This window comes from Streptomyces sp. NPDC000151, assembly GCF_040301705.1.
Lineage (GTDB): Bacteria > Actinomycetota > Actinomycetes > Streptomycetales > Streptomycetaceae > Streptomyces.
This window is the reverse complement of the sequence record NZ_JBEPFC010000003.1, coordinates 55,481-112,514: the sequence shown is the minus strand read 5'-3', so window position 1 is coordinate 112,514 and position 57,034 is coordinate 55,481. Positions and strand designations below refer to the sequence as shown.

The window sequence follows — 57,034 nt, the reverse complement described above, 5'->3', positions numbered from 1 at the left end:
CCTTCACCGGGTCCACGGCCGTCGGCAAGCTCTTCCTCTCCTACGCCGCCGAGTCCAACCTCAAGCAGGTCTGGCCCGAGTGCGGCGGCAAGAGCCCGAACCTGGTCTTCGCCGACGCCGACCTGGAGGCCGCCGCCGAGAAGGCCGCCTGGGGCTTCCTGTACAACTCGGGCCAGGTCTGCTCCGCCAACACCCGCCTGCTGGTGGAGAGTTCCATCGCGGAGGAGTTCACCGCCCGGGTCGTCGACCACGTACGGCAGTGGCGGCCCGGCGATCCGCTCGACCCCGCGACCGTGCTCGGTCCGCTGGTCGACGAGGCGCAGGCGAACCGCGTACTGGGCGCGGTGGAGAGCGCGCGAGCCGCGGGCGCGACGGTGGCCTGCGGCGGCACCCGCCCTGACCGCCCCGGCGCGTACCTCGACCCGACCGTGGTGACCGGACTGACGCCGGACGCGCCGCTGGCCCGCGAGGAGCTGTTCGGCCCGGTGCTGGCCGTGCTGCCGTTCGGGGACGAGGCCGAGGCGGTGCGGCTCGCCAATGACTCGCCGTACGGGCTGGCCGCCTCGGTGTGGACCCGGGACATCGGGCGCGCCCACCGCGTGAGCGACGCACTGCACGCCGGGACGGTGTCGGTGAACACGGTGGACGCGCTCGACCCGGTGACGCCGTTCGGCGGCTTCAAGCAGTCCGGCTTCGGCCGCGACCTGTCGCTGCATTCGTTCGCGAAGTACACGGGGCTGAAGACGACATGGATCCAGTACGCATGACGCATCGTCAGCAGATGGTGTGCGAGGAGATCGCGCGGCGCGCCGACGACCTGGTCGCGCTCACCACCACCCTCGTCGGCTTCGACACGACCGTACGGGGGTCGGCGGGCGAGCCGGCGCGGGACGAGGCGGACCTGCAGGAGTTCCTGGCCGGGCGGCTGCGTGCCGCGGGCGCGACGGTGGACGTGTGGACGCCGGGCCCCGGGGACCTGCCGGAGTCGCCGCAGACCCCGCCGCGGCTGGGCTTCGACGGACGGCCGCAGCTCGTGGCGCGGTTCGCCGGTACCGGCGGGGGCCGCAGCCTGCTGTTCAACGGGCACATCGACGTGGTGTCGGCCGAGCCGCGCGGCGACTGGGCCTCCGATCCGTTCCGGGCCGAGGTGCGGGACGGGCGGCTGTACGGGCGCGGCACGTGCGACATGAAGGGCGGTATCGCGGCCGCGGTGGTCGCCGCCGAGGCGCTGGCCGCGCTCGGCATCCGGCTGCCCGGCGATCTGCTGATCAACACGGCGACCGACGAGGAGTGGAACGGCGCGGGCACGCTCGCCTCGGTCGGATACGGGGTGCGCGCCGACGCCGCCGTCGTGCCCGAGCCCACCGACCTGAACGTGGTCACCGCCCAGCGCGGCATCCTCGGCGGGACGGTCACGGTCGCGGGGCGGCCGGGGCACGCCGAGTTCCCGCCCGGCGACTGGCGGGCGGGCGGCGCGGTGAACGCCATCGAGAAGACGCTCCCGGTGCTCGACGCGGTGCGGGAGCTGCGCGAGCAGTGGGCGGCGGACCCCGCGCACCGCCACCCGCTCCTCCCGCCGCCGTCCATCGTGCCCACGATGATCAAGGGCGGCGAGTGGTGGGTCACCTACCCCGCCTCCTGCGAGGTCTGCCTGGACGTCACGTATCTGCCCGTGCAGGCGGACGGCGGCGGCTGGGCGAGCCGGGTCCGTACGGAGATCGAGGAGACCGTACGGAAGGCCACCGGGGCCGACGGGTGGCTGGCCGCGCATCCGCCGGTCTTCGCCTGGGACACGGAGCTGGCGCCCGCGGAAGTACCGGGTGATCACGCTCTGGTGGCCGCGCTGACCGGGGCGGCGGGCGGTCTCGGCCGCGCCCCCCGCGTCGTCGGCGAGCCGTCCTGGACCGACGCCGCCACCCTGACCCGCTTCGGTGGCACCCCGGCCGTGTGCCTGGGCCCGACGGCCACCCGTCCGGACGGCTCCCCCACTCTCCACACCGTTGACGAATACATCGAGGTCAGCGACCTGGTCGCGACCGCGCAGACGCTCGCGCTGACCGCACTGACCATGACCACGACGACGACCACGACCACCGAACCTCCGAAGGGGACAGCATGAACCACGCCGAACTCGCCGCCGCCGACCGGGCCCGGATCATCCACCCGTACCTCCCCTCCTCCGTCGAGGAGCGCGTCGTGATGACCGAGGGCTCCGGCTGCCGGCTCACCGACGCCGAGGGCCGCTCGTATCTCGACGCCACCGGCGGGCTCTGGCTCGCGCAGATCGGGCACGGCCGCGAGGAGGTGGCACGGGCCGCCGCCGAGCAGATGCGGAAGCTGGAGTACTTCACCAGCTTCTGGGAGTTCTCCAACGACCGGGCGATCGAGCTGGCCACCCGGCTGACCTCGCTCGCGCCCGAGGGCCTGGGCCATGTGTACTTCACCTCCGGCGGTTCGGAGGGCAACGAGGCCGCGATCAAGATGGCGCGCTACTACCACCACCGGCGCGGCGAGTCCTCGCGCACATGGATCCTCGCGCGGGACAAGGCCTACCACGGCATCGGCTACGGCGGCGGCTCGGCGACCGGCTTTCCGCTGTACCACGAGGGGTTCGCGCCGATGATGCCGCACGTCAGCCACCTGACGCCGCCGTGGCCGTACCGCAGCGAGCTGTACGGCGGCGAGGACCCGTGCGACTTCCTGATCCGGGAGCTGGAGGAGCGGATCGCGGAGATCGGGCCCGGCAACATCGCGGCGATGATCGGCGAGCCGATCATGGGCGTGGGCGGGATGCTGGTGCCGCCGGCGGACTACTGGCCGCGGGTGCGCGAGGTGCTGGACCGGCACGGCATCCTGCTGATCTTCGACGAGGTGGTGACGGCGTACGGGCGGGTCGGCGAGTGGTTCGCGGCCCAGCACTTCGGGGTCACGCCGGACATCATCGTCACCGCCAAGGGCATCACGTCCGGCTACACGCCGCTGGGTGCGCTGCTGGTCGGGGACCACGTGGCGGAGCAGCTGCTGCGCGAGCACGGCTTCCCGATGGGCTACACGTACAACGGCCATCCGGTGGCCGCGGCCGTGGCGCTCGCGAACCTCGACATCATCGAGCGGGAGGGGCTGCTGGCCCGCGCGGTGGAGATCGGGGGTGCGCTGCACGGCGAACTCCAGGCGCAGCTGGGCGACTTGCCGGTGGTCGGCGAGGTGCGGTCGGTGGGCATGATGCTGGCCGTCGAGCTGGTCGCGGACAAGAAGACGCGCGCGCCGCTGCCGGTGCGGCCCGAGCGGATGCCGCACGATGTGATCCGGCGCGAGACGGGCGTGATCGTACGGGACTCCGCGCACAGCATCGTGCTGTCCCCGCCGCTGATCATGACGGAGGCGGAGGTGAAGGAAACGGTGACCGCGATGCGGTCGGTGCTCGCCCGCACCCTGCCGACCGGCGAGATCCGGGACTGATCCACTCCTCCGCAACCGGCCACGACTGGAAGGGCGCACTGCCGTGTCCGTACCACCCACCAGATCCGCACCCGCACCACCACCTCCTCCGCCTGCCCCTGAGACCGTCCCCCATCTGCACCGCAGCCTGCGCCGGTTCGACATCATGGCGATGGGTGTGGCGGCCGTCATCTCCTTCGACGTGCTGGGGCAGATCGCCGCGGGCGGGGGCGAGGCCGTCACCTGGATCGCCGCGATCGCGGTGGGCTTCCTGCTGCCGTACGCGCTGGTCTTCGCCGAGACGGGGGCGGCTTTTCCGCAGGAGGGCGGCCCGTACGTCTGGGTGAAGCTGGCGTTCGGGCGTACCGCCGCGGCGCTCACCACCCTGTTCTACTGGGTCACCAATCCGGTGTGGCTCGGCGGTTCGCTGGTCTTCGTGGCCGCCGAGTCCTGGGACGGCTTCGTCTCCCCGCTCGGCTCCGGGACGGTGGCCGACTACGCCTTCAAGCTGCTGTTCATCTGGGCGGCGATCCTCACCGCGATCGTGTCGCTGCGGCGTGGCAAGTGGATCACGACGGCGGGCGCGGCGGCGAAGGTGCTGGCGCTCGCCGTCTTCTCCGGCACGGCCGTGGCGTACGGCGTCGAGCACGGTTTCCACGGCCTGGACCACGCCTCCTTCGCCCCCTCCGCGGTCGGCTTCCTGGGTCTGGTGCCGGTGCTGCTCTTCGCGTATGTCGGCTTCGAGGCGCCGAACGCGGCGGGCGACGAGATGCACGATCCGCAGCGGGACGTCCCGGTCTCCATCGGGATCTCCGGGCTGATCGCGACGTGCTGCTATCTGATTCCCGTACTGGCGATCCTCTCGGCGGCGCCGGCCGGGCAGGTGACGGGCATCGGCGGGTTCATGGACGCGGCGCGGCTGGTCTTCGGCGTGTACGGGGGCTGGAGCGGGCCGCTGCTGACGACGGCCGCCGTGCTGTTCGTCTTCGCGCTGCTCACGCAGGGCAGTGCGTGGATGATCGTCAGCGACCGGATGCAGGCGATGACGGCGGCCGACGGCGGGTTCTTCAGCCGGGGCCTGGGCGCGTTCCACGAGCGGCTGGGCACGCCCGTCCGTATGAACCTGCTCTCCGGGATCACCGCGACGCTCTTCATGGTCGCCGCGATGCACCTGGCGTCCGGGGACGCCGCCGCGGTCTTCGGCGTCGTCCTGACGGTCGCGATCACCACACTGCTGCTGTCGTACCTTGTGATCGTCCCGTCCCTGATCCGGCTGCGCCTCCGCCGCGCGGAAGTACCCCGCCCGTACGAAGTGCCGTTCGGCACCCGCGGCTTCCTGGTGTACGCGTCGCTCGTCTACGCCTGGATCGTGCTCGGCTCCTGGGTGGCACTGTTCCCCGGCACCCTGGAGCACCTCGTCGGCCTGCACTACGACTTCGCCGACACCTGGGGCGTCTCCCGCGCCACCTTCGAGACCTTCACCCTGGGCACGGTGGTCCTGCTGCTGGCCGTGGGCGTTCTCGGCCTGCGAGGCGGGCGCGAGCGCGGCTGAACCGGTCCGACGCGGCGGCCGTCCCCGGTCCACCGGGGGCGGCCGCCGCGTCGGGTTATGAGCGGTATAGGAATTCCGGTGGTTCTGCCGCGGGGCGTCGCGGTGTTCTCTGGTGGGGCAGGGCGGCGCGACCGGCCGCCGACTTCGACCTCAGGGGTGGAACCGCACATGAAGGAAGCTGGTGCCGAGCGGCGGACCGAGCGGCTGACCGTCAACGGGCGCGGCTACGCCTGGCCCGCCCGGCCCGTCGTCGTGGTGTGCATCGACGGCAGCGAGGACGCCTATCACGAGCGGGCCATCGCCGACGGCCGGATGCCGTTCCTGGAGCGGATGCTGCGGGACGGCAGCGATCTGCGCGCGGACTGCACGATGCCGTCCTTCACCAATCCCAACAATCTGTCGATCGCGACCGGGGTGCCGCCGTCGGTGCACGGGATCTGCGGCAATTACTTCTACGACCCGGCCGCCGACGCCGAGGTCATGATGAACGACCCCGAGCTGCTGCGGGCGCCGACGTTGTTCGCGGAGTTCTCGCAGGCCGGCGCCAAGGTCGCGGTGATCACCGCCAAGGACAAGCTGCGCCGGCTGCTGGGCAAGGGCCTCAAGGACGGCATCTGCTTCTCGGCCGAGAAGGCCGACCGCGTCACGCAACAGGACAACGGCATCGAGAAGGTGCTGGAGCGGGTCGGCATGCCACTGCCGTCGGTCTACAGCGCCGAGCTGAGCGAGCTGGTGATGGCGGCGGGCGTGGACGTGCTGGAGCGGGACCGCCCGGAGCTGACGTATCTGTCGCTGACGGACTACATCCAGCACAAGCACGCGCCCGGCTCTCCCGTCGCCAACGACTTCTACGCCATGCTGGACGGCTATTTCGCGCGGATCGACGCACTCGGCGCCGTGCTGGTCGTCACCGCAGATCATGGGATGAACGCCAAGAGCGATGGCGACGGGGACGCTCAAGTGGTGTTCCTGCAGGACGAGTTGGACGCACGGCTCGGCGCGGGCGCGGCACGGGTCGTGCTGCCCATCACCGACCCGTACACCGTGCACCACGGCGCGCTCGGCTCGTACGCGACGGTGCACCTGCCGCAGGGCGCGGATGCCGACGCGCTCCGCGCCGAACTCGCCCGCCTCGACGGCGTGTCCGAGGTGATGGGCCGGGAGCGGGCCCGCGTCCGCTTCGAGCTGCCGGGCGACCGCATCGGCGAACTGGTCGTCATCGCCGAGCGCAACACGGTACTGGGCACGACGCCCGCTCGGCACGACATCTCCGGCTTCAAGGAGCCGCTGCGCTCGCACGGCGGACTGACCGAACAATGCGTGCCGTTCCTGGTGAACGCGCGGGTCGGGCCGGTCCCCCAGGGCCACCGGCTGCGTAACTTCGACAGTTACTGGGTGGGCACGTCGGTGGCGGCGGGAGTGCCGCTCACCGCCTGACCCACTGTCAGCCCACCCCTCTTACGGACGACCCACCCCCCATACGGACGCACCACCCGGCCCCGGCGTGCCGCCGAGGCGCGCGCCGGGGCCCCGTCATGCCCGAATCCAGGCCGAGGGACAGGACACGCCATGGCCGACCTCGCACCGCAGTCCGTACCGCCACAGCCACCCGAGCAGCCGCCGGGAGGCGTGCTCAGCACGCGGGAGGCGCTGAAGGGGATGACCCGCTGGCGCCGGCGGATCTTCGCGGTCACCTGGCTCGCGTACGCGGGCTTCTACTTCGTCCGCCAGGCGTTCTCGGTCGCCAAGCTCGGCATCCTGGACGATCCTCTGGTGAGCGGGGTGCTGACCGAGCAGGTGCTCGGCGTGCTGGACGCGGTGTACCTCGCGGCGTACGCGGCCGGGCAGTTCCTGTGGGGCATGTGGGCCGACCGCTTCGGGCCGCGGGTGGTGGTCGCCGGCGGCATGGTCGGCGCGGTGCTCGCCGCGTGCGCGATGGGAGTCAGCAGCGCCGTGCTGGTGTTCGGCGGGGCGATGGTGCTCCAGGGGCTGGCGCAGTCGACGGGCTGGGCGCCGCTGTGCAAGAACATGGGCAGCTTCTTCACGGTGCGCGAGCGGGGCCGGGTGCTCGGCATCTGGAGCAGCAACTACGCGTTCGGCGGGCTCGCGGCGCCGCCGTTCCTGGGCTGGTGGGCGTACGAGGTCTTCGACAGCTGGCACGCGGCGTTCCTCGCGGGCGCGGCGACGCTCGCCGTCGTACTGGTGCTGTTCCTGGTGTTCCAGCGGAACACCCCGCAGGACGTGGGGCTGCCGGACCCGAACCGTACGGAGGAGGAGTCCGCGGCGGGCGACCAGGCGTCGGCAGCGCCCCGCCAACCCGCCCTGGTCCTCTACAAAGAAGCGTTGCGCGACCGCATGGTGCTGACGCTGGGCGCCGCGTACTTCCTGCTCAAGCCGGCCCGGTACGCGATCCTGCTGTGGGGCCCGGTGATCGTCAGCCGGCGGCTGCCGGAGGTCGGCAACGTGGGCGCCACGCTCATCCCGGTGGCGTTCGGGGTCGCGGGCGTCCTCGCGCCGATCCTGATCGGCTGGGTCTCCGACACCGTCTTCCGGTCCCGCCGGGTGCCGCCGTGCGTCCTGGCGCTGGGCCTGCTGACGGTGGTACTGGCGCTGTTCATGCCGCTGACGGCGACCGGCAACGCGGCGGTGATGATCGCGGTGCTGGCGGTGATCGGGCTGGCCGTGTACGCGGCGGACGCGATGATCAGCTGTGTCGCGGCGGTGGACTTCGGCAGCGCCGGCGGCGCGGGCACGGCCGCGGGGCTGGTCAACGGCTGCGGCTCGGTGGGCGCCATCCTCGGCGGCCTGCTGCCCGGCTTCCTCTCCGGCACCGCACTCTTCTACGGCTTCGCGGGCGCCGCGCTGCTGGCCGGTCTCCTGCTGCTGCCGCAGTGGAACCGCGTACCGGCCGCGGCTTCCTGAGCCACGCTTCTCGCAGGTCCATCCACAGTGCACCACCACTGAGAGGGGATCACTCATGGCGAACCGTGCCACCCACCGGGCCGACACCGCCGTCGTCGGCGGCGGCATCGTCGGACTGGCGCACGCCCTCGCGGCCGCCAAGCGCGGCGACCGCGTCGTCGTCTTCGAGCGCGACGACCACTCCGTCGGCGCGTCCATCCGCAACTTCGGCATGATCTGGGCGGTGGGCCAGCAGCGCGGCGCGGTGTACGAGCGCGCCCTGCGCAGCCGCGAGATCTGGCTGGAGGTGGCGACCAAGACCGGGCTGTGGGCGGCGCCGACCGGCTCGCTGCACCTGGCGCACCGCCCCGACGAGGCCGCGGTGCTGGAGGAGTTCGTCGCGACCACGCCGGCGGCCCGGGAGCGCGGTACGGAGATGCTGTCCGCCAAGGAGGCGGTGGCGCGCAGCCACGCCGCGCGTCCGGACGGACTGCTGGCCGCGATGTGGAGCCCGACGGAGCTGAACGTCGACCCGCGGCACGCGATCCCGGCGGTCGCGGCGCACCTGGCCGAGGAGTACGGCGTGGACGTGCGCTTCGGCGCGACGGTGCGCGGTATCGGTATGCCGACGGTGTCGACCACGGCCGGCGACTGGCGGGTGGACCGGGTCTTCGTCTGCAGCGGCAACGACTTCGAGACGCTGTACCCGGAGGTGTTCGCGGCGAGCGGGCTGGTCCGCTGCAAGCTGCAGATGCTGCGGACGGGCGTGCAGCCCGGCGGGTGGCAGCTGGGTCCGATGCTGTGCGGTGGGCTGACGCTGCTGCACTACGCGGCGTTCGAGGACCTGGCGGCGCGCGCCGCGCTGGACGCGCGGATGCGGGCCGAGCTGCCGTTCCACCGGGACAACGGCATCCACGTACTGCTGTCGCAGACGGCGGACGGGCGGCTGACGATCGGCGACAGCCATGCGTACGCCACGACCCACGACCCGTTCGAGAGCGAGGAGATCAACGCGGCGATCATGGCGTACCTGGCGGGCTTCGCCCGGCTCCCGGACACCACGATCACCGAACGCTGGTCCGGCTTCTACCCGTCCCTGCGCGACGGCCGCACGGAGCTGGTGGTCGACCCGGAGCCGGGCGTGACCGTGGTCAACGGCGTCGGCGGGGCCGGGATGACGCTGTCCTTCGGGCTGGCGGAGGAGAACGTCGCGGCGCGCTGAGCGGCCGTACCGCGCTGAGCGGGTACGCGGGCGGGCCCGGCGGAATCCTCCGCCGGGCCCGCTCCGTGCGTGCGCCGTGGACCGTACGGTCCCGTCGGGATCAGACAGCCGGGGCCGGGTAGGTCGGGTACTCCACCCCGGAGACGTGCTGGACGACGCGGATGACCTGGCTGGAGTAGCCGAACTCGTTGTCGTACCAGAGGTAGAGGATCGCGTTGTCGCCCTCGACCTTGGTGGCGCCGGCGTCGACGATCGAGGCGTGCCGCGAGCCGATGAAGTCGTTGGAGACCGCGTCGGGGGCGCTGGTGAAGTCGATCTGGCGGCGCAGCGGCGAGGTCAGCGACACCTCGCGGAGGTGATCGAGGACTTCCTCGCGGGTGGTCTCGCGGGCGAGCTGCAGGTTGAGGATCGCGATCGAGACGTCCGGGACCGGGACGCGGATCGAGCTGCCGGTGATCTTCGCCTTGAGGTCGGGCAGCGCCTTGGCGACGGCGGAGGCGGCGCCGGTCTCGGTGATGACCATGTTGAGCGGCGCGGAGCGGCCGCGGCGCTCGGACTTGTGGTAGTTGTCCAGCAGGTTCTGGTCGTTGGTGAACGAGTGGACGGTCTCCACGTGGCCGCGCACGACGCCGTACTCGTCCTCCATCGCCTTCAGCGGCGGGACGATGGCGTTGGTGGTGCAGGACGCGCAGGACAGGATCTGCTCGTCCGGCTTGATGGTGTCGTGGTTGACGCCGTGGACGATGTTCGGGACGTCGCCCTTGCCCGGGGCGGTCAGGACGACCTTCTCGACGCCGGGGCGCAGGTGCGAGGACAGGCCCTCGCGGTCGCGCCACTTGCCGGTGTTGTCGATGAGGATGGCGTCCTTGATGCCGTACGCCGTGTAGTCGACCTCGGAGGGGTCGTTGGCGTAGATCACCTTGATCTCGTTGCCATTGGCGATGATCGTGCTGTTCGCCTCGTCAACGGTGATCGTGCCCTGGAACTGGCCGTGGATGGAGTCGCGGCGCAGCAGCGAGGCGCGCTTGACGATGTCCTGGTCACCGCCGCCGCGGACGACGATGGCCCGCAGCCGCAGGCCGTTGCCGGAGCCGGCCTTCTCGATGAGCAGACGGGCGACGAGGCGGCCGATGCGGCCGAAGCCGTAGAGGACGACGTCGCGTCCCTCGCGGCACTCGATCTTGTTGGCGCCCGTGGCACCGGCGACGGCCTCGGCGGTGAACGCCTCCACCGACAGACCCCGGTCGTCCGCGGCGTAGGTCTCGGCGAGCCGGCCGATGTCGATCTGGGAGGGGCCGAGGTCGAGCGTGGTGAGGGCCTGCAGGAACGGCAGCGTCTCGGTGACCGAGAGCTCCACTCCGGCGATCTGCCGGGCGAACCGATGAGTCTTGAGGATGCTGACCACCGACTTGTTCACCAAGGAGCGGCTGTGGAGGAGGACGGTGACGTCCCGCTCCCGGTGCAGCTTCCCGATGATCGGGATCATCGACTCCGCGATCTCCTCGCGGTTCTTCCAGTTGGTGAACGAGTCGTCGTTGACAGTCACAGGCTTATCTCTCGATCGAGCTAGGCGGTGCTCACATGATAAACCCCTCTTCTTCTGATCTTTTCACCGGTCCCCCTGGGCACTCCTGCCCCGCAGCCGCCTAGTAGCTAATGCAGGCGGAGTGCCACTCCGTGTAGAAGTCCCACACCTGCGGCGAGCACTCCGGCGGGCCGTACTGGGACGCCTTCGCGCCGACGTGCGGGAGGTGCGCGTACGCGCCCACGCCCGGGCGGTTCACGTGCAGCATCCCGGCCTCGAAGCGCTCGATGGCCTCGAAGGCGCGGGACTGCGAGGCGGTGAAGATCGTGCCGGACATGCCGTACTTGACCGAGTTCGAGATCCGCATGGCGTCGTCGAAGCCGTCCGCGTCGACGACGGCGAGCACCGGCCCGAAGACCTCCTCCTGGGCCAGCTCGCTGTCCCAGGGCACGTCGCGGATCACGGTGGGCTGGACGTAGCAGCCGTCCGGCAGGCCCTCCCCGGTCGCCCGGCCGCCGCCGCACAGCACCTTGCCGCCGTCCCGCTGCGCCCCGGCGACGGCCGCCAGCGCCGCGTCCAGCCGCGCGGTGTTCACCACGGGGCAGATCTGCGAGGCGGGATCGTCGCCCGGGCCGACCTTCATGCCCGCCACCCGGGCCACCAGCCGGTCCAGGAAGGCGTCCCGCACCCGGACGTCGACGACGGCCCGGCTGGTGGCGCTGCACCGCTGCCCGGCCTGCCCGAACGCGCCGTGCACGACGGCGTTCACGGCGCCGTCCAGGTCCGCGTCGTCCAGTACGATCACCGCGTTCTTGCCGCCCAGCTCCAGCTGCGTACGGAGCAGCCGGTGGGCGCCGCCGGTGTGGATGGCGGTGCCGACGGGCAGCGAGCCGGTGAAGCTGATGCCGGCCACGGCCGGGTTCGCGACCAGCGCCTCGCCCGCCGCGACATCGCCCTGCACGAGGTTGAGTACTCCGTCGGGCAGTCCTGCCTCGTGGAACACCTCGGTGAGCAGGGCCGCGGTGAGCGGGGTGAGCGGCGAGGGCTTGAAGACGGCCGTGCAGCCGGAGAGCAGGGCCGGGGCGACCTTCCACATGGGGATGGCGAGCGGGAAGTTCCACGGCGAGACCAGCCCGACGACGCCGATGGGGCGCCGGAAGGTGTACGCGAACGTGCGGTCCTCCTCGGCGGGCGCGGTGACGCCGCCGAGCAGCCGCGCCTGGCCCACGGTGAAGTCCAGTACGGCGCGGGAGCGGGCCACCTCGCCGCGGGCCTCGCCGAGGAGCTTGCCCTGTTCGCGGGTGATGGCGCGGGCGAATTCCTCGGCGCGCTCGGTGAGGAGGCGGCCCGCCTCGGCGAGGATCGCCGCGCGGCGAATGGGGCCCATGGCGCGCCAGGCGGGCAGGGCCGCGGCCGCGGCGTCGGCCGCGCGGTCCACGTCGACGCCGCCGGACTCGGCGAACTCGCCGAGCTGATCGCTCAGGTCGGCCGGGTTGATGTTCGTACGGGTCTGCCCCGATTCGGCCGGGCTCCACCGACCGTCGATGAAGTTCAGCAGGTGATGTGCCGCGAGGGGCTGCCGCCCCGATACGTCTGCCATGCCTCGTCCCTTCGCCGGACATTCGCCGGACAACTGTCGCCACTGGGCTGCCGCCAGGCTGTCCCAGCGAAGGTCGCCGCACCATCCGGGAATTGGCAATGCCCCCGATAGCGCTCCCCTATCTGGCACCGTGGCGGCGGGCGCGGCTGGCACCCTGCCGCGCGCCGCGCGGTGCCGTGCGTACGGACAGATCACGGACAGATCCCTGACCTCAGGAGGCTCGATGACCCGGCCGTTCCGTTTCGGTGTCAATACGCTCGCGATCGCCTCGGGCGGTGAGTGGCGCGCCAAGTGCCGCAGGGCGGAGGCGGCCGGCTACGACGTGCTGCTCGTACCGGACCATCTGGGCATGCCGGCCCCCTTCCCCGCGCTGGTGGCGGCGGCCGAGGCCACCGAGCGGCCGCGGGTGGGCACGTTCGTACTGAACACCGGCTTCTGGAACCCGGCGCTGCTGGCCCGCGAGGTGGCCACCACCGACGCGCTCACGGGCGGCCGCCTCGAACTGGGTCTGGGCACCGGGTACGTGCGTGCCGAGCACGAGTCGGCGGGGCTGCCCTGGGGCGGTCCTGGCGAGCGGGTGGACCACCTGACCCGCACGATCGAGGAGCTGGACCGGCTGCTGGGCGACCCGGAGCACGTCCCGCACGCCGTGCAGACGCCCCGGCCGCCGCTGCTGATCGGCGGCAACGGCCCACGGATGATGCGGCTGACGGCGCGGCACGTGCAGATCGCGGCGTTCCAGGGCGGCCGGCAGGCGCCCGGGAAGCCGGAGGGCACGCTGGAGCTGGCCTCCGCCGAGCAGATGGACGCGACGGTCGCCCGGTACGCGGAGGCCGCGGCGGACCGCGCGGAGCCGGCCGAGCGGAACATCCTCGTACAGCGCGTGGTGATCACCGGTGACCGCAGGGCGGCGGCCCGTGAGTTCGCCGCGCAGGACATCGGCCTGGACGAGGAGCAGCTGCTGGACGCGCCGACGCTGCTGTTCGGCACGGTCCGGCAGATCGCCGACCAGCTCCGCGAGCGCCGGGAGCGGTACGGCTTCTCCTACGTCACGGTGCTGGACGCGGCCCTGGAGACGTTCGCCCCGGTCATCGAGGAGCTGCGGGGCAGCTGAGCCTCCGGGCCCGCGTGCACGGGGTCAGCGCACCACGAGCCGCAACGGCAGCGACTCCCACGCCCGCAGCGTGTTGTTCAGGTGCCGGCGCGGCGGGCCCGCCGGCTCGATCCGGGCGACGCGTTCGGCGAGCGCGGTGAGCAGGGCCTCGGCCTCCAGGCGGGCGACGTGCTGGCCGACGCACTGGTGGAGCCCCATGCCGAACCCGACGTGGCCCGAGGGGTCGCGCGCCACGTCGAAGCGGTCGGGGTCCGTCCAGCGCCGCGGGTCCCGGTTCGCTGCACCGAGGAACATCAGGATCTTCTTGCCGTCCGGGATGACGGCCCCGCCGATGCCCAGGTCCGCCGTGGCCGTACGGAAGAAGGTCTGTACGGGCGACTCCCAGCGGACCGCCTCGTCGAACGCGATCCGCGCGGCGCCCGGCTCCGCGCGCAGCCGCTCCCACGCGCCGGGGTGGGTCGCGACGGCGTGCAGTACGGCGGCGAGCGCGTGCACGGTCGTGTCGACGCCCGCCGAGAGGAGGGAACGGACGATGCGCGGCGCCTGGTCGTGCGTGATGTCGCCGCGGTCCGCCGCGGCCCAGATCGCCGCGCCGAAGCCGGTGTCGTCCAGCGCCTCGCGCCGGCACTGCCCGTCGACCCAGGCGGCGTGCCGGCCGATGGCGCCGGCGCCCGCGCGGACCAGGTCGTTGTCCGGGCCGAAGGAGTTGAAGAGGTGGTCGCCGTACGGCAGCAGGTGCGCGCGCCCGTCCTTGGGCAGGCCCACCGCGTCGGGGAACACCCGCAGCGGGAAGGCCTGGGCGAGCGCGGGCACCGCGTCCAGCTCGCGGGCGCCCGCGGCCCCCGCCAGCACCTCGTCGACCAGCCGCCGGGCGTCGGCGTGCCAGGCCTCGCGCAGCCGGCGCAGCGCCCGGGGGCCGAGCACCCGGCTCAGGACGGCGCGGGGTGCGTCGTGGTGGGGCGGGTCGGCTTCGAGGAGCAGGCTCGGCGGGCGCCAGGGCGGCTCGTACCGGAAGTTGCTCAGCCCCACGCCGGCCGCCGACTGGAATCCCTGCCAGTCGGTGAGGGCGGCGTGCACGTCGTCGTAGCGGCCCATCGCGTAGACGTCGTACTTCGTGAGGTGGACGAGCGGCCCGGCGTCCCGCAGCCAGGCGTGGAAGGCGGTGGGGTCCGCGAGGACGTCCCGGCCGAAGGGATCGGCGTCGGTGCGCGGCAGCGGCTGAGTGACGGTCATGGTTCCTTCTCCCCTCACAGGTCCAGGTCGAGGCGGTCGGAGCAGGCGCGCGAGACGCACGGGAACATGGCGTCCCCGCGCGCCCGTTCGGCGTCGTCGAGGAGAGCGTCGCGGTGGTCGGGCACGCCGGCCAGCACCGTGGTCTCGCACGTGCCGCAGGTGCCGCGGCCGCACGAGGAGAGCACGGCGACGCCGGCGGCCCGTACGGCTTCGAGGACGGTGCGGTCCGGTGTGACGGTGACGGTCAGGCCCGAGCGCCGCAGCCGTACCTCGAAGGGCGCGTCGCGTACGGGCGCCTGCTCCCGGGGGACGAAGCGTTCGGTGCGCAGCAGGCCGGTCGGCCAGCCGGTGCACAGCCGTTCCACCGCGTCGAGCAGCCCGGGCGGCCCGCAGCAGTAGACCTTGGTTCGCCCGTCCGGGCGGGGCAGCGCGGCGGCCAGGTCGAGCGGGCCGTGCGTGTCCTGCGGTACAAGGGTGACCGCGTCGCCGTACGCGGCCAGTTCACCGGTGAACGCCATGGTGGCGCGGGTCCGGCCGCCGTAAAGGAGCCGCCAGGGGGTGCCGGTGAGCTGTGCCTGGTGGATCATCGGCAGGAGCGGGGTGATGCCGATGCCGCCGGCGAGGAAGAGATACCGCTCGGACGGCGCGAGCGGGAAGTTGTTGCGCGGACCGCCGACCGCGACCGTGTCGCCTGCCGCGAGCTCGTCGTGGACGCAGGCGGAGCCGCCGCGCCCGGCGGGCTCGCGGAGCACGCCGATGCGGTACTGGTAGGGATCCCAGCGGTCGCCGCACAGCGAGTACTGGCGCGTGCGGCCGCCGGGCAGGACGAGGTCGATATGGGCGCCGGGCGTCCAGTCCGGCAGCCGGCGGCCTTCGGGGTGCCGGAGCGTCAGCGTCACGACACCATCGGCGGCGCGCGTCTTCTCCGCCACGCGCAGACTGATCAGGGAGTGAGCGGGGCTCATCGTGCTCCTCTCTTCGATGCGCAGAGGATGCGCCGTGGAGAGAGGAGCCGACGAGACCGGTTCCCATTGAATGGGCGTTTTACGGGCGTTGGCCGACCGCCCGGTCCGATTCGGGCCCTCAGCGCGTCGGCCCCGCCAGGGTTCGTTCCACGGCGCGGGCGGCCAGTTGGAGGGGGCGGATCGGGGAGTGGGCCGTGTCGTCGTTGGGGACGACGCAGCCGAGGGCGGCAGCCACCCGGCCGCCGGGGCCGCGTACGGGGACGGCGACGCCGGCCGCGTCCTCGTGGAGGTGTCCGGCGCACAACGCGTGGCCGCAGCGCCTGATCTCCGCGAGCGTGGCGCGCAGAACCCTGGCGTCGGTGAGGGTGTGGCCGGTGTAGGCGGGCAGCGGGCCGCCGAGTACCCGTTCCTGGAAGTCCGCCGGGGCGTGCGCGAGGAGGACGAGGCCGGTGGACGAAGCGTGCAGCGGGAGCCGGCCGGCGATCCTGGTGATGTTGACGACCGCGCCGGGCGCGGTGAGCCGTTCGACGAAGAGCACTTCAGCGCCATCGAGGACGCCGAGCTGGGTGGAGTGGCCGATGACGGCGTGCAGGTCGGCCATGAACGGCATGGCCGCCTCGCGCAGGGTCAGCGTCGGCGAGGCGCGCTGCGCCAGCTCCCAGAAGCGGACGCCGATGCGTACCCGGCGCCGCCCGTCGCGGCGCAGCAGCCCGTGCTGCACCAGCTCCTCGACGAGGCGGCCCGCCGTGGCGCGCGGCAGCCGGGCGCGGCGGCCGATCTCGGTCACGGTCAGCGCCGTGGCCTCCGGGCCGAAGGCCTCGAAGATGCGCACGGCCCTGGTGAGGAGCGATTCACCGCTGGACGACCTGGCCATCCGCTCATCATGCCCGGCCCGCCCCCCGTACCGGTACAGGCACCGCTTCCAGTACGAGCACGGCGAGGTCGTCGTCGATCGGGTCGGGGCTGAAGTCGTGGGCCGCCTGCCGCACCCGCTCCGCCACGGCCGTGGCGCCCAGGCCCACGCAGCCGCCGAGCACCTCGGCCAGGCCGTCGTTGTCGTCCAACTGCCGGTTGCCCCTGCGGCGTTCGGTCACGCCGTCGGTCACGCACAGCAGCGTCTCGCCCGGCGCGAGGTGGAAGGAGTTCGCGCGGAACTCCGCGTGCTCGTCGATCCCGAGCAGCATCTGCGGTTCCGCGGCCGTCGTCACCGTGCCGTCCGCCGACAGCCGCAGCGGCAAGGGGTGTCCGGCGCTGGCCATGGCGAAGCGCGCGCCGCCCGAGACGGCGTCGGGCTCCAACTCCCCGTACAGCAGACTCAGGAACCGGGAGCCCGCCTGCTCCCCGCCGACCGTCACCGCTTCCGTGCTCTCCTCCGCCATGGCGAGGTTGAGCCGGCCGAGCAGGGCCTCGACGCCGTGGCCCTCGCGTGCCAGCAGCCGTACGAGGTGGCGGGCCAGGCCGGTGACGGACATCGCCTCCAGGTCGTGCCCGCACACGTCGCCGAGCAGGAAGCACCATCGGCGGTCGCCCCTGGGGAACAGGTCGTAGAAGTCGCCGCCGACGCTCTGGCCCTCGCCGAAGGGCTCGTAGACGAGCGCCGTATCGATGCCCGGGATGGCCGCGAGGGAGGTGGGCAGCTGCCTGCGCTGGAGCGAGTGGCTGATGTCCGCCTGCCGCGTGTAGTGACGGGCCGTGACCACTCCCTGGGCCACCCGTCGTGCCACGTCCTGCGTGAGGCGTACGACGTCGCCGGTCATGCGCGGCAGTCCCGCTCGGCCGATGAGCAGCGCGCCGTGCCACCGGCCGCCCGCGACCAGCGGGAACATCAGCGCCGAGCCGCTCGGCTCGGTGGCGTCCGCCGCCTCCGGCCAGGGCCAGGCGATGCCGGTGGTGCTCAGCGTGGCGGGCGGCGGGCGGTCCTCCTCCAGGGCCTGGCGGAGCGTACGGATGCGTTCCTCGTCCCGGTGCCAGACGCGGGAGAGCCGCATCCGGCCCTGGGGGGTGGTCAGCCATACGCCGCACCAGTCGGCGAGCCTGGGCACCAGCAGCTGTCCGGTGAGCGCCGCGATCATGTCCTCGTCCAGCTGCCCAGTGAGCAGCTCGCTGACCTCGGCGAGGAAGGACTGCCCTGCGGAGTCGGCTGCCTCGGGGGCCTGGGCGCGGCGGTCGGGCGATACGGCGCCGTGGGCCGCCGCCGCGAGGTGGTCGTCGCGGCCGGGCCGGGCCTCCATGGGGGTGGCCAGCCGGAACCACACGGTTTTCTCGGTGTGCCGGCAGGTCACGCCCCAGGATTCGGCCAGCGCGCGCAGCAGCCGCAGGCCGTGGCCGTGCAGGTGGTCCCGCAGGTCCTGCCCGTCGTGATCGGCGCCGGAGGGCTGGCGGTCCACCACTTCGACCACGACACCCACGTGCCGCGTCCCGCCCGGCGTGGGCGAGGCGGGGAAGCCGTCCCCAGTGTCGAGGCGGCAGCCGACCTCGATCTCGAATCCGCCGTGCGCGGTGGCGGCGGTGGTCAGCTCGCTGACGAGGAGGACGGCGTCGTCGGCGAGTCCGCCGCTGATCACCGGTGTCCCGGGGAGGGCCGGTGCGGCCAGTCCGGCGAGGGCGACGCGCAGGAATCTGCGGGCCGCGGAGGGCGCGAGCGCGTTGGCGGGCAGCCGGATCCGCGGCGTGGAGTCCCGCAGGTCGGAGGTGGTCTCCACAGGCGGCTCCCGGCTCGGTTCCGGCGCTGAGGTCAATGAATGTAGCGTAAATCGCCCCAGAGGGGTACATATGGCTTTATTGCTCGATTGAGGACATTCCATTATGGAACGCGCTTCGGACACCGCGCCGGACACCGATACTGGGGCGCCGGACACCGCGCCCGGGACCGCCGGGCCCGCCGACCGGCCCGGCGCCGCCCAGGACGAGCGGATGCTGCGCGCGGCCGAACTGCGACCGCTGCTCGCGGCGATGAACGCGGTCCGTGACGGCGATTTCACCGTACGCGCGGACGGTGCCTACGAAGGTGTCACCGCGGAGATGGCGGAGGCGTTCAACCAGATCGTCACGCGGAACGCGCACCTGGCCTCGGAGCTGCAGCGGGTACGCCAGGAAGTGATCCGGGAGGGCCGGCTGGACGAGCGGCTCGCGGCCAGTCCGGGGCACGGAGCCTGGACCACGAGCGTGGACGCGGCCAATACGCTCCTCGAAGCGCTGGTCGTGCCGGTCGGGAACGCCACCCGCGTACTGGACGCGGTCGCGGACGGCGATCTGACCCAGCGGGTCGAGCTGCACGACGGAAAGCGACAGCTCCACGGCGATCTGCGCCGCCTCGGGCGCGGCGTGAACCGCATGGTGGACCAGCTCTCGCTGTTCACCGGCGAGGTGACCCGGGTCGCCCGCGAGGTGGGCACCGAGGGACGGCTGGGCGGCCGGGCGAAGGTACAGGGGCTGTCGGGCGACTGGCGTCATGTGACCGAGGCCGTCAACGCGATGGCCGCGCGGCTGACCGCGCAGGTCCGCGACATCGCGGTGGTCACCACGGCGGTCGCCCGCGGCGATCTGACCCAGCAGGTCACGGTCGAGGCGACCGGTGAGCTGCTGGAGCTGAAGCTCACCGTGAACACGATGGTCGACCAGCTGCGGGCGTTCGCGGACGAGGTCACCCGGGTCGCCCGCGAGGTCGGCACCGAGGGGCAGCTGGGCGGCCGGGCCCATGTGGCGGGCGTCTCCGGCGTGTGGAAGAACCTCACCGACAACGTCAACTTCATGGCGTCGAATCTGACCTCGCAGGTACGCAACATCGCCCAGGTGACCACGGCGGTCGCCAACGGCGATCTGAGCCAGAAGATCACGGTGGACGCCCGGGGCGAGATCCTGGAGCTGAAGTCGACGATCAACACGATGGTCGACCAGCTCTCCGCCTTCGCCGACGAGGTCACCCGTGTCGCCCGCGAGGTCGGCACCGAGGGCCGGCTCGGCGGCCGGGCCCAGGTCCGCGGCGTCTCCGGCGTGTGGAAGGACCTGACGCAGAACGTCAACTCCATGGCGGACAACCTCACTTCGCAGGTACGCAACATCGCGCAGGTCGCCACCGCCGTCGCCCAGGGCGACCTCGGCAAGACGATCACGGTGGAGGCGAAGGGCGAGATCCTGGAACTGAAGTCGACGATCAACACGATGGTCGACCAGCTCTCCGCGTTCGCCGACGAGGTCACGCGAGTGGCGCGCGAGGTGGGCACCGAAGGGAACCTGGGCGGACAGGCACAGGTCCGCGGCGTCTCCGGGGTGTGGAAGGAGCTGACGGACAACGTCAACTTCATGGCGCTGAACCTGACTTCACAGGTGCGCAACATCGCCCAGGTGACCACGGCGGTCGCCGACGGCGACCTCTCGAAGAAGATCACGGTGGACGCCCGGGGCGAGATCCTTCAGCTCAAGGACACCGTGAACACGATGGTCGAGCAGCTGCGCGCGTTCGCCGACGAGGTCACGCGGGTCGCCCGCGAGGTCGGCACCGAGGGCCGGCTCGGCGGCCGGGCCCAGGTCCGCGGCGTCTCCGGGGTGTGGGAGGACCTGACGGAGAACGTCAACTTCATGGCGGACAACCTCACTTCGCAGGTGCGCAACATCGCGCAGGTCGCCACCGCCGTCGCCCAGGGCGACCTGTCGAAGAAGATCGATGTCGACGCGCGCGGCGAGATCCTGGCGCTCAAGACGACCATCAACACGATGGTCGACACGCTCTCCTCGTTCTCCTCCGAGGTGACGCGGGTGGCCCGCGAGGTCGGCAGCGAGGGCCAGCTCGGCGGCCAGGCCCGGGTCGAGGGCGTCTACGGCACCTGGAAGCGGCTGACCACCGGCGTCAACGAGCTCGCGTCGAACCTCACCACCCAGGTACGCGCCATCGCCGAGGTGGCGAGCGCGGTCACCCAGGGCGACATGTCGCGCTCCATCACGGTCGAGGCGAAGGGCGAGGTCGCCGAACTGAAGAACAACATCAACCTCATGGTGTCCAACCTCCGCGAGACCACCCGCGCCAAGGACTGGCTGGAGTCCAACCTCACCCGCATGGCCGCCCTCATGCAGGGCCACCGCGATCTGGTGGAGGTCGCGGGACTGATCCTCAGCGAGCTGACCCCACTGGTCAACGCGCAGTTCGGCGCGTTCTTCCTGGCCGAAACCGGCGCGCGCCCCGGCGAGGGCCTCCAGTTCATCGCCGGGTACGGCACCGACCAGGCCGGCGGCGAGAGCCCGCTCCCCGGCTCCGGCACCCCGGGCCGCGGCCTGATCGCCCAGGCGGCGAAGGAGAAGAAGCGCATCCTCGTACTGGACGCCCCGCCGGACTACATCACCATCAACTCCGGGCTCGGCGCGGCGCTCCCGGCCAGCATCGTCATCGTCCCCATCCTCTTCGAGGGCGAGCTGCTCGGCGTGATCGAGCTGGCGTCGCTCAGCAGATTCAGCGCTGTGCACCTGGCCTTCATCGACCAGTTCGCCAACACGATCGGCGTCTCGTTCAACACGATCATCGCCAACTCCCGTACCGAATCGCTGCTTTCCCAGTCCCAGCGGCTCACCGCCGAGCTGCGCGAACGCTCCGACGAGCTCCAGCGCTCCAACGCCGCGCTGGAGGAGAAGGCGGCGCTGCTGGCGACCGCCTCGCAGTACAAGTCGGAATTCCTGGCGAACATGTCGCACGAGCTGCGCACGCCGCTCAACTCGCTGCTGATCCTCTCCCGGCTGCTCGCCGACAACCCCGACGGCCATCTCTCCGAGCAGGACGTGCAGTTCGCCGCCACGATTCACCGCTCGGGATCCGACCTGCTCCAGCTGATCAGCGACATCCTCGACCTGTCGAAGATCGAGGCGGGCCGGATGGACGTCCACCCGAAGGAGCTCTCCCTCGACAAGCTGCTCGACTATGTGCACGCGGCCTTCCGGCCGCTGACCGTCGACCGCGGGCTCGGCTTCGAGATCACCGTCGGCGACGACGTACCGCACGAGCTGTACTCCGACGAGCAGCGCCTCCAGCAGGTCCTGCGCAATCTGCTGTCCAACGCGGTGAAGTTCACCCACTCCGGCGGTGTGGAGCTGCGCGTCGAGCGGGTGCCGGGCGAGGAGTTCGCGGAGGAGACGCTGCGGAACGCGGAGGCCGTCGTCGCGTTCCGCGTCAAGGACACCGGCATCGGCATCTCCCCCGACAAACTCCCGGTGGTCTTCGAGGCGTTCAAGCAGGCCGACGGCACCACCCATCGCAAGTACGGCGGGACCGGCCTCGGCCTGTCCATCAGCCGGGAGATCGCCGGGATGCTCGGCGGCCGGATCGAAGCCGAGAGCGAGGTCGGCGTCGGCTCCCGATTCACCCTGTACATCCCCGCGCGCCACCCCGACGGCGTGGAACTCCCGGCCCCGGAGGACGGTCTGCGCCCGGTGGCGGAACCGAGCCGGGTGACGGAGCCGAGCCCGGTGACCGAGCCGAGCCCGGTGACGGAGCTGCGCCCAGTGGAGGTGCCGAGCGAGGACGCCTGGCCGCAGACGACGCGGCTCAAGGAGTGGCTCAGCGGGCGCCCGGGGCGGGTGCTGGCCGGGCGCCGGATCCTCATCGTCGACGACGACATCCGCAACGTCTTCGCCCTCACACACGTACTGGGCCGGGTCGGCATCACCGTGAAGTACGCGGAGAACGGCCGCGAGGGCCTGGAGGTCCTGCAGCGCACGCCCGACGTGTCCTTGATCCTGATGGACATCATGATGCCCGAGATGGACGGCTACGAGACCATTCGCGCCATCCGCGGCACCCCCCGGCTCGCCGATCTGCCGATCATCGCGCTCACCGCCAAGGCCATGCCCGGCGACCGCGAGAAGGCGATCGAGAGCGGCGCCTCCGACTACGTACCCAAGCCCGTGGACATCGACCGCCTGCTGTCGGTGATCTGCGCGCTGCTCGACCCGCAGACCGGCACGGCGTCACCGGACGACGGCGACGGTGCGTCGCAGGACGATGCCGGCGACGCGCCGAAGGGCAGGCCATGACCACCGTCGCGCCCGACCAGTGCAGCATCCTCCTCGTCGACGACATGGAGGAGAACCTCGTCGCGCTGGAGGCCGTACTCGGCCCGCTCCACCAGAAACTGGTCCGCGCCCGCTCGGGGGAGGAAGCCCTGAAGGCGATGCTGCGCCAGGATTTCGCGGTGGTGCTGCTGGATGTCGTGATGCCCGGCATGGACGGCTTCGAGACCGCCGGCACCATCAAGCGTCTCGATCAGACCAAGGACGTGCCCCTCATCCTGGTGACCGGCGCCAACCCCGAAGCGGACTACGCCTACCGGGGATACGCGGTCGGCGCCGCCGACTTCCTCACCAAGCCCGTCGACCCGTGGATACTGCGCACCAAGGTCAACGTCTTCCTCGATCTTTACCGCAAGAACCAACGACTGGCCGCTGCCGCGGAGGAGCCGGGCAGCGGAGAACGGCTGGCGGAGATCGCCCAGCAGCTCGCCCGGATCGAACTGCTCCTCCGCAACACCCCGCCCCCCGACCCCGCGGCCATCGCCGACCGCGTCGCGGAAGTGGCCCGCTCCGTGGACGGCCTGCGGGGGAACGGCGACTGACGGGCCGCACACCCGGGACCCGGGTTCCGGAAATCGTTCGCCCCACAGGCCGGTGATCTGCTTGGCTCGCCCCATGAGTGATCTTCACATCCGTCCCGCCACCCCCGCGGACATCGACACCGTGCTGCGGTTCTGGCGCGACGCCGCGGAAGGGACGAGCATCAGCGACGACCGGGACGGGATGGCCCGGCTGGTCGCCCGGGACCCGGAGGCGCTGCTGCTGGCCGAGCGGGACGGCGAGCTGGCCGGCACGGTGATCGCCGGGTTCGACGGCTGGCGCTGCCATCTGTACCGGCTGGCCGTGCACCCCGAGCGGCGGCGGCAGGGCATCGGGCGGGCGCTGCTGGCGGCCGCCGAGGAGCGGTTCGCCGCGCTGGGCGGGCGGCGCGCGGACGCGATGGTGCTCGACCGCAACGAGCTCGCGCACCACGCGTGGCACGCCTCCGGGTACGCCCCCGAGCCCCAGTGGAGCCGTTGGGTCCGCCATCTGAAGGACTGAAACGCTCGGGGGGACCGCCCCGCTACCGCGGCAGCCGGAAGTCGACCACGTGGATCGGCGAGGGCGTGGTGCCGGTCGACCGCCGCTGGTACATGAACGACAGCACGCCGTCCTGCGCGACGCGTGTGTCGTCCACGACGACCTCGCCGAAGGCGTTCAGGCCCGCGCCGTCGTAGACGGTCTTCCAGTCGGTCCAGCCGGACGACTCGGACGCGGCGACGATCCGGCCGTACGGCATGACGGCGTAGGCGTTGTCGTGCGCGTCGAAGACCAGGTGCGTGCGCTGCGAAGAGTTCAGCGGCACGGGAATCTCGGTCTTCTTCCACTGGCCGCGCGCGTCCTCGTACACGTGGAAGGCCCGTCCGTAGCGCACCCGGTCGTCGACGTAGTCGCTGGTGCACTGGGTGAAGCGGCCGGGGACGTACGAGATGATCGCGTGCGGCCGGCCGGCGGAGTCGGTGGCCTGGCTCTCCTGGTTCATCAGCGAGTGGTCGGGGCCCAGCGGGTCGACGACGGTGCGGTCCTCGACCGACACCTTGTCCGCGCCGCCGGTGACGCCGACGACCTTGCCCGCGGCGTCGCGCCAGGTGCGGCCGCGGTCGGTGCTGTGGACGTAACCGGTGTCGTGGTTGGTGATCCCGCCGCCGTCGCACATGACCGCGCCGTTCTGCTCCCGCCAGGTGAAGAAGGCGTGGAGGGTGCCGTCCGCGCCGTAGTCGATGCCGTGCAGGTACATGTTGCGGGCCGAGCTTGCGCCATGGTCCGTGGTGTAGGTACCGGCGGAACCGCTCCACTCCCCCAGCGGCTTCCAATGGGCCCCGTCGTACTCCGCCAGTGCGTTGCGGCCGTTGCCGGAGACGCCGACGCGATAGCTCAGCTGCAGCCTGCCGTCGGGGGTCGCGACGAACTGCGGGTAGGTGAACTCGTCGGTGAGCGCGACACCGTCCAGCGTGGTCTGCACGTCCCCGAAGGCGCGCGGGTCCCAGGCGCGCCCGGCGGGCGAACTCACCAGCCCCGCCGCCGACTTCACGTAGAAGTAGCCGCTGCTGTGCGAGTCCATGGCGAGGTGCAGTCGGCCGTCGACGCGGGAGATGCCCATGGAGATCACGTTGTGCGAGTCGTCGACGCTCAGCCGGTGCGGCAGTTCCACCGTCTGCCACTCCGTGCCGGTCACCGGGCGGCGGGCGACGACGGCGTGCCGGTCGGCGGTGTACCAGGCGGCGTACTGGTAGCCCTTGTAGGTGAGCAGGCCGTTCTTCTGGAAGGAGTTGTTGTTGACGAGCCCGTCGTAGGAGACGAAGTACAGGGCCTGCGCGTCCAGTTGGGTGTCACCGAGCTTGCTGACCGCCGGTCCCTGATCGGCCGCGTGCACGGGGCCGGCCCCCGACACGGAAGCGAACAGCGACACGGCGAGCACTCCGGCGGCGAGGGGTCTCATGGGTTTCCCGTCCTGCGGTCGGTCGAGCGGTTCAGTCGAGGTGGAACACTTCTGTCAGCGGGCGCATGGCCTCGTCCGGCTGCGCGCCGTCGAGCGCCTCGAAGAACGGCGCCATCTCCGCCTGCCAGCGGGCGTTGACGTCCGTGGCGGCCATCGCCTCCTGGGCCGCGGTGAAGTCCTCGGTCTCCAGGTAGCCGACGAGCAGGCCGTCCTCCCGCAGGAAGAGCGAGTAGTTGTGCCACCCGGAGGCGGACAGCGCCGCCTGCATCTCCGGCCAGACGGCGGCGTGCCGCTCGCGGTACTCGTCGAGGCGCTCCCGGCGCACTTTGAGCAGAAAGCAGACGCGTTTCATGGGTCCCACTCGTCTTGAAGGGTTTGCCACAGAGATTCTGAAACGATTCAGGCCGGAGGGCAAGGGGGCGGGACCGTTCCCGTCAGTACGCCGTCGGCCAGCCCCCGCTCCAGTTCAGCAGGTTGACGCCGAGCTTGGGCGTGCCGGCGTCGTTGCCGTCGTAGTAGTGGTAGACGAGCAGGTCACCGTCGCCGTCGGGCATGATGTCCTGCCCGCCGGGGCCGATCACGGAGCCCTGTGACGCCATGACCACGGTGCCGCCGTTGTCGGTCATGGGGACGCCGTTGCGGTCGTAGTACGGGCCCGTGGGGCTGGTGGCCCGGCCGACCTTGATCTTGTACGTGGAGCCGGTGCCGTTGCAGCACGTGTCGTACGAGGCGAAGAGGTAGTAGTAGCCGTTCCGCTTGACCACGGTCGGACCCTCGACCGCCTTCGTGCCGGTCGGGCGCGCGGCCAGCGAGTAGCGGGTGGTGTCCCCCGCGTAATGCTTGCCGCTCGCCGGATCGAGGCGGATCATCTTGATCCCGCTCCACCAGGACCCGAAGGCCAGCCACCACTTGCCGTCGCTGTCGACGAACAGGTCCGGGTCGATGGCGTTGTAGTCGCTGCTCGAGGTGGAGGAGTGGACGATGCCCTGGTCGCGCCAGCTGCCCGGCAGGCCGGTCGAGGAGGTGGCGAGCCCGATGGCGGAGGTGTTGGAGCCGAAGCCGGAGACGGCGTAATACATGAGGTACCGGCCGCCCTGGTACGAGATGTCGGGCGCCCACGGGTCGTTCGTGGCCGAGTACCGCGACCACCAACTCGGGGGCGCGGAAAAGGCGTTGCCGTTGCGACTGAAGGCGGTGCGGTCGGTGGAGGTGCGGGCTTCCAGGTAGCCATGGGTGGAGTAGAGCAGGTACCGGCCGTCCGGCGTGCGGAGCATGGTCGGGTCGTGGACGACGACGTCGCCGGTGACCTTGCCCGGGCCGGGATAGGCGGACGCGCTCGACGGCATCAGAGCGAGCAGGACGGCGGCGGGCACGGCGAGGAACGAAGATCTCAGGCGGGGGTGGCGCACGCGGTTCTCCTCTGCTCGGAGATTCGCACGGCATGTCGTTCGAAATACCGAACCATGCCCGCGACTTCGAACGGGAAGCTAGGGAACAAGCGAGGGCACGTCAACGCTTTGCGCAGAGATTCCTGTACCGAGTGCGCGGAAGGGGCGGCAGCCGGAATAGGCCGCGGGCCGCGGTGGGTTGTCATCTGCATGACTTCCTCAGCCCGGTCCACGACGCCCTCCTCCGGGACGGCCGCCTCCGACAACGACGCGCCTTTCGGCCGCATCGGCATCTGGAGCGGCGCCCTGCGTTCCCAGGACGCCGAGGGGCTCGCCCGGATCTCCGATGCGGTGGCGGAGCTCGACGAGCTCGGGTTCGGCACCGTGTGGCTGGGCGGCAGCCCGTCGGTGGCCGATGCCCGCAAGGTCGTGCAGGCCACCCGGCGCATCACGGTGGCCACCGGAATCCTCAGCATCTGGGACCACGACGCGGCCACCGTGGCGGCGGAGACCGCCCAGCTGGAGAAGGAGGCGCCGGGGCGGTTCGTCCTCGGGATCGGCGTCAGCCACAGCGCGCTCGCGCCGCAGTACGCCAAGCCGTACTCCGCGATGGTCTCGTACCTGGACGGGCTGGACGCGGCGCCGGAGCCGGTGCCGGCTGCGCGGCGGGTGCTCGCGGCCCTCGGGCCGAAGATGCTGCGGCTGGCCGCCGACCGTGCCGCCGGGGCGCACCCCTACCTGGTCACCGCGGAGCACACCGCCCAGGCCCGGGCCGCGCTCGGCGGCGAGGCGCGGCTCGCGCCGGAGCTGAAGGTGGTGCTCGACACCGATCTGGAGCGGGCGCGCGCCACGGCCCGCGAGACCCTCGCGATGTATCTCCAGCTGCCCAACTACACCGACAATCTGCTGCGGCTCGGCTTCGCCGAGGAGGACCTCGCCGGCGGCGGCAGCAACCGCCTCCTCGACGCCCTCTTCGCGCTGGGCGATGTGGAGACCGTCACGGCCCGGCTGGATGCCTACTACGCCGCGGGCGCGGATCATGTCGCCCTGCAGGTCCTCGACGGGGACCGGCACGCCGGTCTGCCGCGCGCCCAGTGGCGCGAGCTCGCCACCGCGCTCGGGCTGACCGCCGCCTGACGCCTGACGCCTGAAGGACCGCAGCGGCCCGGGACCCGTCCGGTCACCGGGCCGCTGCTTTGCTGCTCCTTTACTATGGATAGTCCCCCCGCTGTCGGATACACGGATTCCGCGGCGCATTTCCCGAGGAAAGGTGTGAGCGTCCAGCCATGGGCGACCCTCCCAGTTGCAGTCGACATAGCGCGAACCTCCCGGTCCTGTTCGATCATGGGACGGAGGTGACCCGATGACCGAGCTGCTCCTGTTGGCCGTGGCGCTCCTGCTGACCCTGGCCTGCGGCGTCTTCGTCGCCGCCGAGTTCTCGCTGACGACCGTCGAGCGCAGCGAGCTCGAACGCGCTGTCGAGCGCGGCGAGCGCGGCGCGGACAGTGCCCTCAAGGCCGTACGCGGCCTGACCTTCCAGCTCTCCGGCGCCCAGCTGGGCATCACGGTGACCGGCCTGGTCATCGGCATGCTCGCCAAGTCCTCCATCGCCGCGCTGCTCACCGGCCCGCTGGAGGCCGTGGGGCTGCCGCGGTCCGCGGGCGAGAGCGTCGCGCTGGTCCTCGGTACGGCCATTTCGACGGTCGTCCTGATGGTCGTCGGCGAGCTGGTGCCGAAGAACTGGGCGATCTCCAGCCCGCTGCCCATCGCCAAGCGGGTGGCCACGCTCCAGCGCGGCTTCAGCGCCGCGTTCAAGCCGCTGATCGGCCACCTGAACAACACCGCCAACCGTGTGGTGCGCCGGATGGGCCTGGAGCCGGCCGAGGAGCTGGCCTCCGCGCGCGGCCCGCAGGAGCTGATGGCGCTGGCCCGGCACTCCGCCAGGGAGGGCGCGCTGGAGGCGGACACGGCCGAGCTGTTCGTCCGTACGCTGAACCTCGCCGACCTCACAGCCGAGAACGTCATGACCCCGCGGGTGCAGGTCACGGCCCTGGACGTGCAGTGCACCGCCGAGGACGTGGCCAACGCGACCCGCGCCACCGGCCTGTCCCGCTTCCCGGTCTACCGCGGCAGCCTGGACAGCATCGTCGGCGTGGCGCACATCAAGGACGTCCTGGCCATACCGGCCGAGCGGCGGCGCCGGCACCCCATTGCCGCGATGCTCCGCGAGCCGCTGCTGGTACCGGAGACGCTGCCGGTCAACGAGCTGCTGGACCGGCTGTCGGGCAAGCGGACGATGGCCGTGGTGATCGACGAGTACGGCGGCACGGCCGGCGTCGCGACGCTGGAGGACATCGTCGAGGAGGTCGTCGGCGAGGTCGTCGACGAGCACGACCCGATGGAGACCCCGGACCTGGCCCCGGCCGGCGTGGACGAGGACGGCCGCAAGATGTACGACGCGGACGGCGCGGCCCGTTCCGACCAGCTGGAGCGGATCGGCCTGCGGATGCCGGAGGGCCCGTACGAGACGCTCGCCGGGCTGATCGCCACCGAGCTGGGCCGCATCCCGGAGGACGGCGACGCGCTGTCCGTCGCGGGCTGGCGGATGGAGGTCGTGGACGCGTCCGGCCACCGCGCCGCGCGCGTACTGCTGCACGCCCCCGCCGCCGGTGCCGACGAGGACGGCCGGCGCACGCACGAGGAGGCCGCCCGATGACCGCGCTGCAGCTCTTCATCGGCCTGCTCACGCTGGTCGTCAACGCCTTCTTCGTGGGCGCCGAGTTCGCGCTGATCTCGGTGCGCCGCAGCCAGATCGAGGCCTACGCCGAGGAGGGCGACCGCCGGGCCCGCAGCGTCATATGGGGCCTGCAGCACGTCTCCGCGCTGATGGCGGCGGCCCAGCTGGGCATCACGCTGTGCACGCTGGTGCTGGGCGCGGTCGCCGAGCCGGCCATCGCCCACCTCCTGGAGCCGCTCTTCCACGTCACCGGGGTACCGGAGTCCCTGGTCCACCCGGTGTCCTTCGTGATCGCGCTGGCCCTGGCGACGTATCTGCACATGCTCTTCGGCGAGATGGTGCCGAAGAACATCGCGCTGGCGGCGCCGGTGCGCAGCGCGCTGCTGCTGGGGCCGCCGCTGGTGGCGATGGCGCGGGCGCTGCGCCCGGTGATCTTCGCGGTCAACTCGTTCGCGAACGGGCTGCTGAAGCTGTTGCGGGTGGAGGTCAAGAACGAGGTCGCCGCGACCTTCTCCGACGCCCAGCTGGTCAAGATGGTGGAGGACTCCTCCGACGCGGGCCTGCTGGACGACCGGGGCGCCGAGCGGCTGCGGGACGCGCTGGAGCTGGGCCGCCGCCCGGTCCGTGACGTGGTCCTGCCGGCCGAGAAGGTGGTCTCCGCCCGGCTGGGCATCACCCCCGAGGGGCTGGAGGACCTGTCCGCGCGGTCCGGCTTCTCCCGCTTCCCCGTCGTGGACGCCTCCCGACGCATCCTGGGCTATCTGCACGTCAAGGACGCGCTGGACGCCATGCCGCGGGACCTGCCGTTCCAGGTGTCGTCGATGCGCCCGATCGCACGGGTGCGGGCCGCGACGCCGCTGGACGACGTCCTGACGGCGATGCGCGGTTCGCGTACCCACCTGGCCGCCGTGATCGGCGACGACGGACGGCTGGCCGGGCTGGTCACGATGGAGGACGTGCTGCGGGAGCTGGTGCTGCAGCACCGGCCGGCGTAGCTCCATGCCCTGCGCGAGCGATCCTGTACTGCGTATAGGATCGCTCGCGCCATGGAGATGAGTGCTCAGTACACCAGTTTTGTCGCGGTCGGGGATTCCTTCACCGAGGGGATGTCGGACGCGCTGCCGGACGGCTCGTACCGCGGCTGGGCGGACCTGCTCGCGGCCCGCCTCGCCGCCCGTACGCCCGGCTTCCGCTACGCGAACCTCGCCGTGCGCGGCAAGCTCATCGGCCAGATCGCCGAGGACCAGGCGCCGGCCGCGGCGGCCATGGGCGCCGACCTGGTCACGCTGGTGGGCGGCCTGAACGACGTGCTGCGGCCGAAGTGCGACGTGCCGCGGGTGTGCGCGCTCCTGGAGGAGGCCGCGGCGCGGCTGGCGCCGAGCTGCAAGCAGCTGGTGCTGATGCGCAGCCCGGGCCGGCAGGGGCCGGTGCTGGAGCGGTTCCGGCCGCGGATGGAGACGCTCTTCGACCACATCGACGCGGTCGCGCGGCGGCACGGCGCGCTCGTCGTGGACCTCTACGGCTCGGCGTCGCTCGGCGACCCGCGGCTGTGGGCGGACGACCGGCTGCACCTGACGGCCGAGGGCCACGAGCGGGTCGCCGAGGCGGTCTGGCAGGCGCTGGGCCTCCCGCCGGAGGCGGAGTGGGACGCGCCGCTGCCGCCGCCGGTGCCGCCGGGCTGGGTGGCCCGGCGCGCGGCGGACGCGCGGTTCGCCCGGACGCATCTGGTGCCGTGGATCGGCCGCCGGCTGACGGGCCGGTCGAGCGGTGACGGCCGGCCGCCGAAGCGCCCGGACCTCCTTCCGTACGACGACTGACCGGACGCCGCCGACAGGCGGGGCGTCGCGTGATCCCACGCGGCGCCCCGCCTTTTTCGTATGTCCGCGTACACCGACGGAACGGCACCGCCAGCCAGAACTTCACGCAAGATGTGTTAACACAGAAGATCTCTTCTGCTAAGAATGCTGCCTGTCTCTGTTGGCGCACGCCCCGTCCCCCGAGGTACGCACCCTCATGCCTGCATTCCTGCCTGCCCGCTCCCCCGCCACCCGGCCACCGGTCGGCCGGCGCTCCCTGCTGCGCGGCGCCGCCGCCGTCGGGGCCGCCGGGCTGCTCACCGCCTGCGGCCGCGCGGCCGGCGCGTCCTTCGACGCCGGCGCCGCGCCCTGGCGGCGGTACGCCGGTACCACGCTGAACTTCATCTCCGAGAACACCGCGCCCACCGCCGCGATCGCCGCGAACCTCGCGCCCTTCACGCGGCTGACCGGCATCCGCGTCAACATCGTCACGCTGGAACTGTCCGCGCTCGCCCAGAAGGTCGCGCTGGACCTGGCGTCCGGCAACGGCGAGTACGACGTGGTGTACGCCGACCCGTACCAGGTCCTCGCGCCGTACGCGCCCGCCCTCGCCGACCTCCGGGAGTTCCAGGAGAACCCGGACCTGCCCCGGCTGCCCGGCGGGTTCGGCGACTTCGTCGGCACGCACCTGGACGCGGCCGGGCGCTTCGAGGACCGGGAGAAGGTACTGGCGCTGCCGTACGACTCGGCGACCATGATCTGGCAGTACCGGGCCGACCTGTTCACGAAGTACCGCGACCGGATGGCCGGTGACCTCGGGTTCGACCCGATGCCGTCGGACGGCACGACGTGGGAGCAGTACTACGCGATCGCCCGCTGGTTCAACGAGCACACCGACGAGGTGAAGTACGGGACCGGGCATCAGGCGAAGCAGCACGACTCGCTGATGTGCGACTTCTCGAACGTGCTGTGGGCGTACGGCGGCGACTACTTCGACGACGGCGCGCGGGTCGGGAGCCTGGGCGCCACCGATCCCGGGCGGTGCCGGCTGGGGTCCGAACGGGCCGTGGCCGCGGCCGAGTTCTACCAGCGGCTGCTGAAGATCGCCGACCCCGGGTCGCGGACCTGGGACTGGGACGGGCTGGGCGCCGCGTTCCGGGCCGGACGCATCGCGATGTGCCCCAACTTCCACGAGTACGCGGCGTCCAACGAGGCCGTCATGCCGGGCAAGGTCGGGTACGCGCGGCTGCCCAAGGGGCCCGCGCGGGCCGCCGGCATGTACGGCGGGACCGGCATCGCGATATCCGGCGTCGCCCCCAAGCGCCGCCGCGAGGCCGCCTGGCTCTTCGCCAACTGGGCGACGGCACCGAAGACGCAGCTCGCCGGGCTGGCGAGCAAGGTCGGCGGCGGCACCCCGACCCGTACGTCGGTGTACGCGGAACGCGCGGTCCTCCGCGCCGAGCACCGGCCGACGAAGCTGCCCAACATGCTGACCGCGAAGGCCGTACGGGAGACCTGGCGGCCGGCCAACATCGGGCTGCGCCCCAAGATCCCGATGTGGAGCGAGTGCGACACGGTCGTCTACACGCAGCTGTCCGGGCTGATCGCCGGGGACGCCTCCCCGCGCGCGACGATGCGCGCCACCGCCGAGCGCATCGACCGGATCACGGCACGAGGGTGGGTGGCCTGACGATGCGCCTGCCTTCCCTGCGAGCCGTACCCGGCTTCCACGGCCGCATGATGGCCCCCGGCATCCTCGTCCTCGCCGCCGTCTCCGTGCTGCCGTTCGTGGCCGTGGTGGCCATGAGCTTCTCCCGCGTGCACCTGCTCGGCGGCCTCGGCCTGGAGGGCGTCGGCCTGGACAACTGGGGGCGGCTGCTGGCCGACCCGGACATGGCCTGGGCCTGGGCGCGGACCGCCGCGTACTTCGTGCTCACCGTCGGCGGCGAGATGGTGCTCGGCACGCTGCTCGCGGTCTGCCTGTGGCGGCTGCGGCGCGGCCGCAACGCGGCGCTGAGCCTGATGCTGCTCCCGATGTTCGTCGCGCCCGTGATCGTCGGGCTGCTCGGCCGCTTCCTCACCGACTCCACGTTCGGCCTGTACAGCTGGCTGCTGCGGCAGGTCGGATACCACGGCGACATCATGGGCGACCGGACCAGCGCGTTCACGGCGGTCACGCTGATGGACATCTGGGAGTGGACGCCGCTGATCGCGCTGATCGCGCTGGCCGGGCTGACGTCCGTGCCGTCCAGCGTGCTGGAGGCGGCGGCGCTGGACGGGGCCGGCATGGTGCGCACGCTCCGGTACGTCGTGCTGCCGTCGATCACACCCGTGCTGCTCGTGGCGCTGCTGATCCGCTCCATGGACGCGCTGCGCTACTTCGACATCATCTGGAACACCACCGGCGGCGGCCCGGCCGACGCCACGAAGGTCGCCTCCGTACGGCTCTACGAAACGGCCTTCCGCTTCTTCGACTTCGGGTACGCCGCCGTGACCGGCCTGCTGATGCTCGCCGTGACCACCATCGTCGCCCGCTTCTTCGTCCGCCTCCTCGAACGGAAGGAGCTGCCGCGATGACCACCGCCACCGCCGCTCTCGAGCGCGGTACCCGTACCGCCCGCTGGACCGTCCGCGTCCTCGTGCTCGTCGCCCTCGCCTGGACGCTCGTACCGCTGGGCTGGATGCTGCTGTCGTCCCTGAAGGCCACCGGGGAGGTCACCGCGCCGACCCCGAGCCTGTCGTTCGCGCCGACGCTGGAGAACTACCGGCGGCTGTTCAGCGGCGGCAACTCGCTCTGGCCGTACCTGCGCAACAGCGTGGTCGCGGCAGGCGCGTCGGCGCTGCTGGCCACCGCGCTGGGCGCGCTCGCCGGGTACGGCCTGGCCCGCAGCCGGATGCGCGGCAAGCACCACCTGTCGTTCTGGATCATCTCCACCCGGATGGCGCCGATCGCGGCCGTGGTGCTGCCGATCTTCCTGATCTTCCGCTACCTCGGGCTGATCGACACCCTCCCCGGCCTCGTGCTGGCCTATCTCTCCTTCAACCTGCCGTTCGCGATCTGGCTGCTCAGCGCCTTCTTCGCGGAGGTACCGCCGTCCCTGGAGGAGTCCGCGCTGGTCGCCGGGTGCGGCAACTGGCAGGCGTTCCGGCACGTCATCCTGCCGCTGACGCGCCCGGGCCTGGTGACCACCTTCGTGCTGTGCCTGGTGTTCTCCTGGAACGACTACGCCTTCGCCCTGGTCCTCAGCGGACCGCACACCCAGACCCTGCCCATCGCCGCCAGCCAACTGGTCACCCAGACCGGCATCGACTGGGGGCAGCTGACCGCCATCGGGACCGTCGTGGTGATCCCGATGATGCTGGTCGGCCTCGCTGTACGCCGGTGGCTGGTCACCGGCCTGACCATGGGAGCCGTGACCGGAGAATGACCCCTGTTTCTGATACTTCTGACACTTCTGGTCTTCCCGAGACCATGCGGGCCGCCGTGCTCGTCGCGCCGAAGCAGCTGGAGATCCAGCAGCGGCCGGTGCCCAGGCCGGGCCCCGGCCAGGTGCTCGTACGCGTCGAAGCCGTCGGCGTGTGCGGCTCCGACGTGCACTACTACGAGCACGGGCGGATCGGCGACTTCGTCGTCCGCTCCCCCATGGTCCTCGGGCACGAGCCGGGCGGCACGGTCGTCGCCCTCGGGCCCGGCGCCCGGCGGCACACGCCGGGGCAGCCGGTCTCCATCGAGCCGGGCGTGCCGTGCGGCCGCTGCACCCAGTGCCGGCAGGGCCGGTACAACCTCTGCCCGGACGTCTCCTTCTACGCGACACCGCCGGTGGACGGGGCGCTGTGCGAGTACGTCGCCGTGGACGAGGACTTCGCGCATCCGGTGCCCGAGTCGCTGGGCGCGGAGGGCGCGGCCCTGCTCGAACCGCTGTCGGTGGGCGTGTGGGCCTCGCGGAAGGGGCGGATCGCGCCGGGGTCGCGGGTGCTGGTGACGGGGGCCGGGCCGATCGGGCTGGTCGCCCTGCAGAGCGCGCGGGCCTTCGGGGCGAGCGAGGTCGTGGTCACCGATGTGGCGCCGCAGCGGCTCGCCGTCGCCCGCGAGCTGGGCGCCACCGCGACCGTCGACGCGCGGCAGACGCGGCTCGCCGACACCGGGTACGAGCCGGACGTCCTGCTGGAGTGCTCGGGCGCGCCGGCCGCCGCCGAGGAAGGGCTGCGCGCGCTCGGCCGGGCAGGGCGTGCGGTGCTGGTCGGGATGGGCGGGGACACCATCCCGCTGCCGCTCGCGCATGTGCAAAACTTCGAGATCGAGGTCACCGGTACGTTCCGGTACGCCAACACCTGGCCGACGGCCATCTCCCTGGCCGCGTCCGGCGAGGTGGACCTGGGCCGGCTGGTCACGCACCGGTACGGCCTGGAGGACAGCGCGGTGGCGCTCACCGCGGGCGCCGCCGACCCGACCGCGATCAAGGCCCTGGTCCGCCCGCAGACCGGCTGACCGGCTGAGGGCGGCGCGGGGCCTCGCACGAGGGACCGCACGAGGGAAGGAGGCCGGGTGCCCGCCAAAGCCCGGCTGTCGCAGGCAGCCGTCGAGGACCGCCGCCAGGACGTGCTCAAGTACGTCGTCGAGCGGGGCGAGATGCGCATCGACGACCTCGCCGCGCACTTCGGCCTCAGCCTGATGACCATGCACCGCGATCTCGACGATCTCGCGGGGCGTGATCTGCTGCGCAAGGAGCGCGGGCGCGCGGTCGCCTTCCCCGCCCTGACCATGGAGACCGCCACCCGCTTCCGGGAGGGCGCGCACCGCGAGGTGAAGAGCGCGCTGTGTGCCGCCGCTGCCGGGCGGATCCGGCCCGGCAGCACGCTGCTCATCGACGACTCGACCACGCTGTACCCGCTGGCCGGCCTCCTGGCGGAGATCGACGGGCTCACCGTCGTCACCAATTCGGTGGGGCTGGCGCAGCGGCTGACCTCGGCGTCCAGCGGCTCCGGAGCGTCCGGCGCGTCGAGGCGATCCGGTCCGGAGGTGACGCTGCTCGGCGGGCAGTACCACGGCGACTTCAACTCCTGCACGGGACGCGAGGTGACACGGGGGCTCGCGCGGATCCACGCGGATCTGGCGCTGATGTCCGCGACGGCGGTGCACGGCGGCCGGCTGTTCCACCCGCTGCCGGAGTTCGTCGAGGTCAAGGAGGCGATGCTGGGGGCCGCCACGGGCAGCCTGCTGCTCGCCGACCACTCCAAATTCGGCAAGACCGCCACCTACTGCTACGGGAACGCCGCGCTGTACGAGGCGGTGATCACCGACACCGGCACGGCGGCGCGCGAGGTCGCCGCCGTGCGTGAGCTGGGGGTCGAGGTGGAGACGGTGGCGGCGGAGCCGTGCGGCTTGTAGCAAGCCACAATCCGGACCGTGGCGCCGGCCTGCGCAAACGAACAGTAGAATCGGCTCACGTGACTGCAAAGCCCCGCATCCCCAATGTCCTGGCCGGCCGCTACGCCTCCACGGAGCTGGCCGTCCTGTGGTCCCCCGAGTACAAGGTCAAGCTGGAGCGGAAGCTGTGGCTCGCCGTGCTCCGCGCGCAGAAGGACCTCGGCGTTGAGGTGCCCGAGCAGGCCCTCGCCGACTACGAGCGAGTCCTGGACAACGTCGACCTGGCCTCCATCGCCGAGCGCGAGAAGGTCACCCGGCACGACGTGAAGGCCCGGATCGAGGAGTTCAACGCCCTCGCAGGGCACGAGCAGGTCCACAAGGGCATGACCTCCCGCGACCTGACCGAGAACGTCGAGCAGCTCCAGGTCCGCCTCTCGCTGGAACTGATGCGGGACCGCACCGTCGCCGTGCTGGCGCGCCTGGGCAAGCTGTCGGCCGAGTACGCCGAGCTGGTCATGGCCGGCCGCTCGCACAACGTCGCGGCCCAGGCCACCACCCTCGGCAAGCGCTTCGCGACCGGTGCCGACGAGCTGCTCGTCGCCTACGCCCGCCTGGAAGACCTCCTCTCCCGTTACCCGCTCCGCGGCATCAAGGGCCCGGTCGGCACCGCGCAGGACATGCTCGACCTGCTCGGCGGCGACGCCGGCAAGCTCGCCGAGCTGGAGCAGCGCATCGCGGGCCACCTCGGCTTCGCGCAGAACTTCACCTCCGTCGGCCAGGTCTACCCCCGCTCCCTCGACTACGACGTGGTCACCTCCCTGGTGCAGCTGGCCGCCGCGCCCTCCTCGCTCGCCAAGACCATCCGCCTGATGGCCGGCAACGAGCTGGTCACCGAGGGCTTCAAGCCCGGCCAGGTCGGCTCCTCGGCGATGCCGCACAAGATGAACACCCGCTCCTGCGAGCGCGTCAACGGCCTGATGGTCATCCTGCGGGGCTACGCCTCGATGGCCGGCGAGCTCTCCGGCGACCAGTGGAACGAGGGCGACGTGTCCTGCTCCGTGGTGCGCCGCGTCGCGCTGCCGGACTCCTTCTTCGCGCTGGACGGCCTGCTGGAGACCTTCCTGACCGTCCTGGACGAGTTCGGTGCCTTCCCCGCCGTGGTCGCCCGCGAGCTGGACCGCTACCTCCCCTTCCTCGCCACGACGAAGGTCCTCATGGGTGCCGTGCGCGCCGGCGTGGGCCGCGAGGTCGCGCACGAGGCGATCAAGGAGAACGCCGTCGCCGCCGCGCTCGCCATGCGCGAGCAGGGCGCCGAGCGCAACGAGCTGCTGGACAAGCTCGCCGCCGACGAGCGGATCCCGCTGGACCGCGACCAGCTGGCCGAGGCGATGGCCGACAAGCTGTCCTTCACCGGCGCGGCCGCCGACCAGGTGGCGGCCGTGGTCGCGCGCATCGAGGAGATCGCCAAGGCGCACCCCGAGGCCGCGGCCTACACCCCCGGCTCCATCCTCTGATCCGAGGCTCCCCATGCCGCGCTTCACCCCCGAAGAGCTGGAAGCCGCTCGTGACCGCCTCGTCCCCGACGTGGCCGCGAGCGGTCTCCGGGTGCTCTTCTGCGGCATCAACCCGGGCCTGATGTCGGCCGCGACCGGCCACCATTTCGCCCGGCCCGGCAACCGCTTCTGGCCCACGCTGCACGCCGCCGGCTTCACCCCCCGGCGGCTGCTGCCCGCCGAGGAGCAGGAGCTGCTGCGGTACGGCGTCGGCATCACCAACGTCGTGCAGCGGGCCACGGCCCGCGCGGACGAACTGACGCCGGAGGAATTCGCGGAGGGCGGCCGCCAACTGGAGGAGAAGGTGCGCCGGCTGCGGCCCGCGTGGCTGGCGGTCGCCGGGGTCACCGCCTACCGCGCGGCCTTCGGCGACAAGCTCGCCAAGGTCGGGCCGCAGGAGCGGACCATCGGCGGCGCCCGCATCTGGGTGCTCCCCAACCCCAGCGGTCTGAACGCTCACTGGAATCTCACCACCCTGGCGGAGGAGTACGGCCGGCTCCGCGCGGCGGCGTTCGCCGAGGAATAGCGGACCCGGCGCCGCCCGGCCGGACCGCTGCGACCAGCTCGTACGGCAGGCAGGGGCCCGCCCTCCCCAGCGCCGTGGCCACCCAGCTCTCCCCCACTGTCCATGTGTGCAGCGTCGTGGCCAGGGCGCTGAGGTCGGCCAGCGGCGGCCGGACCGGTAACCCCATCGCCGCGCGCTCCAGATGGGGCGTCAGGTCGATGACCTCGGGCTCGCCCCAGCGTAAGGACAGCAGGCCGTTCAGCGCCGTCAGCTCCGCTCTGAACTCCTCCTCCGCCACCCGTTCGTCGGCCGGATCGGCGTCCCAGAACTCCCCGCTCGTGCGGAGCGTGAGGAGCCGGCAGCCGTCGCCCGGCCCGGCGAGCGAGCTGTCGATAGCGGTCACATGGCACGTGAGCTGTGTGGTCGTCATGTCCCCCAGTAAAGCTCCAGGGTCTGACAATTGCCGTCCGGCGGCCGCCCGGGGCTCGCCGCATACCGCCTGACCGGCTACGATCCCGCCAACACGCGAGGCGAGGGAGACGGACGTTGGGGCGGCTCACCGGAGGGGACCCCTCCCTGCTGCGGCGGATCAACTCCGCGGTGGTACTGCACACGCTGCGCGCCGCCGACTCCCCCACTTTGACCCAGTTGGTACAGCTCACCGGCCTGTCCCGGCCCACCGTCGAGGGCGTCGTGGAGGGCCTGATCGAGTCCGGGCTGGTCGTGGAGGCGCCGGCCGAGGAGGGCGCGCGGCGGCAGGGCCGGCCCGCCCGCCGGTTCCGTTTCCGCGCCGAGGCCGGGCACCTGCTGGGCATCGAGATCGGCGCGCACCGGGTCTCGGCGCTGCTGTCCGATCTGAGCGGCCGCGTACTGGGATCGGTCCAGCACGACGTGGACGAATCGGCCGCGGCCGACCGGCGGTTGGCCTGCACCCGGGACACGGTCGCCGACCTGCTGCGGCAGGCGGGCGTGGCCCGCGACTCGCTGCGCGCGGTGGGCGTCGCGGGCCCCGGCATCGTGGAGGCGGACGGCACGGTACGGCTGGGTACCGCGCTGCCGGGCTGGACGGGGCTGCCGCTGGGCGACCGGCTGCGCAAGTCCTTCCGCTGTCCGGTCCTGGTGGAGAACGACGCCAACGCGGCCGCGGTGGCCGAGCACTGGAAGGGCGCGGCGGCCGGCTCGGACGACGTGGTGTTCGTACTGGCGGGGCTGAGTCCGGGCGCGGGTTCGCTGATCGGCGGGCGGCTGCACCGCGGCTTCGGCGGCGCCGCCGGCGAGATCGGCGCGCTGCATCTGCTGGGGCGCGGGGCGACGCCGGAGACGCTGTTGTCGACGACCGGCGAACCGTTGCACCCGCTGGACGAGGCGCAGGTCGCACGGGTGTTCACGCTGGCGCGCGAGGGCGACGCGCGCGCCCGGGACGCGATGCGGCGCTTCATCCAGCGGCTGGTGCACGACGTGGCCGCGCTGGTCCTCGCCCTCGATCCGGAGATCGTCGTGATCGGCGGCTGGGCGGCCGGCCTGGACGGCGTACTGGCCCCGCTGCGCGAGGAGCTGGCGCGCTACTGCCTGCGCCCGCCGCAGGTCGCCCTGTCGGCACTGGGCGAGGCCGCGGTGGCGACCGGCGCCCTGCGCCTCGCCCTCGACCACGTCGAGGAGCAGCTGTTCGCGGTGGAGGGGACGGTCACGGCCCGGCGGTGAGCACCAACAGGCCGCTGAGCTACCGGTGAGCCGTTCAGCCCGTCAGTACCGCCAGGTCGTCGCGGTCCCCGAAGGTGAGGCGGCAGGTGTCGGCGCGGTAGGTGGAGACGGAGACCGCGGTGGTGCGGCCGCCGGTCACATAGCGCGTGGTGACCACCAGTACGGGCGCGCCGGGCAGCCGGTCCAGCTGCTTGGCGTCCTCGGCGCGCGCCGAGCCCAGTTCCACGGCGCGCTCCTCGCCGTCCAGGTCGAGCCGCTGCAGTTCCTGCAGTACGGCGCGGGCGCGGGCCACCGGGCCGGTGGCGGCGGCCGTCGCCAGGCCGGGGACGGACTCGGCCGGTACGTAGAGCAGTTCGGCAGCGACCGGCTGGCCGTTGTCGACCCGCGTGCGCCGCACGATGTGCACGGTGTCGCCCGCGCCCACCCCGAGGGGCTCCGCGACGGCCGCCGGGACCGCGCCGCCGTCCACCGCCGCCGCGTCGACCGGCTGCCAGGCGTCGCCGGGCGCGCCGGGCCAGCTGTGTCCTGAGCGGTCCACGGGCACGCCCATACGGGGCGGCGCAACCGTGGTGCCCACGCCGCGGCGGCGCTGCAGCCTGCCTTCGAGTTCGAGCTGTTCGAGCGCCTGCCGGAGCGTGGCGCGAGCGACCCCGAAGCGGGCCGCGAGGTCCCGCTCGTTCGGCAGCACCTCGCCGACCGCGAACTCCGAGTCGAGCGCGTCAGTGAGCACGGTCTTGAGGTGCCAGTACTTCGGTTCCTGCACCGTGTCGAGCTGCGTGGTCCCCACCCTGTCCTCCGCGTTCGCCGTGTCCCGGGTCCGTCCCCCGGGGGTGCCCCCGGCATCGGCCAGGGGTTTTGAGCGCTTCTTTATTAAAGGTTGTTGAAGTATGCCTGCGACGATATGAGCGACCCCACACTTGGTCAAGACCAATGGGCCATCCGATGCCGTAGCGTGACCGACTCAACACGGTTGGAGACGGCCGGTGGGCGTGCGGGAGCGCGACAGGGCCGGCGGCACACCGGCCGCCGGCCCTGCAGAGGGGCGATCTCAGGCCGCTGCCGGTACCGCCGTCAGCTTGTCCGGGTTGCGGACGACGTAGACCGTCTGGATGCGGCCGTCGGCCACGTCGAGCTGGAACACCGTGTCGACCCGGCCGCCGACCCGCGCCACCAGCGCGAACCCGCCGTTGAGCTCGGCGAAGCCGAACCGCATGTCCGCAGCCGGGTCCTTGGAGACGGCGACCAGGAACCGCCCGACCTTGTCCGCCGTCTCGATGACGCGCAGCGGCGCCTTGGCCTTGCCGCCGCTGTCGCCGACCAGCCGCACGTCCTCGGCGAGCAGGCCGATCAGCCCCTGGAGGTCGTCGCCGGCCGCGGCGGCCAGGAAGCGCTCGGTCAGATCGCGTTGGCGCTCGGGGTTCACCTCGAAGCGCGGCTTGCGCTCCTCCACGTGGCGCCGGGCCCGCCCCGCCAACTGGCGCACCGCGGCCTCGCCCCGCTCCAGTACGGACGCGATCTCCGCGAACGGATAGCCGAACGCCTCGCGCAGTACGAAGACGGCGCGCTCCAGCGGCGAGAGGGACTCCATGACGACGAGGACCGCGAGCGTGACGGACTCGGCGAAGACAGCGCGGTCGGCGCTGTCCGGGACGGCGCCGCCGAAGTCCGTCGCGACGGGCTCGGGGAGCCATGGCCCCACGTACGCCTCGCGCCGGGCCTGCACTTGGCGCAGCCGGTCGATCGCGAGCCGTGTGGTGACCCGCACGAGGTAGGCGCGCGGCTCCCGTACCGCGTCGTGGTCGGCGGCCGACCAGCGCAGCCACGCCTCCTGGACGACGTCCTCGGCATCGGCCACCCGGCCGAGCATGCGGTAGGCCACGCCCTGGAGCACGGGGCGGTGTTCTTCGAAGACATCGGTCGCGGCGTCGGTCAGCACTCCCTCATCCCACCCGTACGCTTGCGCCTTGTCCAGCGGATTCAGCGCGGCCGGGGAATTCGCGTCCGCCCGCTACCCACCGGTAACGATTGCTGACATGGTGTCTCTTGGGCCGCCCCCGCGTTCGGCCCTCCCCCAGCGGCTTCCCCTCCCCCTCGAATCCCCCTCGAAGGAGCCCCCATGACGACCGCAAGGACCGCTCCGACCGCCTCCACGACCAGGACCGCTCCGATCGCCACGGCCTCCTCCCTTCTCGTCTCCCCCGACGACGGCCGGCCGCCGTTCACGGTCGCGTACGAGCGCAAGGGCGCCGGCGAGCCGGTCGTGCTGCTGCACGGCATCGGCCACCACTACCAGGCGTGGGAGCCGGTGTTCAGCGTGCTGGCCGCGTCGCACGACGTGATCGCGCTGGACCTGCCGGGCTTCGGCGCCTCCCCCGCGCTCCCGGATGGTGTGCCGTACGGCCTGGCGTCGGTGGTCCCGCTGCTGACCGACACCTTCGCGGCGCTGGGCGTCGAGCGGCCGCACGTGGTGGGCAACTCCCTCGGCGGGCTGCTGGCGCTGGAACTGGGGCTCACCGGGGCCGTGCGGTCGGTGACGGCGCTGTCGCCGGCCGGCTTCTGGACGGAGGCCGAACGCCGTTACGCCTTCGGAGTCCTGACGGGGATGCGGGCCGGGGCGCGGGCCCTGCCGCCGCCGGTGGTCGAGGTGCTGGCCCGCTCGGCGGCCGGCCGGGCGGCGCTGACCGGCTCGATCTACGCACGCCCCTGGCGCCGTTCACCGGCCGCCGTGGCGGCGGAGACCCGCGCGCTGCGGGAGGCGCCCGGCTTCGCCGCCACGCTCGCCGCGGGGCGCGGCCCCGGCGTGCTGTTCCGCCACGACATACCGGACGTCCCCGTGACCATAGGCTGGGGCACCCGCGACCGGCTGCTCCTGCCCCGCCAGGGAGTGCGGGCCAAGCGCGTGATCCCGGGTGCCCGCCTCGTCCGCCTCCCCGGCTGCGGCCACGTCCCCATGAACGACGACCCGGCCCTGGTCGCCAGGGTCATACTCGACACGGTGGCACCGGCCGGGGTGCGCTGACCCGCAGCGCCCGCTCACTGAACGAGGCACACCGGCGCCGGCGGCGCCGCCTCCACGGCGTCCACGTCCTCGGCAGGCGCCGGCCTCGCCCGCCGCACCACATCCGGTACGAGCGTCGCGATGCCGACCGCCGCCAGCGCCGCGCCCAGCCACAGCGGAGCCCGCAGCCCGAAGGGGCCGATGGCCAGGCCGCCGAGGGACGAGCCGACGATGACGCCGAAGGTGATGAAGGAGGAGTGCACGGTGTTCACCAGCGGGCGGGCGTTGCCGGCCCGCTGGACGCGGGTGACCAGCGCGGGGTTCATGGTCACCCCGACCAGGCCGATGCCCAGCAGGCACAGCACGGCCGGCACCCGGAAGCCGGCCAGCGCGGCGAAGCCGGTGAGGAAGAGCAGGTTCAGGGTCAGGCCGGTCAGCAGGACCGGGAGCGTGTACCGGTCGGCGAGGCGGCCGACGACGAGGTTGCCGAGGACGGTGGCCGCGCCGTACGCGATGAGCAGCAGCGGCACCGTGCCCGCACCGAACCCGGTGATCCCGGTGAGGACGGGATTGAGGTAGCTGAAGGCGGAGAACGTGGCGCCGATGACGAACGTACTGGTGGAGAGCGTCAGCCAGAGCCGGGGGCGCCGGAAGACGGCCAGTTCGGCGCGGAAGTCCACCTTCTCCTCGGCGTGTTCGAGGCGCGGCACGCCGGCCGCGGTGGCGAGCGCGGCGAGTACGGTGAGCCCGGCGACGGCCCAGAACGCCGCGCGCCAGCCGAAGTGCTCGCCGGCCAGGGTGGACAGCGGCAGCCCGAGGAGCGTGCCGAGCATCAGTCCGTTGAGCGCCACGGAGACGGCCCGGCCGCGGACCTCCGGGCGGGTCAGCTGGGCGCACATCGAGATCGCCACACCGAAGAACGCCTGGGAGGCGATGCCGGTGACGATGCGGGCGGCCATCATGACGGCGTAGCCGGAGGCGGTGGCGGCCAGTACGTTGCCCGCCAGGAAGACGGCGAACAGTACGGTCAGCGCGCGCTTCGGGGGGACTTTCAGCAGGGCCACGGTGAGGAACGGGCCACCGAGCGCCATGGCCGCCGCGAAGGCCGTGATGAGGTACCCGATCTGCGGGATGGTCGCGTCCAGCCCGGCCGCCATCTGCGGCATCAGCCCGGCGACCAGGAACTCACTGGTCACCATGGTGAAGATGCCGAGGGCGAGGACGTAGATGGCACGTGGCACGGATGTGCTCCTTGGTGTGCGTCGCTGATTGTTTTGGATCGATCGGTTCAAAATTTGGGCAGCAGAAAACGCGCCCCCGCACCCGCGTACTTCAAGGCAGCAGCGCCGCCACGGCCGTCTCCGCGATGGACTCCAGGACAGCGCGGTCCGCGCCGCCCTGGCCGGAGACCCGCATGCCGCCGATCACCGCGTTGATGAACCGGGCGAGCGCCTCCGCGCTCCGGGTGGCGGCGATCTCGCCGCCGGCCTGCCCGGCTTCCAGTACGGCCCGCAGGGCGCCGAGCCGGCGCGCCGTGTCGTGCTCCAGCATCGCCGCCGCCTCGGCGTCCCGGCCGGCCAGCTCGACCGTGGTGTTGACGGTGAGGCAGCCGGGACTGCGGCCGTCGGCACGATTGCCGAGCTCGTCGTCGATCACCGCGGCGAACAGCGCCCGAATGCGGTCCAGCGGCGCGCGCTCCGGGTCGTCGAGGATGCCCAGCTGACGCATCGTCATGGCGTCGATGTAGCGGGCCAGTGCGCGCGTGAACAGGTCGTGCTTGCTGTGAAAGGTGTTGTAGATACTGCTGCGGCCCAGGCCCGTGGCGGCGCACAGGTCCTGGGTCGAGGTGGCTTCGTAGCCGTTCGCCCAGAAAGTGCGCATCGCGGCGTCCAGGGCCCGTTCCTCGTCGAACATCCTCGGTCGGGCCATGCGAGCACCATATCAGGTTTTGGAACGCCTGGTGCAATACTCAGTGCGCGGGCAATGGCGTGGACCCTGGCCATTGCCCCGCCCGCTTGCGACCATGGGCCGGTTCCGCGTTTCCGTGCCGCGTCACCTGGTTGTTCACTGTGCGTTCGGTTACGGGGCACCGGGCACCGGTACGAACAGGACAGCACAGAACACCGAGCAACGGAGGATCACATGGCGCAGGGAGCGGCAGCAGGCGACAGAGCCTTCGGGCGGCGTTCGGTGCTGCACGGGGCGGCGGCCGCGTCCGCGGCGCTCGCACTGCCGGCGATCGGCTGCGCGGCCCCCGCTCAGGCGCGCACCGGCCGGCCGAGCGCCGACTGGGGCGTCCAGGTGGGTGATGTGACGACCGGCTCGGGGCTGGTGTGGGTACGGTCGGACCGCCCGGCGCGGATGACGGTGGAGACCGCGGCGACCGAGTCGTTCCGCAACGCGCGCACCTGGCACGGCCCCGTGACCGGCGCGGGCACGGACTTCACCGGGGTCACCTCGCTGCACGGCCTGCCGCCCGGCGAGCAGATCCACTACCGGGTCACGCTCGCCGACCCCGACGACCCGCGGCACACCGGCGAGCCGGTGACCGGCACGTTCCGCACGGCGCCCGTGAAGCGCGGCGAGGGCGTGCGGTTCCTGTGGTCCGGTGACCTCGCGGGGCAGGGCTGGGGCATCAACCCCGACCGCGGCGGTTACCGGATCTACGAGGAGATGCGGCGCCGGAACCCGGACTTCTTCCTGTGCAGCGGCGACAACATCTACGCCGACTCGCCGATCCAGGCCAGCGTGACGCTGCCCGACGGGCGGGTCTGGCGGAACGTGACCACCGAGGAGAAGGCGAAGGTCGCCGAGACCCTCGCCGAATTCCGCGGCGCCTTCCGGTACAACCTCCTGGACGACAACCTGCGGCGGTTCAACGCGCAGGTGCCCACGATCACGCAGTGGGACGACCACGAGGTGCACAACAACTGGTATCCGGGGCAGATCCTGGATGACGACCGGTACACGGTGAAGGACGCGGACGTGCTGTCCGCGCGCTCGCTGCGGGCGTTCAGCGAGTACTTCCCGATCCGCACGCTGCGCCCGGACGGGCAGGGGCGGGTGTACCGGGTGGTCAACCACGGGCCGCTGCTGGACGTGTTCGTGCTGGACATGCGGACGTACCGGAACGCCAACTCCGACGGGCGGCAGACGGAGGACGCGCAGGGCATCCTGGGCGCCGAGCAGCTGCGGTGGCTCAAGCGGGAGCTGTCGCGGTCGCGCGCGGTGTGGAAGGTGATCGCGTCCGACATGCCGCTGGGGCTGGTCGTGCCGGACGGCAAGACCCGCTTCGAGGCGGTGGCGCAGGGCGACCCGGGGCAGCCGCTGGGGCGGGAGCTGCAGCTCGCGGAGTTGCTGCGGCACATCAAGCACCGGCGGATCACGGGAACGGTGTGGCTGACGACGGACGTGCACTACACCTCGGCGCAGCACTACGACCCGTCGCGGGCGGCGTTCAAGGACTTCGAGCCCTTCTGGGAGTTCGTCTCCGGGCCGCTGAACGCGGGCGGGTTCCAGGCGCTGAAGCTGGACGGGACGTTCGGGCCCGAGCAGCGGTTCCTCAAGGCGCCGGACCGCGCGAACACCTCGCCGGCCGAGACGCCGCAGTACTTCGGCGAGATCGACATCGACGGCGGGAGCGGGGAGCTGACGGTGCGCCTGCGGCAGGACAGCGGCGAGGTGCTGTTCAGCCAGACCCTGCAACCGGGGCGAGTCGGACAGTAGCGGCGTTCGGCTCGATTGGTTCGATTGGTTCGAAGGTGCCGGGAGGGGCAATTGTCTCCTTTACCTGGCGGACACAGAGCGTTTGTGATCATGCAACACCGGTCGGTGATGCTGGAGTGCATGACTGAGGAAATCCAGCACTGCCATGCCCGCCGTTCGATGTGGCGGCGGGCGGCCGCCCGCCTCGCCGCCGGCCGCCCCCTCGGGTGGTCACGCCGCCACGAACACGCTCCCCCGCCGGGCGATACCGGCGCCGCGGCCTCGTCGGCTCCCGCCCTCGCCGAGGGCGCGGAGCTCCCCGAGACGACGCTGTGGCGCATGCGGACGACCGTACGGGACGAGCCGGGCAGCCTGGCCGCGCTCTGCCAGGCGCTGGCCGCGCACCGGGTGGACATCCTGAGCCTGCAGACCCATCCGCTGTCGGACGGCACGGTGGACGAGTTCCTGCTGCGGGTGCCGGGCACTCCGGAGCGGGGCGTACTGGCGGGCGCGGTGACCGCGGCGGGCGGCCGGGACACCTGGCTGGAACGCGCCGATGCCCATGATCTGGTCGACGCGCCGGCCCGTATGCTGTCCCTGGCCACCCGAACGGCTCTGGACTCCGCGGAACTGCCTCTGGCGTTGCGGCAGTTGCTGGGCCGTTGCACCATCCACTCGGTACCCGCGCGCACGCTGAAGGGCGAGCTGCTGGCCGAACGAGTGCCGGACGACGGCGTACTTGAGGACCACACCATGAAGTTCCGCGACCCGTCCGGGGGTTCCCTCACCATCGAGCGGCCGCAGCTGCCGTTCACCCCCACCGAGTTCGCCCGGGTCCGGGCGCTGGTGGAGCTGGACGCGCGGCTCGGCCAGCGGGTCCCGGAGCGCCGGGACACCCTCACCCTCCCCGAGGGCAGCCCCATCACCGTGCGCCGCGCCGACCCCTCCGACCTGGCGGCCGCCCGGGAGATGCACGACCGCTGCTCGGAGCGGACGCTGTCGCTGCGCTACCACGGGCCGGTGCAGGACGCCGGCCGTTACCTCGACCACCTGCTGAGCCCGCGGCACGGCCGCACGCTGGCCGTGGAGACCGCCTCCGGGCGGCTGGTGGCGCTGGGCCACCTGCTGTGGGACGGCGACGAGACCGAGGTGGCGCTGCTGGTGGAGGACGCGTGGCAGCGCCGCGGCATCGGCGCCGAACTGCTGGAGCGGCTGGTCGGGATGGCCGCCGAGACGGGCTGCGAGAGCGTGTACGCGATCACGCAGGCGTCCAACACCGGGATGGTGGCGGCCATGCGCGGCCTGGGGCTGCCGCTGGACTACCAGGTCGAGGAGGGCACGCTGGTGATCACGGCCCGGCCTGCGGGGCTGCGGCGCCGGCCGGAGCCGCGCGCCGTCGGCCGGTCGCTGCCCGCTCCCGCCGTGCCGGACGCGGCAGCGCGCCGCTGAGGCCGCCCGGACCGCCGAGTGCCGCGTCCAGGTCCTGCCACAGGTCCTCGACGTCCTCCAGGCCCACCGACAGCCGCAGCAGCTGTTCGGAGATGCCGCCGGCCGTGCGGTCGGCGGCTTCGACGACGCGGTGACTGATCGAGGCCGGGTGCTGGAGGAGCGTGTCGACGCTGCCGAGACTGACCGCCGGGGTGATCAGACGCACCCCGGCGGTCACCTCGTGCGGGTCCCCGCGCACCTCGAACGCGACCATCGCGCCGCCGAGCTTCGGGTAGTGCACCCGGGCCACGCCGGGATGGGCGGCGAGCCGCCGGGCCAGCTCCGCCGCGGTGGCGGACGCGGCCCGCATCCGTACGGGAAGGGTGGCCAGCCCGCGCAGCAGCAGGTAGCCGGCGAGCGGGTGCAGCACGCCGCCGGTGGTGAACCGCACCTGCCGCAGCCGCCGCGCGAATTCCTCGTCGCAGGCCACCACGCCACCCAGCACGTCGCCGTGGCCGCCGAGGTACTTGGTCGCGCTGTGCAGTACCAGCCGCGCGCCGGCCTCGGCGGGGCGCTGCAGTACGGGGGTGGCGAAGGTGTTGTCGGCCAGCAGCGGCACGGAGCCGCAGGCGTGCGCGACGGCCGCCAGGTCGGTCTCGGCGAGCGTGGGGTTGGCCGGGCTCTCGACCATGACCAGGCCGGTGTCGGCGCGCAGCGCGTCGGCGATGCCGGCCGGGTCGGTCCAGGTCACCTCGGTACCGAGCAGCCCGCCGGACAGCAGGTGGTCGCTGCAGCCGTACAACGGGCGGACGGCGACGACGTGGCGCAGTCCTTCGGCGTGCCGGACGAGGAGGCAGGCAGTGAGGGCCGCCATGCCGCTGGCGAAGGCGACGGCGGACTCGGTGCCTTCGAGGCGGGCGAGGGCGGTCTCGAAGCGGGCGACGGTGGGGTTGCCGAGCCGGCCGTAGACGGGCGGGCCCTCGAACTCGGCGCCGGTGGCGGCGAAGGCGTCGAGCCGGGCGGCCTCGGCGCGGCTGTCCGCCGAGGGGTACGTGGTGGACAGGTCCAGCGGGGCCGCGTGCAGGCCCTGCGCGGCGAGGTCCTCGCGGCCCGCGTGCACGGCTTCGGTGGCCAGGGCGCGGGGCAGGGGGTCGGGGGCGGTGACGGCGGTGATGGCGCGGTCCGGCCGCGCGGCTGATCGGGTCATGCTCCGATGCTGGTCGGGGCCCCTGACCGGATGGTCAACTTCCGTGTTACGTTCGGTACATGGCCGACTCTGTGCGTCTCGATCCGGTGGATCTGGAGATCTTACGCCTGTTGCAGAACGACGCCCGGACCACGTACCGCGATCTGGCCGCGGCGGTCGGCGTCGCGCCGTCGACCTGTCTGGACCGGGTGACCCGATTGCGCCGCAGCGGCGTGATCCTGGGACACGAACTGCGCCTGGATCCCGCGAAACTCGGCCGCGGGCTGCAGGCGTTGCTGTCCGTGCAGGTGCGGCCGCACCGCCGCGAGTTGGTCGGCCCGTTCGTCGAGCGCATCCGCTCGCTGCCCGAGGCGCTCTCCCTCTTCCACCTCACCGGGCCCGAGGACTATCTCGTCCACGTCGCCGTGCAGGACGCCGCCGACCTCCAGCGGCTGGTCCTGGACGAGTTCACCGCCCGGCGCGAGGTGGCCAGGGTCGAGACCCGGCTGGTCTTCCAGCGCTGGGCGTGCGGCCCGCTGCTGCCGCCGGCGGACGCGGTCGGCTGAGCGGGCCGCGGACTGGCCGCCGCAGCACCGGGACGGGCTGTTACATCACCGAGCCGGGCGGCGCGATGACCAGCCGCAGATGCAGGCGGGCGGCGCGGAGACCGGCGTGGACGGGCAGGCTCGGGCGGAGCAGCACCAGGCTGCCGCCCATGGAGCGCAGTGCGCTCTGCACGCCGAGCAGGGTGTAAAGACCGGCGTTGTCGCAGGAGGTGACGCCGGCGAGGTCCAGCCGGAGGTGCCGCTTGCCGCCCGCCATGACCGCCGCGGTGGCGTCGCACAGTCCTGACACACTGTCACCGTCGAGCACGCCCACCACGGCCAGCTTCGCCAGGGTGGGCGAACCGGCGGGAACCGGCCACCGCTCGATCCGTACGCGCCTGTCGGTCGGGGTCTTCACGAGCATCCCGGCCGCCTCCCTTCCACCCCACTCACCGGCCGCACCGGCTCACGGCCCCCATGATGACGCGGTGAGGGCGCCAGCAGGGCGCGTCGATCGAAACCGACCGAAGAATTTCGTCACGGACCGTGACCGTGGCCGGGGCATGTGCCGGGGCCACGGTCACACAGCGGAGCTACTCGTCCAGCGCGTCCCGTGCCGGAGAGCGTGGACCTCACGCAGGGCCCGCTGATCGAGCCGCTGTCCTGGGCGGTGCACGCCTTCGACGTGCTGCCGCGGGACCTGGGCGCGCACTCGTACGGGCTCGACGACTTCGGCACGGCGCTGGAGACCTTCCGGCAGGGCTCCGGCCGGAAGATCCAGCTCCGCCCTGCCGCCTGACTCCACGGAGCGCCTCAGCGGACCTCGGCGAAGAAGGCACGCATGTCGGCGGCCAGCGCGCCCGGTTCGTCCATGGCGATGAAGTGATGGCCGGCGGGATTGTCCTCCGGCCAGTGGGCGATGCGGTTGTGCCGCTCGGCGAGGCGGCGGATTCCGGGCGGCCCGCTGTAGACGCCGGTCGGCACGGCGGTCTGCCCCTCGGGCCAGGCGAACGGGCCGTCTCCGCTGTTCTCGTACATGAACCACGAGGAGCTGCCGGAGGTACCGGTGAACCAGTACACCGACGCGTTGGTCAGCAGCAGGTCCCGGTCGATGACCTTGTCGGGCTCCGCCGGCCCGGCTCCGCCGAAGTCGTGGAACTTGTGGAGCAGCCAGGCCAGTTGGGCGACGGGAGAATCCTGCCAGCCGTAGGAGAAGGTCTGCGGCGCAGCGCGCAGCAGACCGTGGTGGTCGACGCCCCATGACCACTGCTGCATCCGCGCGTACACCTCCCGCTCGGCCGGGGTGAGTTCGGGCAGATCGGCCTCGGTCGGGATGCCGAGGCCGCTGACGACGTACACGCCGGCGACGTGCTCCGGTGCGGCCTGCGCGACCGCGGGTGCGACGTACGCGCCGAGGTCGCCGCCCTGGGTGCCGTACCGCTCGTATCCCAGGCGGTGCATCAGTGCGGCCCACATGCGCGCCACCCGTCCGACCGACCAGCCGGTGTCCTGCGGCGGCGCGGAGAACCCGAAGCCCGGCACGGAGGGCACCACGACGTGGAAGGCGTGCGCGGGGTCGGCGCCGTGTGCGCGGGGATCGGTGAGCGGCCCGATCAGGTCGGCGAACTCCACGAAGGAGTTGGGCCAGCCGTGCGTGAGGAGCAGCGGCAGGGCATCCGGCTCGGGCGAGCGGACGTGCAGGAAGTGCACATCGTGGCCGTCGATGGCGGTCAGGAACTGCGGGAAGGCGTTCAGCCGGGCTTCCTCCGCGCGCCAGTCGTAGCCCCCGTCCCCCCAGTACTCCGCCAGCTCCTTCAGGTACGTCACGGGCACGCCCCGGCTCCAGCCGTCGCCGGGCAACCGCCGCGGCCAGCGGGTGCCGGCCAGCCGGTCGCGCAGGTCCTCGACGTCGGTCTGCGGGATCTCGATACGGAACGGGCGGACGGCGTCGGCCCCTGCGTCCCTCGTCGTGTCCTTTGTCATGTCCTTTGTCATGCGGCGACCGTAGGAGTCGTTGCGGTCAGCTTGTGTCCTCAAGGGCGACAGGCGGGCGAGCCGACCGCCCGGCGGCCCCTCCGTGACCTACGCCTCATTATGCAACATGTTGCATAACCGGCTCCGCTGGTCTAGAAACGAAGCTCGTCGGCACTGTGCGCGCGAGGAGACTTCGGATGAGCCCGTACCCCCACCTGCTGAGCCCGCTCGACCTGGGGTTCACCACCCTGCCCAACCGGGTCCTGATGGGCTCGATGCACGTCGGCCTGGAGGAGGCGCCGGGCGGGTTCGCGCGGATGGCCGCCTTCTACGCGGAGCGGGCGCGCGGCGGCGTCGGGCTGATCGTGACCGGCGGCGTCTCCCCCAATGAGCAGGGCCGCACGATGGACGGTGGCGCCAAGCTCACCACCGAGGCGGAGGCCGCCGAACACGCGCAGGTGACCGAGGCGGTGCACCGCGCGGGCGGGAAGATCGCCATGCAGATCCTGCACACCGGGCGGTACGCCTTCAGCGAGGACCTGGTGGCGCCCAGCGCGATACAGGCGCCGATCAACCCCTTCACGCCGCGCGCCCTGACCGACGACGAGGTCGAGCAGACCATCGAGGACTACGTACGGGCCGCCGCGCTCGCGCAGCAGGCCGGGTACGACGGCGTGGAGATCATGGGCTCGGAGGGCTACCTCATCAACGAGTTCATCGCGGCGCCCACCAACCAGCGCACCGACCGCTGGGGCGGCTCGTACGAGAACCGCATCCGCTTCCCCGTCGAGATCGTGCGGCGCACCCGCGAGCGGGTCGGCCCGGACTTCATCCTGATCTACCGGCTGTCGATGCTGGACCTGGTGCCCGGCGGCTCGACCTACGACGAGGTCGTACAGCTCGCCAAGGAGGTCGAGGCGGCCGGCGCGACCATCCTCAACACCGGCATCGGCTGGCACGAGGCCCGCATCCCGACCATCGCGACGTCGGTACCGCGTGGCGCGTTCTCCTGGGTGACCGAGAAGGTCATGGGGGCGGTGAAGATCCCGCTGATCACCACCAACCGCATCAACACGCCCGAGGTCGCCGAGCGGCTGCTCGCCGAGGGGCGCGCGGACATGGTGTCGATGGCCCGCCCGTTCCTGGCCGACCCCGACTTCGTCGCCAAGGCGAGCGAGGGCCGCGCCGACGCGATCAACACCTGCATCGGCTGCAACCAGGCGTGCCTGGACCACATCTTCTCCGGGCAGATCACCTCGTGCCTGGTCAACCCGCGGGCCTGCCACGAGACCGAGCTGTCCCTCTCCCCCACCCGGCGCCGCAAGGAGCTGGCGGTGGTCGGCGCGGGCCCGGCGGGCCTGGCGTTCGCGGTCTCCGCGGCCGAGCGCGGCCACGGCGTGACGCTGTTCGACGCCGCCGGTGAGATCGGCGGGCAGCTGAACGTGGCCCGCCGCATCCCGGGCAAGGAGGAGTTCAACGAGACGCTGCGGTACTTCCGTACGCGGCTGGAGGAGCTGAAGGTCGACGTGCGGCTCGGCACGGCCGTGACCGCCGAGAGCCTGGGCGCGGGCGGGTACGACGAGATCGTGGTCGCGGCCGGCGTCACGCCGCGCACGCCGGACATCCCCGGCATCGACCACCCCAGCGTGGTCAGCTACCTCGACGTGCTGAGCGGCCGGGTCGAGGCCGGGCGGACGGTGGCGATCGTCGGCGCCGGCGGCATCGGCTTCGACGTGGCGGAGTTCCTGACGGACGGCGGGGAACAGGCGAGCCTGGACCCGGCGGCGTTCTTCGCGCAGTGGGGCGTGGACACCTCGTACGAGGAGCGTGGCGGGCTCAAGGCGCCGGTGCGGGCCCCCGCGGCGCGCACGGTCCACCTCCTGCAGCGCAAGACCGGCAAGGTCGGCGCGGGGCTGGGCAAGACGACGGGCTGGATCCACCGCACGGAGCTGCGGCACCGCGGCGTGACGATGACGCCGGGCGCCACGTACGAGCGCATCGACGACGAGGGGCTGCACGTCACCGTCGACGGCGAGAAGTCCGTCCTCGCGGCCGACACGATCGTGCTGTGCGCGGGCCAGGAGCCGCGCCGCGAGCTGTACGACGCGCTGCTGGCGGCCGGGCACACCGCGCACGTCATCGGCGGTGCCGACGTGGCCGCGGAGCTGGACGCCAAGCGCGCCATCCTGCAGGGCACGCGACTGGCGGCGGACATCTGAGAGCCGCCTAGGATCGTGGGTACCGGTGGCCGCGTACGGCCGTCGGTACCCGCAAGCCCGGCAGCGCACGACCGCCCTCCAGGAAGGCCGACCGCCATGTCCCTCCCGCACGCGATCCTCACGGCCCTGCTGGAGAAGCCGTCGTCGGGGCTGGAGCTGACGCGGCGGTTCGACCGGTCCATCCGGTACTTCTGGTCCGCCACCCACCAGCAGATCTACCGCGAACTGCGCAAGCTGGAGGAGTCGGGGCTGATCCACGCCCTGCCGCAGACCCAGCCCTCGCGCGGCCAGAAGCGGGACTACGAGGTGCTGCCGGCCGGCCGGGAGGCGCTCACCGCGTGGGTGGCCGAGCGGCAGGACCCGAAGGCCAACCGCGATCCACTGCTGCTGCGGCTGCGCGCCGCCGCGGTCGTCGGCGCGACCGGGCTCACCGAGGAATTCCGCCGCCATCTCGCGCTGCACGAGGCGCAGTTGGCGGAGTACTTGGAGATCGAGACCCGCGACTTCCTCCGCCCCGAGAAGACGGCCCCCGCGGACCGTATGCAGCATCTCGTGCTGCGTGCCGGGATTGCCCAGGAGCGTTTCTGGGTGGAGTGGCTGACGGCGTCCGTCGCCGAATTGGAAACGCTGGAGAGCTGAGGCGAAGCACCGGCCGGCCGACCCGGTGAAAGGGCTTCCCTATCGCGCCCTCGCCGATACCGTCTCGACCGCACCGCCCCTGACCTGCTTGAATCGGGATATGCCTCAGGAGCGACCGGATCTCACGCAGCGACGTCATGTTGACCTCGCGCGCGTTTCCAGCGCTGCCTGTCGCCGTACGGCCTGACGGGGCCGTTTCTCCCGCCCGTCCCTCTTCCGCCTTCTGAGGCGTTGATTCCCGCTTTCTGCCGAGGGTTCACACCGGATTCTTCCGCGCCGTGCTGCGGACATCCGGTGCTCACGCCGTGCGCGCTCGCGCCGGTATGCCCGGAAATGAGGAACTCTTGACCGGTCTCGACGAGCTGTACGCAGCGCTCGCCGCGGACGCCGCACACCTGGAGGCGTCTCGCGAACTCCCTTATAAATCCGTTGAGTTGGTACGCCGCAGCGGCCTCGGCGCACTGCGCGTGCCGGCCCGCCACGGCGGCCGGGGCGGCACCTTCGCCGACCTCTTCCGCATCGTCATCGATCTGGCCGCCGCCGACTCCAACGTCGCGCAGGCGCTGCGCCCGCACTTCGGCTTCGTCGAGCAGCTGATCAGCCAGGGCGGGGACGCCGAGCGGGAGCGGTGGTTCCCCGCGGTGGTGGCAGGCGCGCTGATCGGCAACGCGGCGTCGGAACGCGGTACGGCGCACCCCGGCGACATCGAGACCCGGCTGACCCGCTCCCCCGACGAGGACGACGCGTACCGCCTCAACGGCACGAAGTTCTACAGCACCGGCAGCCTCTTCGCCGACCATGTGCTGGTCACCGCGCTGGACGAGGACGACCAGCGGGTCCGGGTACTGCTGCCGAGCGACCGGGAGGGGCTGCGGCTGCTCGACGACTGGGACAGCATGGGCCAGCGCACCACGGCCAGCGGCACGACCGTCCTGGAGGACGTGCGCGTGCTGCCCGACGAGATCATCATCGAGGGCAACTGGCGGGAGCGGCGCACGCACCTGGCGCCGTACTTCCAGCTGTATCTGGCCGCCGTGCAGACCGGCATCGCGAAGAACGCGCTGAGCGACGCGGTGGCGCACGCCCGCGACAAGGCGCGTGCCGTGCAGCACGCCGGGGTGGCGCGGGCCGTGGAGGATCCGCTGGTCCAGCACGCGGTGGGCGAGATCGCGGCGCTCGCGTACGGGGCCGAGGCGACCGTACTGCGGGCCGCGGCGGCCGTGGACGACGCGCTCGCCGAGACCGGGCCCGACGGCATCGCCGGCACGGAGGAGGCGCTGCACGACGCGGCCGTGCAGGTCGCGCAGGCGCAGGTGGTCGCGGCGCAGGCGTCGCTGCGGGCCGCCGAGCGGCTGTACGACGTGGGCGGTGCCTCCGCGACGCTGCGCGAGCACAATTTCGACCGGCACTGGCGCAACGCCCGCACGCTCTCCAGCCACAACCCGATCCCGCACAAGGCGCGGGTCGCGGGCGACTACCACCTCAACGGGCGGACCCCGCCGCTCAACGGCTTCTTCTGACGCGCCCGATGACGCGCCCGATCTCCTTCCGACGCGCCCGACTCCCTGCATCCCGCTCCGAGGAGCCCCCGCTGTGTACGGCAAAACCCTCATCCGCGCGGCCGCGGCCGCCTGCGCCCTCGCGCTGACCACCACCGCCTGCGGCCCGCAGACCGCGACCACCGCGCTCGGCGCCCGTCCCGCCTCCGGCGGCACCCTCGTGTACGCGACGGACCGCGAGCCGACCTGTCTGGACCCGCACGTCCAGGGCGACATGCCGCAGGCGTACGTCGCCATGCAGGTGCTGGACTCGCTGGTCGCGCTGGACGGGCGGGGCCAGGTGAGGCCCTGGCTCGCGACGTCGTGGCGGGTGTCGCCGGACGGCAAGGACTACACGTTCCGGCTGCGCAAGGACGTGCGGTTCACGGACGGTACGCGCTTCGACGCCGCCGCAGTGAAGGCCAACTTCGATCACATGGTGGATCCTGACACCCAGTCGGGCACGGCGGGCGGCTATCTCCAGCCGTACGAGCGGACGACGGTCGAGGGCCGCTGGACGGCGACCGTGCACCTCAAGCGGGCGTACTCGCCGCTGCTGCACATGCTTGCGCAGGCGTTCCTCGGCATGGAGTCGCCGAAAGCGCTGAAACGCAGCAAGGAGGCGAACTGCGCGGCGCCGGTGGGCACAGGGCCGTTCGTCGTGCGGCGCTG

The 57,034-nt window shown here is 72.2% G+C and carries 50 protein-coding genes (2 of these 50 cut by a window edge); 33 read left to right on the top strand and 17 right to left on the bottom strand.

Annotation, left to right across the window (positions count from 1 at the left end; translation table 11 throughout):
• The 7 genes from ABT381_RS02275 to ABT381_RS02245 all read left to right on the top strand — a co-directional run.
• Positions 1–767 carry the 3' portion of an aldehyde dehydrogenase gene (locus ABT381_RS02275; protein WP_351586673.1) on the top strand. Its footprint begins 721 nt before the window's first position, so only the last 767 of its 1,488 coding nucleotides appear in the window; its start codon lies beyond the left edge, outside the window; the stop codon is at positions 765–767.
• Positions 764–2,119, top strand: coding sequence for an ArgE/DapE family deacylase (locus ABT381_RS02270; RefSeq protein ID WP_351586671.1), 1,356 nt, complete (start codon positions 764–766; stop codon positions 2,117–2,119). The genes ABT381_RS02275 and ABT381_RS02270 overlap by 4 nt, the downstream gene beginning before the upstream one ends.
• Entirely contained in the window at positions 2,116–3,459 is a 1,344-nt protein-coding gene (locus tag ABT381_RS02265; RefSeq protein WP_351586669.1) for an aminotransferase family protein, read from the top strand. Before ABT381_RS02270 ends, ABT381_RS02265 begins: the two co-directional genes overlap by 4 nt.
• A gap of 43 nt (positions 3,460–3,502) precedes the next feature.
• Complete coding sequence (locus tag ABT381_RS02260) at positions 3,503–4,990, top strand: APC family permease (RefSeq protein ID WP_351586667.1); 1,488 nt, start codon at positions 3,503–3,505, stop codon at positions 4,988–4,990.
• Positions 4,991–5,158: 168 nt separating this feature from the next.
• A complete protein-coding gene (gene phnA, locus ABT381_RS02255) occupies positions 5,159–6,427 on the top strand; it encodes a phosphonoacetate hydrolase (RefSeq protein WP_351586665.1) in 1,269 nt (422 codons plus the stop codon).
• Positions 6,428–6,559: 132 nt separating this feature from the next.
• Positions 6,560–7,912, top strand: coding sequence for an MFS transporter (locus tag ABT381_RS02250; protein ID WP_351586663.1), 1,353 nt, complete (start codon positions 6,560–6,562; stop codon positions 7,910–7,912).
• Between the two features lie 55 nt (positions 7,913–7,967).
• The gene (locus ABT381_RS02245) at positions 7,968–9,113 is read left to right on the top strand and encodes a TIGR03364 family FAD-dependent oxidoreductase (RefSeq protein WP_351586661.1); all 1,146 of its coding nucleotides are present in this window, start codon (positions 7,968–7,970) and stop codon (positions 9,111–9,113) included.
• Positions 9,114–9,213: 100 nt separating this feature from the next.
• Here ABT381_RS02245 and ABT381_RS02240 read toward each other — a convergent pair whose 3' ends face one another.
• The gene (locus ABT381_RS02240; protein ID WP_351586659.1) at positions 9,214–10,659 is read right to left on the bottom strand and encodes a glyceraldehyde-3-phosphate dehydrogenase; all 1,446 of its coding nucleotides are present in this window, start codon (positions 10,657–10,659) and stop codon (positions 9,214–9,216) included.
• Positions 10,660–10,759: 100 nt separating this feature from the next.
• Complete coding sequence (locus tag ABT381_RS02235; RefSeq protein ID WP_351586657.1) at positions 10,760–12,238, bottom strand: aldehyde dehydrogenase family protein; 1,479 nt, start codon at positions 12,236–12,238, stop codon at positions 10,760–10,762.
• A 223-nt stretch (positions 12,239–12,461) separates the two neighbouring features.
• On the opposite strand from ABT381_RS02235, the gene ABT381_RS02230 reads away from it, so the two are divergent.
• Positions 12,462–13,352, top strand: coding sequence for an LLM class F420-dependent oxidoreductase (locus ABT381_RS02230; protein WP_351586655.1), 891 nt, complete (start codon positions 12,462–12,464; stop codon positions 13,350–13,352).
• 24 nt (positions 13,353–13,376) lie between these two features.
• Here the strand turns inward: ABT381_RS02230 and ABT381_RS02225 are convergent, their stop codons facing one another.
• The 4 genes from ABT381_RS02225 to ABT381_RS02210 all read right to left on the bottom strand — a co-directional run bounded on the left by ABT381_RS02225 (position 13,377) and on the right by ABT381_RS02210 (position 18,252).
• Positions 13,377–14,585: a cytochrome P450 gene (locus ABT381_RS02225; protein WP_351586653.1), complete on the bottom strand. Its 1,209-nt coding sequence runs from the start codon at positions 14,583–14,585 to the stop codon at positions 13,377–13,379.
• Positions 14,586–14,599: 14 nt separating this feature from the next.
• Positions 14,600–15,550, bottom strand: coding sequence for a PDR/VanB family oxidoreductase (locus ABT381_RS02220; protein WP_351586651.1), 951 nt, complete (start codon positions 15,548–15,550; stop codon positions 14,600–14,602).
• Positions 15,551–15,668: 118 nt separating this feature from the next.
• Positions 15,669–16,424, bottom strand: coding sequence for an IclR family transcriptional regulator (locus ABT381_RS02215; RefSeq protein ID WP_351586649.1), 756 nt, complete (start codon positions 16,422–16,424; stop codon positions 15,669–15,671).
• Between the two features lie 7 nt (positions 16,425–16,431).
• Positions 16,432–18,252 carry a SpoIIE family protein phosphatase gene (locus ABT381_RS02210; protein ID WP_351586647.1) on the bottom strand — a complete coding sequence of 607 codons (1,821 nt, stop codon included), beginning with the start codon at positions 18,250–18,252 and terminating at the stop codon, positions 16,432–16,434.
• A gap of 211 nt (positions 18,253–18,463) precedes the next feature.
• Between ABT381_RS02210 and ABT381_RS02205 the strand changes: the two genes are divergently transcribed.
• The 3 genes from ABT381_RS02205 (at position 18,464) to ABT381_RS02195 (ending at position 23,644) form a co-directional block, all read left to right on the top strand.
• Positions 18,464–22,567, top strand: a complete 4,104-nt coding sequence (locus ABT381_RS02205; protein WP_351586721.1) for a HAMP domain-containing protein — start codon at positions 18,464–18,466, stop codon at positions 22,565–22,567.
• On the top strand, positions 22,564–23,145 hold the full coding sequence (locus ABT381_RS02200; RefSeq protein WP_351586645.1) for a response regulator: 582 nt from the start codon (positions 22,564–22,566) through the stop codon (positions 23,143–23,145). The genes ABT381_RS02205 and ABT381_RS02200 overlap by 4 nt, the downstream gene beginning before the upstream one ends.
• Before the next feature lie 73 nt (positions 23,146–23,218).
• Positions 23,219–23,644, top strand: a complete 426-nt coding sequence (locus ABT381_RS02195) for a GNAT family N-acetyltransferase (RefSeq protein WP_351586643.1) — start codon at positions 23,219–23,221, stop codon at positions 23,642–23,644.
• A gap of 22 nt (positions 23,645–23,666) precedes the next feature.
• On the opposite strand, the gene ABT381_RS02190 is transcribed toward ABT381_RS02195, so the two are convergent.
• The 3 genes from ABT381_RS02190 to ABT381_RS02180 form a co-directional block, all read right to left on the bottom strand.
• Positions 23,667–25,082, bottom strand: a complete 1,416-nt coding sequence (locus tag ABT381_RS02190) for a BNR repeat-containing protein (RefSeq protein WP_351586641.1) — start codon at positions 25,080–25,082, stop codon at positions 23,667–23,669.
• A gap of 31 nt (positions 25,083–25,113) precedes the next feature.
• Positions 25,114–25,434: an L-rhamnose mutarotase gene (locus ABT381_RS02185; protein ID WP_351586640.1), complete on the bottom strand. Its 321-nt coding sequence runs from the start codon at positions 25,432–25,434 to the stop codon at positions 25,114–25,116.
• 82 nt (positions 25,435–25,516) lie between these two features.
• On the bottom strand, positions 25,517–26,428 hold the full coding sequence (locus ABT381_RS02180) for an arabinan endo-1,5-alpha-L-arabinosidase (protein WP_351586719.1): 912 nt from the start codon (positions 26,426–26,428) through the stop codon (positions 25,517–25,519).
• 252 nt (positions 26,429–26,680) lie between these two features.
• Here ABT381_RS02180 and ABT381_RS02175 point away from each other — a divergent pair, with 252 nt between their 5' ends.
• The 11 genes from ABT381_RS02175 to mug all read left to right on the top strand — a co-directional run bounded on the left by ABT381_RS02175 (position 26,681) and on the right by mug (position 38,450).
• A complete protein-coding gene (locus ABT381_RS02175; protein WP_351586638.1) occupies positions 26,681–27,607 on the top strand; it encodes an LLM class F420-dependent oxidoreductase in 927 nt (308 codons plus the stop codon).
• Between the two features lie 226 nt (positions 27,608–27,833).
• Complete coding sequence (locus tag ABT381_RS02170) at positions 27,834–29,186, top strand: hemolysin family protein (RefSeq protein WP_351586636.1); 1,353 nt, start codon at positions 27,834–27,836, stop codon at positions 29,184–29,186.
• Positions 29,183–30,202 carry a hemolysin family protein gene (locus tag ABT381_RS02165; RefSeq protein ID WP_351586634.1) on the top strand — a complete coding sequence of 340 codons (1,020 nt, stop codon included), beginning with the start codon at positions 29,183–29,185 and terminating at the stop codon, positions 30,200–30,202. The genes ABT381_RS02170 and ABT381_RS02165 overlap by 4 nt, the downstream gene beginning before the upstream one ends.
• Positions 30,203–30,253: 51 nt before the next feature.
• Positions 30,254–31,024, top strand: coding sequence for an SGNH/GDSL hydrolase family protein (locus ABT381_RS02160; protein ID WP_351586632.1), 771 nt, complete (start codon positions 30,254–30,256; stop codon positions 31,022–31,024).
• Positions 31,025–31,220: 196 nt separating this feature from the next.
• A complete protein-coding gene (locus ABT381_RS02155) occupies positions 31,221–32,693 on the top strand; it encodes an extracellular solute-binding protein (protein WP_351586630.1) in 1,473 nt (490 codons plus the stop codon).
• Between the two features lie 2 nt (positions 32,694–32,695).
• The gene (locus ABT381_RS02150; RefSeq protein WP_351586628.1) at positions 32,696–33,580 is read left to right on the top strand and encodes a carbohydrate ABC transporter permease; all 885 of its coding nucleotides are present in this window, start codon (positions 32,696–32,698) and stop codon (positions 33,578–33,580) included.
• Positions 33,577–34,431, top strand: coding sequence for a carbohydrate ABC transporter permease (locus ABT381_RS02145; protein ID WP_351586626.1), 855 nt, complete (start codon positions 33,577–33,579; stop codon positions 34,429–34,431). The genes ABT381_RS02150 and ABT381_RS02145 overlap by 4 nt, the downstream gene beginning before the upstream one ends.
• Before the next feature lie 44 nt (positions 34,432–34,475).
• Positions 34,476–35,492: an NAD(P)-dependent alcohol dehydrogenase gene (locus tag ABT381_RS02140; RefSeq protein ID WP_351586624.1), complete on the top strand. Its 1,017-nt coding sequence runs from the start codon at positions 34,476–34,478 to the stop codon at positions 35,490–35,492.
• Positions 35,493–35,549: 57 nt separating this feature from the next.
• Entirely contained in the window at positions 35,550–36,392 is an 843-nt protein-coding gene (locus tag ABT381_RS02135) for a DeoR/GlpR family DNA-binding transcription regulator (protein ID WP_351586622.1), read from the top strand.
• Positions 36,393–36,451: 59 nt separating this feature from the next.
• A complete protein-coding gene (gene purB / locus ABT381_RS02130) occupies positions 36,452–37,885 on the top strand; it encodes an adenylosuccinate lyase (RefSeq protein WP_351586620.1) in 1,434 nt (477 codons plus the stop codon).
• A 13-nt stretch (positions 37,886–37,898) separates the two neighbouring features.
• Positions 37,899–38,450, top strand: coding sequence for a G/U mismatch-specific DNA glycosylase (gene mug, locus ABT381_RS02125; RefSeq protein ID WP_351586618.1), 552 nt, complete (start codon positions 37,899–37,901; stop codon positions 38,448–38,450).
• Here mug and ABT381_RS02120 read toward each other — a convergent pair.
• Positions 38,392–38,859, bottom strand: a complete 468-nt coding sequence (locus ABT381_RS02120; protein ID WP_351586616.1) for a hypothetical protein — start codon at positions 38,857–38,859, stop codon at positions 38,392–38,394. The two genes, mug and ABT381_RS02120, sit on opposite strands and share 59 nt — an antisense overlap.
• A gap of 116 nt (positions 38,860–38,975) precedes the next feature.
• On the opposite strand from ABT381_RS02120, the gene ABT381_RS02115 reads away from it, so the two are divergent.
• Complete coding sequence (locus ABT381_RS02115; RefSeq protein ID WP_351586614.1) at positions 38,976–40,130, top strand: ROK family transcriptional regulator; 1,155 nt, start codon at positions 38,976–38,978, stop codon at positions 40,128–40,130.
• Between the two features lie 34 nt (positions 40,131–40,164).
• Here the strand turns inward: ABT381_RS02115 and ABT381_RS02110 are convergent, their stop codons facing one another.
• Both ABT381_RS02110 and ABT381_RS02105 read right to left on the bottom strand, forming a co-directional pair.
• Positions 40,165–40,917, bottom strand: coding sequence for a GntR family transcriptional regulator (locus ABT381_RS02110; RefSeq protein ID WP_351586612.1), 753 nt, complete (start codon positions 40,915–40,917; stop codon positions 40,165–40,167).
• A 261-nt stretch (positions 40,918–41,178) separates the two neighbouring features.
• Positions 41,179–42,066, bottom strand: a complete 888-nt coding sequence (locus ABT381_RS02105) for an RNA polymerase sigma-70 factor (RefSeq protein ID WP_351586610.1) — start codon at positions 42,064–42,066, stop codon at positions 41,179–41,181.
• Positions 42,067–42,246: 180 nt separating this feature from the next.
• On the opposite strand from ABT381_RS02105, the gene ABT381_RS02100 reads away from it, so the two are divergent.
• Positions 42,247–43,149: an alpha/beta fold hydrolase gene (locus ABT381_RS02100; protein WP_351586608.1), complete on the top strand. Its 903-nt coding sequence runs from the start codon at positions 42,247–42,249 to the stop codon at positions 43,147–43,149.
• A 14-nt stretch (positions 43,150–43,163) separates the two neighbouring features.
• Here ABT381_RS02100 and ABT381_RS02095 read toward each other — a convergent pair whose 3' ends face one another.
• Together ABT381_RS02095 and ABT381_RS02090 are read right to left on the bottom strand one after the other, a co-directional pair.
• Positions 43,164–44,369: an MFS transporter gene (locus tag ABT381_RS02095; protein ID WP_351586606.1), complete on the bottom strand. Its 1,206-nt coding sequence runs from the start codon at positions 44,367–44,369 to the stop codon at positions 43,164–43,166.
• Between the two features lie 91 nt (positions 44,370–44,460).
• Positions 44,461–45,057: a TetR/AcrR family transcriptional regulator gene (locus ABT381_RS02090; RefSeq protein ID WP_351586604.1), complete on the bottom strand. Its 597-nt coding sequence runs from the start codon at positions 45,055–45,057 to the stop codon at positions 44,461–44,463.
• 213 nt (positions 45,058–45,270) lie between these two features.
• On the opposite strand from ABT381_RS02090, the gene ABT381_RS02085 reads away from it, so the two are divergent.
• A complete protein-coding gene (locus ABT381_RS02085) occupies positions 45,271–46,854 on the top strand; it encodes an alkaline phosphatase D family protein (RefSeq protein WP_351586602.1) in 1,584 nt (527 codons plus the stop codon).
• Positions 46,855–47,013: 159 nt separating this feature from the next.
• A complete protein-coding gene (locus tag ABT381_RS02080) occupies positions 47,014–48,282 on the top strand; it encodes a GNAT family N-acetyltransferase (protein WP_351586717.1) in 1,269 nt (422 codons plus the stop codon).
• Here the strand turns inward: ABT381_RS02080 and ABT381_RS02075 are convergent.
• Positions 48,182–49,468 carry a trans-sulfuration enzyme family protein gene (locus ABT381_RS02075; protein WP_351586600.1) on the bottom strand — a complete coding sequence of 429 codons (1,287 nt, stop codon included), beginning with the start codon at positions 49,466–49,468 and terminating at the stop codon, positions 48,182–48,184. The genes ABT381_RS02080 and ABT381_RS02075 overlap by 101 nt on opposite strands.
• A 59-nt stretch (positions 49,469–49,527) precedes the next feature.
• Between ABT381_RS02075 and ABT381_RS02070 the strand changes: the two genes are divergently transcribed.
• A complete protein-coding gene (locus ABT381_RS02070) occupies positions 49,528–50,013 on the top strand; it encodes an Lrp/AsnC family transcriptional regulator (protein WP_351586598.1) in 486 nt (161 codons plus the stop codon).
• A gap of 40 nt (positions 50,014–50,053) precedes the next feature.
• On the opposite strand, the gene ABT381_RS02065 is transcribed toward ABT381_RS02070, so the two are convergent.
• Complete coding sequence (locus ABT381_RS02065) at positions 50,054–50,416, bottom strand: STAS domain-containing protein (protein ID WP_351586596.1); 363 nt, start codon at positions 50,414–50,416, stop codon at positions 50,054–50,056.
• Between the two features lie 189 nt (positions 50,417–50,605).
• Between ABT381_RS02065 and ABT381_RS02060 the strand changes: the two genes are divergently transcribed.
• Positions 50,606–50,791: a hypothetical protein gene (locus ABT381_RS02060; protein ID WP_351586594.1), complete on the top strand. Its 186-nt coding sequence runs from the start codon at positions 50,606–50,608 to the stop codon at positions 50,789–50,791.
• Between the two features lie 14 nt (positions 50,792–50,805).
• Here ABT381_RS02060 and ABT381_RS02055 read toward each other — a convergent pair whose 3' ends face one another.
• Positions 50,806–51,987, bottom strand: coding sequence for an epoxide hydrolase family protein (locus tag ABT381_RS02055; protein WP_351586592.1), 1,182 nt, complete (start codon positions 51,985–51,987; stop codon positions 50,806–50,808).
• A 176-nt stretch (positions 51,988–52,163) separates the two neighbouring features.
• Between ABT381_RS02055 and ABT381_RS02050 the strand changes: the two genes are divergently transcribed.
• From ABT381_RS02050 to ABT381_RS02030, 5 genes are all read left to right on the top strand, one after another.
• The gene (locus ABT381_RS02050; protein WP_351586590.1) at positions 52,164–54,185 is read left to right on the top strand and encodes an oxidoreductase; all 2,022 of its coding nucleotides are present in this window, start codon (positions 52,164–52,166) and stop codon (positions 54,183–54,185) included.
• A gap of 96 nt (positions 54,186–54,281) precedes the next feature.
• Positions 54,282–54,824 carry a PadR family transcriptional regulator gene (locus tag ABT381_RS02045; RefSeq protein WP_351586588.1) on the top strand — a complete coding sequence of 181 codons (543 nt, stop codon included), beginning with the start codon at positions 54,282–54,284 and terminating at the stop codon, positions 54,822–54,824.
• Between the two features lie 100 nt (positions 54,825–54,924).
• Entirely contained in the window at positions 54,925–55,011 is an 87-nt protein-coding gene (locus ABT381_RS02040; protein ID WP_351586715.1) for a putative leader peptide, read from the top strand.
• Between the two features lie 157 nt (positions 55,012–55,168).
• Positions 55,169–56,344, top strand: a complete 1,176-nt coding sequence (locus ABT381_RS02035; protein WP_351586586.1) for an acyl-CoA dehydrogenase family protein — start codon at positions 55,169–55,171, stop codon at positions 56,342–56,344.
• Between the two features lie 73 nt (positions 56,345–56,417).
• Positions 56,418–57,034 carry the beginning of an ABC transporter substrate-binding protein gene (locus ABT381_RS02030; protein ID WP_351586584.1) on the top strand. 1,024 nt of this gene lie beyond the right edge of the window, so 617 of the gene's 1,641 nt are visible here — the first part of the coding sequence; the start codon lies at positions 56,418–56,420; its stop codon lies off the right edge, out of view.

Coding starts and splice junctions, on each gene's coding strand:
- ABT381_RS02070 (WP_351586598.1), top strand. CDS start 49,528: ATGGCCGACTCTGTGCGTCTCGATCCGGTGGATCTGGAGATCTTACGC.
- ABT381_RS02170 (WP_351586636.1), top strand. CDS start 27,834: ATGACCGAGCTGCTCCTGTTGGCCGTGGCGCTCCTGCTGACCCTGGCC.
- ABT381_RS02065 (WP_351586596.1), bottom strand. CDS start 50,416: ATGCTCGTGAAGACCCCGACCGACAGGCGCGTACGGATCGAGCGGTGG.
- ABT381_RS02235 (WP_351586657.1), bottom strand. CDS start 12,238: ATGGCAGACGTATCGGGGCGGCAGCCCCTCGCGGCACATCACCTGCTG.
- ABT381_RS02045 (WP_351586588.1), top strand. CDS start 54,282: ATGTCCCTCCCGCACGCGATCCTCACGGCCCTGCTGGAGAAGCCGTCG.
- ABT381_RS02225 (WP_351586653.1), bottom strand. CDS start 14,585: ATGACCGTCACTCAGCCGCTGCCGCGCACCGACGCCGATCCCTTCGGC.
- ABT381_RS02215 (WP_351586649.1), bottom strand. CDS start 16,424: ATGGCCAGGTCGTCCAGCGGTGAATCGCTCCTCACCAGGGCCGTGCGC.
- mug (WP_351586618.1), top strand. CDS start 37,899: ATGCCGCGCTTCACCCCCGAAGAGCTGGAAGCCGCTCGTGACCGCCTC.
- ABT381_RS02100 (WP_351586608.1), top strand. CDS start 42,247: ATGACGACCGCAAGGACCGCTCCGACCGCCTCCACGACCAGGACCGCT.
- ABT381_RS02145 (WP_351586626.1), top strand. CDS start 33,577: ATGACCACCGCCACCGCCGCTCTCGAGCGCGGTACCCGTACCGCCCGC.
- ABT381_RS02140 (WP_351586624.1), top strand. CDS start 34,476: ATGCGGGCCGCCGTGCTCGTCGCGCCGAAGCAGCTGGAGATCCAGCAG.
- ABT381_RS02220 (WP_351586651.1), bottom strand. CDS start 15,550: ATGAGCCCCGCTCACTCCCTGATCAGTCTGCGCGTGGCGGAGAAGACG.
- ABT381_RS02175 (WP_351586638.1), top strand. CDS start 26,681: ATGACTTCCTCAGCCCGGTCCACGACGCCCTCCTCCGGGACGGCCGCC.
- ABT381_RS02200 (WP_351586645.1), top strand. CDS start 22,564: ATGACCACCGTCGCGCCCGACCAGTGCAGCATCCTCCTCGTCGACGAC.
- ABT381_RS02160 (WP_351586632.1), top strand. CDS start 30,254: ATGGAGATGAGTGCTCAGTACACCAGTTTTGTCGCGGTCGGGGATTCC.
- ABT381_RS02230 (WP_351586655.1), top strand. CDS start 12,462: ATGACCCGGCCGTTCCGTTTCGGTGTCAATACGCTCGCGATCGCCTCG.
- phnA (WP_351586665.1), top strand. CDS start 5,159: ATGAAGGAAGCTGGTGCCGAGCGGCGGACCGAGCGGCTGACCGTCAAC.
- ABT381_RS02040 (WP_351586715.1), top strand. CDS start 54,925: ATGCCTCAGGAGCGACCGGATCTCACGCAGCGACGTCATGTTGACCTC.
- ABT381_RS02080 (WP_351586717.1), top strand. CDS start 47,014: ATGTGGCGGCGGGCGGCCGCCCGCCTCGCCGCCGGCCGCCCCCTCGGG.
- ABT381_RS02155 (WP_351586630.1), top strand. CDS start 31,221: ATGCCTGCATTCCTGCCTGCCCGCTCCCCCGCCACCCGGCCACCGGTC.
- ABT381_RS02250 (WP_351586663.1), top strand. CDS start 6,560: ATGGCCGACCTCGCACCGCAGTCCGTACCGCCACAGCCACCCGAGCAG.
- ABT381_RS02190 (WP_351586641.1), bottom strand. CDS start 25,082: ATGAGACCCCTCGCCGCCGGAGTGCTCGCCGTGTCGCTGTTCGCTTCC.
- ABT381_RS02205 (WP_351586721.1), top strand. CDS start 18,464: ATGCTGCGCGCGGCCGAACTGCGACCGCTGCTCGCGGCGATGAACGCG.
- ABT381_RS02245 (WP_351586661.1), top strand. CDS start 7,968: ATGGCGAACCGTGCCACCCACCGGGCCGACACCGCCGTCGTCGGCGGC.
- ABT381_RS02050 (WP_351586590.1), top strand. CDS start 52,164: ATGAGCCCGTACCCCCACCTGCTGAGCCCGCTCGACCTGGGGTTCACC.
- ABT381_RS02185 (WP_351586640.1), bottom strand. CDS start 25,434: ATGAAACGCGTCTGCTTTCTGCTCAAAGTGCGCCGGGAGCGCCTCGAC.
- ABT381_RS02165 (WP_351586634.1), top strand. CDS start 29,183: ATGACCGCGCTGCAGCTCTTCATCGGCCTGCTCACGCTGGTCGTCAAC.
- ABT381_RS02055 (WP_351586592.1), bottom strand. CDS start 51,987: ATGACAAAGGACATGACAAAGGACACGACGAGGGACGCAGGGGCCGAC.
- ABT381_RS02270 (WP_351586671.1), top strand. CDS start 764: ATGACGCATCGTCAGCAGATGGTGTGCGAGGAGATCGCGCGGCGCGCC.
- ABT381_RS02120 (WP_351586616.1), bottom strand. CDS start 38,859: ATGACGACCACACAGCTCACGTGCCATGTGACCGCTATCGACAGCTCG.
- ABT381_RS02075 (WP_351586600.1), bottom strand. CDS start 49,468: ATGACCCGATCAGCCGCGCGGCCGGACCGCGCCATCACCGCCGTCACC.
- ABT381_RS02195 (WP_351586643.1), top strand. CDS start 23,219: ATGAGTGATCTTCACATCCGTCCCGCCACCCCCGCGGACATCGACACC.
- ABT381_RS02085 (WP_351586602.1), top strand. CDS start 45,271: ATGGCGCAGGGAGCGGCAGCAGGCGACAGAGCCTTCGGGCGGCGTTCG.
- ABT381_RS02265 (WP_351586669.1), top strand. CDS start 2,116: ATGAACCACGCCGAACTCGCCGCCGCCGACCGGGCCCGGATCATCCAC.
- ABT381_RS02090 (WP_351586604.1), bottom strand. CDS start 45,057: ATGGCCCGACCGAGGATGTTCGACGAGGAACGGGCCCTGGACGCCGCG.
- ABT381_RS02150 (WP_351586628.1), top strand. CDS start 32,696: ATGCGCCTGCCTTCCCTGCGAGCCGTACCCGGCTTCCACGGCCGCATG.
- ABT381_RS02180 (WP_351586719.1), bottom strand. CDS start 26,428: ATGCCGTCGAGCGCGTCCGCCTATCCCGGCCCGGGCAAGGTCACCGGC.